Source organism: uncultured Brachyspira sp. (genome assembly GCF_934747485.1).
GTDB lineage: Bacteria > Spirochaetota > Brachyspiria > Brachyspirales > Brachyspiraceae > Brachyspira.
Genome location: NZ_CAKVGN010000021.1, coordinates 1 through 42,053, shown reverse-complemented (window position 1 = coordinate 42,053; position 42,053 = coordinate 1). Strand labels below are relative to the sequence as shown.

Sequence of the window (42,053 nt, the reverse complement as noted above, 5' to 3'; positions counted from 1 at the left end):
TTCCCGCGTACGAGCTGTACCACCTTGCCGCACGGTAATGCTATGCTTTAATTATAACTTCTTAGTCGTGCGGGGGAATGCATTTTAATGTACAATTAAATTATGAAATTTATAATAAAAATGCAGTTCTTCGCGAAGCGTATCCGAAGGATATAAGGTTCTTTTATACCAATACCGAAAGGTAGCTACTCAGTAAAAGAACTGGGGGTGTGTACCCTACACGGGCACGCTTCGCGAAAGTGCAATTATTTAAGTTTTATATCTAAAGAATAAATATGATTATAAAATAATACCATATGTTTTTGACAAACTTAAAAATTTTTAATGCATACTTTTAAGATAGTTAATATACAACACAAAAAGCATCATATGCTTGCTATTGAAAAATATATAATATGATATATCCTTAATGCTAAATAAAAATTAATTAAAAACAAAGAGAGGATTAATAATTATGGTAGTAAAACCTCAAATAGCAAATAATGTATGCAGAACTTCTCACCCATTAGGATGCAGAAAAGAAGTAGAAAATCAGATTAACTATGTTAAATCAAAAGGAAAAATAAAGTCAAATATAAAAAACGCTTTAATACTTGGAGGGTCTGGCGGATACGGACTTGCAAGCAGAATAGTATTAGCATATGGTATGAATGCAAATACTTTAAGCGTATCATTTGAAAGAGCAGCATCAGAAGAAAAAACTGCTACACCGGGTTGGTATAACAATATGGCTTTTAGTGAGTTTGCTAAAAGAGATGGTCTTAAAGAAAAAACTATAGTAGGAGATGCTTTTTTAGAATCTTCAAAAGAAAATATCATTAAAGAGGCTAAAAACTTTTTTGACGGAAAAATAGACTGCGTTATATATAGTTTAGCTACTGGTATTAGAAAAGATGAAAAAGAAGGCATTACATATCGTTCTACTTTAAAACCTATAGGAAAAGATTATAGCGGATTCGGCGTTGATTTTATGACTGAAGAGCTTATACAAGTAAATATGCCTGCTGCTAATGAAGAAGAGATTAAAGCTACTGTGAAAGTAATGGGCGGAGATGATTGGAGATTATGGATTGAGGCTCTAATAAAAGAAGATATGCTTTCTGAAAATGCTTTAACTTTGGCTTATTCTTATATAGGACCAGAGATGACTAAAGCTATATATAGAGACGGCACTATTGGAAAGGCTAAAGATGACTTGGAAGAAACTGCTATAAATATTGACAAAATGATGCAAGAAAAACTTCATGGTCATGCTTATGTAAGTGTTGCTAAGGCGGTTGTTACGAGGGCTTCTGCTGTTATACCTGCTATGCCTTTATATATAAGCATATTGTTTAAAGTAATGAAAGATAAAAATATCCATGAAGGCTGCATAGAGCAAATGTATAGACAGTTCAGAGAAAAAATTTATTCTGATAAAGGCTTTATACTTGATGAAAAACAAAGATTAAGATTAGATGACTTAGAGCTTAGAGAAGACGTACAAAAAGAAGTTGCCCTTGCTTGGGATAAAATTAAAGATAATGATTCATTAAAACAAAATGCAGATTTAAATCAATTTAGAGATGAGTATTTACATCTTCATGGCTTTGGTTTAGACGGCATTGATTATAACGCTGATGTTCAAATATAATATATAATAAGAAAATATTAATAAGGCATATCTATTTTTTAGGTATGCCTTTATTTTTAATTAGTTTTTTCTTTTGGCTTACAAAAAAGAATAGTCTCTCCGCCCCAAGGTGAATAACTTCTTATATAATACTCATAATCATTTGCAATGCTTTTTATAAACACTGGTATCTTAAAAAAATCTTCCATAAAAAGCTCTCCGCCATGATAAAGTGCAACTGCTAAACTTGGTCTATATTTTTTTATTGTGTTTACAGCACCCTCTAAAATTTTTTGCTCTGCTCCTTCAACATCCATCTTTATATAATCAATATTTTTTATGTTGTTTCTCTCTACAAACATATCCAAAGTAATGGCATGCTTTTTTACAGTTGGAGTATTTGGTGTCATAGAAATAAAATCTATATCTCTCTCACAATCTAAAAAAATCTCATTTTGAAGTATTACATTGTTAAGATTGTATTTATCTTTAATATCTTTAAGAACATTATATGCATTATCATCTGGCTCAAAAGCATATATTTTAGCATTGTTAGAGCTTTTCTTAGAAAAAAAGTAAGTGCTGTCTCCCTTCCAAGCACCAACATCAAATAATACATTATCCCCTTTCACTTCAAATACATCTTTCACATTATACTGCTCTAAACCAAATATATAAAATAATAAAAAATTCTCTATCTCATTAGGATATTTATGTTTTTTTAAATAAAATAATATTCTCTTTATGCTCCAAGAAAATATATTTATAATTCCATATCTTATACTCAATATTATTTTTTTATTTATATTTGTATACGCATCACTATAAAAAGCAAGCATATATCTATATAATACAATTTTTTTAAAAATATTTTTTGAATAATCCTCTTTAAGCATGCTATAAAAAATATCAAAATAATCTGTATTAATTAATGCTTTTATAAAATTATCGCTATCTTCTTTTTCTTCTATAAACTCTCTCGTAAACTTATTTCCTAACTTTTTTCTGCATTCATTTAACAATTCATTGGATACACTATTCATAAAAATACCATAAAAGTTTTTTTATAGTATAACATATAAAAAAATAAAAAAAATATATATGTAATTATTATTATAAATTTTATTTTATTGAAAAAAATAGAATTCTATTATAAAGTATACCTATATTTTAAGATAATAATTTTATTAAAGGAGATACATAAATGATAGTAGCGCCTAAAATATTGAATAATATATGTACTACAGCTCACCCATTAGGATGCAGAAAGGAAGTAGAAAATCAAATTGACTATGTAAAATCTAAAGGAAAGATAAAATCAAATGTAAAAAATGCTCTTATATTAGGAAGCTCTGGAGGATATGGACTTGCAAGCAGAATTGCTATAGCTTATGGACTTGGAGCTAAAACTATGGGAGTTTCATTAGAAAAAGCAGCTACAGAAAGAAGAACAGCTACACCCGGCTGGTATAATAATATGGCTTTTAGTGAATGTGCTAAAAGAGACGGCATAGAAGAGGTAAGTCTTAATTTGGACGCTTTTTTAAATGCATCAAAAGAAGAAGTGATAAAAGAAGCTAAAAAGTTTTTTGACGGAAAGATAGATTTATTTATATATAGTTTAGCTGCTCCTGTGAGAACAGATGAAAAAACTGGTACTTTATACCGTTCTGCTTTAAAGCCTATAGGTAAAAAATATGAGGGTATGGGAATAGATTTCATGACTGAAGAGTTATTAAATGTTTCTATAGAGCCTGCAAGCGATGATGATATAAAAAACACTGTAAAAGTTATGGGCGGAGAAGACTGGGAGCTTTGGACTAATGCTTTGCTTGAAGCAGATTTACTTGCAGAAAATGCAATTAATATAGCTTATTCTTATATAGGACCGGAAATAACTAAAGCAGTTTACAGAGAAGGAACTATTGGAAGAGCTAAAGACCATATAGAAAGCACTGCACATAGATTAGATAAAGAAATGCAGAAAAAAATAAATGGACATGCTTATATATCTGTTAATAAAGCTGTTGTAACAAGGGCTTCTGCTGTTATACCTACAGTGCCTCTTTATATTGGAATATTATTTAAAATAATGAAGGCTAAAGGATTACATGAAGGCTGTATAGAACAGATGTATAGATTATTGAGTGATAAATTATTTAATGGAGGAGATATACCTTTAGACTCTGTTAATAGAATTAGACTTGATGATTGGGAGCTTAAAAAGGACGTTCAAGAAGAAGTATTAAATGTTTGGAAAATACTTAATCAGGATAATTTAAAAGAGTTAGCTGATATGTCTATGTTTAGAAAAGATTATATGAATATGCATGGATTTGAAGTTGAAGGAATAGATTATTCTAAAGATGTAGAAATATAATTTTTTATAATAAACAAATTATTAATTAAGGGCTTTACTTTTTGTATAGCCCTTTTTATTTTTTAAATTATTTATAAAGTTATAATTTTTTATTAGCTTTAGATTTTCTAAATATTGACACAGCATAAAGAACAGCTGCTAATATAATAATCGCTAATGTAATAGCTCTATTAAAATTCAACTCTTCCTTATACACAAATATAGCAAGCAATGTTGCAAGCAAAGGAACAAAAAACTGTAAAAAACCTAAAGTAGAAACTTCTAAAGATTTAGCAGCTTTTGCATATAAGTATAATGGGATGCCTGTTGCAATTCCTGCAAACATTAAAGTTATCCAAGTATTGATTGGCTGTGGGGATACTGGAAAATAAAGTTTTGATATAATAATTGAAGGTATTAATATAGATAAAGTCTCCAAAAATAAACTCTCCCAACCTGAGTATATAGTCATCTTTTTTAATATCCCATATACAGAAAAAGTTAAACCTATAAAAAATGCCATTATAGGAGGTTTGCCTAATGTAATAGTTTGATATATCATTCCAATAAACATTAAAACAATAGCTAAATATTCTAATAGAGTTTTTTTCTCTCTAAAAAATATTATGCCTATTAATATGCTCAAAATAGGAGCTATATAATAAGCAAGTCCTGCCTCTAATACGTTTCCAGAGTTTACAGTGTAAATATATAAAAACCAATTAACCCCAAGAAAAACACCTGCTATAAAAATTAACATTAAAGGCTTAATGCCTCTGTATAGATTAGCTTTTTTAAATATTATTATAATAAGAGTAAATATAAAAGTGGTGATAACCCTAACCCCAAGCACAAAAGCAGAATCAAAATTCTGAACAGCTTTCCAATATATAGGAAGAAGCCCCCACATTATATAAGCACTCGCCGCAAGAAAAATAGATTTATTATTGTTATACATAAGTTTATTATATTCCATTAAATTTTTGAAATATAATAAACTCAATTTAAATATTTTCAAGACATTATTTGTAAATAAAAAAAGGAGGCTTTATTTAAGCCCCCTATTATTTTTTAATTAATTATTATAATTAATAGCTTTCAACTCTAACTTCAAAGAATTTTTTAGCATGTTTACAAGCAGGACAAATTTCAGGAGAAGCTTCACCCTCATATATATATCCGCAGTTTCTGCATTTCCATTGAACTTTAGTATTTCTTTTGAAAACTGTACCATTTTTTACAGCTTCTCTTAATTTAGCATAACGCTCTCTATGTTCTCTTTCAACATCGCCGATTAATTTCATAGAATGAGCAATCTCATCGAAACCTTCAGCAGCAGCTTCTTTAGACATAGTAGGATACATTTCTTCATACTCATAATTCTCGCCTTCCCAAGCAGATTGTAAGTTTTGAAGAGTGTCGCCTATACCGTTAAGATATTTAAAATGAACTTTAGCATGTTCTCTTTCATTTTCTGCTGTTTCAAGGAATATTGCAGCTATTTGCTCATAACCTTCATTTCTAGCAACGCTTGCAAAATATGTATACTTGTTCCTAGCCATAGATTCGCCAGCAAAAGCATCATGTAAGTTCTTTTCTGTTTTTGTTCCTTTTAAATCTTTCATTTTTATTTCTCCTTAAATTGTATAATTAAAAAATTAAGTTATTTTGCCTTATTTAATCTCTCTGCTACATAATCCCAATTTACTAAATGCTCTACAAAAGTAGTAAGAAAATCAGGTCTTCTGTTTTGATAATCTAAATAATAAGCATGTTCCCAAACATCGCAAGTTAAAACGCCATGTACTTTATCAGCAATAGGATTCATAGCATTGGCATATTTTCTAACTTCCAATTTACCATTATTTAATACCAACCATACCCAGCCAGAACCAAATTGTGTTTTGCCGCCTGTAGTAAATGCTTCTTTAAAAGCATCAAAGCTGCCAAAATCTGCTTCTATTTTACTTTTTACTTCAGCAGGTATAGCAACATCTTTCTTTAACATCTTGAAAAACTCTTCATGGTTATAAACCTGACCAGCATTGTTGAATAATGCTTGCTTTTCACTATTGTTATGAGAAAGAAGTATTAATTCCTCTATACTTTTACCTTCCAATGATTTATCCTTAGACACTAAATCATTAACTGTTGTTACATAAGCATTTAAGTGTTTGCCATGATGGAAGTCTAAAGTATTTGAAGACATGTATGGTGCTAAATCCTCTTTGCCATAAGGCAATTTCATTAACTCAAACATATTTTATCTCCTTTATTTATTAAACAATAAAAATATTAAACTATTTTTCATTTATGTCAAGTGTATTTATTAAATAATACAATTAACTTATTAGTAATATATATTAATAAGGCATGCCAATTAAAATTGACATGCCTTAAGTTAATTTTTATTCTTAATTATTGTGCTGCTTCTGTATTTTCTGTAGTAGTAGTATTTGCTGTGTTAGCTTCGTTTGTTTCTCCTTCTTTATAAACAGGAGCTACTTCTCTAGATAATACTTCATCTTCTGTGTTAGCATATACGAAACCTAACTCATCATAATATTTAGAATATATAGCTTTAAATCTATCAGAAGTTGTATACAATATTTTATGATATTTAGTGATAAGAAGTTTATACTTAGCAGATTTAATATTTTCATCTTGGTTTTTCAAAGTAGTTAAATCCCATAAGTTATTAAACATTTCATTAAGATAATAAACTTTTCTAATATCACCAGTATTTGCATTATTAGCTAATAAGTAATTAACTCCAGCTAAATAAGTATTGAGCATTATTAAGTTAGTAGTAGAGTTTTGATTATTTACTTCATTTTCCAAAGCTTTGTTAAAGTGATATCTGCTCATTGAATAATAACTAGGAGAACCTTTGAATAAATTAAGTATACCAGCATAAAGGTTTAACTCATAATCAGTTTTAGCAAGTTCATTAGTTTTTCCTAAAATTTCATAAGTAGGTTTGATACTATTATATAATTCGATAGCTTTAGAAATCTCATTAATACCCAAGTCAACATTATTATCAGTAGAGATAGGTCTAGCTACCAAGTCATAATAGTTAATAGCATTATAAAACATTTCATTAGTATCTGTAAAATTAACATTAGTGTAATTTTCTAATATTTTATTAGCTTTATATAATACTCTAAAAAGATAATCATCTCTTATAATATTTAAATTAGTTTGAAGAATATTATACTCTTTGTCTAAAGCAGCATCATCTACATTTCTCAAATCTGCAAAATTAGGTGAGAAAGGCACTATACCTTCTACAGTATTTGTATTTTCTGAAGCGGCAGCATCAGTATTTTGCTCTTGAGTTGTTGTTGTCTGCTGTTCAGTAGTTTGTTGTGCTTCCTCCTGAGCATAAACAAAATTTAATGATAAAATCATCACACTTAATACAAGAAATAGCTTTTTCATGTATAACTCCTATAAGTTTTTAATAATTATTTAGCCATATATAAATGTTGCTTAAAGCCTTATAAAGTATCATTTTTGGCTGACTATTAGTATTTAATAAAGTATTAACTAAATAATCTAACTCATCTATAGCCCATATAATACTTATATCGGAAACGGAATTAGGAAGTATATAGCTTCTTTCTTCTATTTCCAGATATTTATCTTCCAGAGATTGTTTAAGGATATTAATTAATTCTCTTATAGTATCTATAATATCATACTCGCCTTCTGAGAGGAGGGTGATGATGGAAGACACTTTTGAGGCATTATTATTTAAACTTGCATCTATGAAAGACAATAATACTTCCCTAATATTATCGCTTGTATTTGATTTTTTGTCAAGCAAATATTTTATAGCTTTAGACATACTTCCTGAAGAATATTGAAGGGCTAAGGCTGTTTTCTCTTCATTTAGCCTTAATCTTTTCATTAATATAGACCTTAAAGTATTTTCTGAAAGAGATGAAAACCTAAGCTCCATCATACGTGATATTAAAGGCTTCATTCCATCTTGAACCAATTTATTTGTATCTGAAGTTATCAAAATAAATATGTTATTATCAGATGGTTCTTCTAAAGTACGCAAAAAAATGTTAGGAGCTCTTTTATCCATTAATTCTATACCCTCTATTATCACTACTCTCTTTCTGCCTAATCTTGGTTTTCTGTATGTCATCTCTATTATGTTTCTAATAGTGTCTAATGGTATAACCGTATGAATTATATTATAATGTATTTTTTTTAATGCTGTGAAAAAATCACCATCTATAGAATATTTCTTTTTGCCGCCTTTAGCTTTTACTATATTAAGTGCATCTTTTGATTTAGTTCTAAAAATAGAATCTATAAACTCAATATTATCTTCATTAAGTTCATTTAATGTGTAATTAACAGCCAAATAGTAAGGCTCTATTAAAGCGTATCTCGAGCTTTCTTTTTTGTTTCCAAGCATATATTCTTTCGGTTCACTTAAAGGATAATTATCATAACTGTCAAAAAGCATAGATTCCACTTTATAAAGTATAGAGCGGCATTCTGTATAAAAATTATTAAATAAATGAGGAAGCTTATATTCTAAATATTGATTAAAATATATTTCAGCATTTCTAAATCTCTCATCAGTGCCAGCCACCACAACATCAGGATGTTTATAATTATCTATCATTTTGCAAGATTCGCATTCATCGCAATAAGTGCCGTTATTTCTTTCGCATAAAAGAACTTTAGCATAATTTAAAGCACTTTCATATTTTCCAACCCCCTCTTCTCCGTAAAACAAATAGGCATGATGAAGCCTGCCGCTTTTATATATACCAGACATTATTTTTAAAGGTGTTGTTTGCCCTAATACTTTAGCCAATTATCTCTCTCCATTTTTTTATATTTAATTTATAAATTATAACAAAATTTATAGCAATATAAATTTGATATTTTACATATATATTATATATTATATAGTATAAGAAATAAATTTTTAAGGATTTCATTATGTCATTAGAAAATAACAATAATATATCAAGAGAAGATTTAGAAGAAATGGAAAAAAAGAATAAAAGATTATTCAAAAAAATATTATTAAACTCTGAAAGATTGGATAATGCCGAAGAAGGAATCAATAATTTACAATATCATATAGAAGCTTTAAATAGAAATTTAGACTCTATAAATGACATAGACTTAAAAATAGAAATTTTATTAGAAAAAGCAAATGAGCTAATAGAAGAGAATATTCAAAAAAATGAAATATTAATACAAAATGCAAATAAAAAATTAGAAGAACAAAATAGTGAATTTGAAAAATCTATTAATGAAAAGTTTAAAGAAAAATTAGAAGAACAAAATATTAAAAATCATGACATCATAAAAAATATTAATGAAGTAATAAATCTAAAATTAGAAGATAACAATATAAAAAATACCAAATTAAATGAAGAGCTATTAAAGAAAACAGCAGAATTATTGGAAGAAAATACAAAGAAAAATGAAATATTAATACAAAACGCTAATAAAAAATTAGAAGAACAAGGCAGCGAACTAATAAATAATATTAACGATGATATAAAAGAAAAATTAAAAGAGCAAAATATTAAAAATGAGCAATTTATAAAAACTCTTAATGAGATTATGAATACAAAACTTGAAGAGCAAGATAAAAGAAATGATGTTAAGATAGAAGAAAACAATAAAAAAAATAAAGACATAAATGAAAACATCATAAAAACAACTAACGAGATGCTTGAGAAATATGATAAGAGTCATGAAATATTAATTGATTACACTAATAAAAAATTAGAAGAACAAGTAAAAAATAATGAGGAGTTTCTCAAAACTATTAATAACTCTATAAATATAAAATTTGAAGAACAAGACAAAAAAAATAAAGAATTCAATGATTTAATAAGCAAAAATCATAATGAAATAATAAAAACAACAAATGAAATGCTTGAAAAATATGATAAGAGTCATGAAATATTGATTGACTATACTAATAAAAAATTAGAAGAACAAGCTAAAAAGAATGATGAGTTTCTTAAGACTATCAATAATTCTGTAAATATAAAACTTGAAGAACAAGATAAGAAAAATAAAGAGTTTAATGACTTAATTAATAAGAATCATAATGAGATATTGGCAAGAACAAACAGCATGCTTGAGAAGTATGATAAAAGTCATGAGGCTATTATAGATTATACAAATAGAAAAATAGAAGAGCAGGATATTAGAAATAAAGAGTTTTTAAAAACAGTAAATAATGCTATGAATGATAAATTACAAGAACAGGAGAGAAAAAATAATGAATTTAATCAATTAATAAATAAGAATTATGATGAAATACTCTCTAAAGCAAATAATATGCTTGAAAAATATGATAAGAGTCATGAAACATTAATTGATTATACTAACAAAAAAATAGAAGAACAAAATATTAAAAACAAAGAATTCTTCAATGTAATGAATAAGTCAATAAATGAGAAATTAGAAGAACAAGATAAAAAGAATAAAGAGTTTAATGACTTAATGAATAAAAATCATAGTGAAATATTATCAAAAACAAATAACATGCTTGAGAAGTATGATAAAAACTATGAAACATTGATGGAATATACAAATAAAAAGATAGAAGAGCAAAATAATAAAAATAATGAGCTTGTAAAAAATATAAATAATGCTGTTAACTTAAAAATGGAAGAGCAGGATAGAAAAAACAGAGATTTCAGCAGCAGCATGGAAACAAGAATGAATGACATGCTAAAAAAATACGATAGAAATTATGACACATTAATAGAATATACAAATAGAAAAATAGAAGAAAACAGCATAAAAAACAGCGATTATATTGCAACTCTAAACAATGCTAAAACTATTATAAATGAGTTTAACAGCGACAAAGAAAAATTAAAAGAATATACAGACCGACAAATAGAAAAACAAGAACAAAAAAACAAAGAGTTTAGAGATGATATGGCTAGACAATATGATAATATATTTAAGACAACTGATGCAATGCTCATAAGACAAAAAGAGGCAGAATTATCAGAAAAAAATAAAGCAAACAACTTTGCTATAATTATGGGTTCTTTGGCTGCGGTAGTTATAGTAGTTGTTATAGCTTTACAGATACTATAATAATTTATAACAATATGTATCTTTTTGATAGTGAACAAATAGATAAACTGCATTATGAAAAATATTATTTAGATTTGGGCTATAAATATATTTGCGGTATAGATGAAGTTGGACGCGGTTCGCTTTTTGGAGAGGTTACTGCCTGTGCTGTTATAATGCCTTTAGATGATGATATAATAGAAAATGTAAATGATTCCAAAAAACTTACTGCAAAAAAAAGAGAAGAGCTTTATAAAACTATAACTCAAAAAGCATTATCATATTCAGTATATTCTGTACCTGCAAATATTATAGACAAAATTAATATATATAATGCCGCAAAATTAGCTATGCTTAAAGCAGTTGAAGGTTTAAAAGTAAAACCTGATATGTTGTTAATAGATGCAATGAAAATAGACACTGAAATAAAACAAGAGTCTATAATAAAAGGCGATTTAAAATCATATTCTATAGCCTGTGCGAGTATAGTTGCTAAGGTAAGCAGAGATAAATCTATGGATATATTATCAGAAAAAAACAAAGAATATGATAAATACAAAATATCAAAAAATAAAGGCTATGGAACAAAAGAGCATATTGAAGCTATAAAAAAATATGGTGCAAGCGATTTACATAGATTATCATTTGAACCTATAAAATCTATAAAAGAAGAAAATAGTTTTTTTATATAAAATGCTAAACATTAATAACAAATACTCAAACATCATCATAAACAGCAAAAACTCTCAAAACATCAAAGATGGAGATATTGTAAGATATTCTCTTATGCGTAAATTAGATAATGACAAGGCTATTATTAATATAATGGGAAGTAAGGTTGTAGCATTATTCAAAAATGGCATGCCAGATAAAGGATTTGCTGTTATTAATAGAGAAAATGATAAGATAGTATTAAAGCTGCTTAAAGATGTAAACAGCATTAAAGAGGCAAGAGAAAGTATTAATAATAATATTACAAAAGATACTTTAGTTTTAAATAGTAATAATAAAGAAAATAATAGTGAAATATCTGCTATTTTATTAAAGAATTCCATAAAGCAAAGCTCTGAAAATATCGCTTATTTGGAGAGAGTTTTAAAATATATACCACAATTAGATGATAAAAAAATGAAATTCATACTTCATTCTATGTCTAATAAAATATATTTTACTATAGATGAATTAGAGATGTTTGAAAGTATTTTTTCAAAATTCAATAATTTATACTCTGTTATAAAAAACTCTAACAAAAATATTGAAAAAACCGAAATATTACTAACGCTTTTAAAAGAAATTAATGATACTGACAAAAGCTTAAAAAACTATATATCTTCAAATGGAAATTTGAATATATGGTTTATGCTCTTTGATATGCTTCAAAACGAATTATCTTCTGATAGTTCTAATATGCTTAATCTTCTTTTAAAGATATTATCCTCAAATAGGAAAAATAAAACTTTTAGAGAAGGTTCTTTTTTAATACCAATACCTTTTATAGTTAATAATGAATTAAAAGAGGTGCTTCTTTATATAAATAGAAAAGATAATAAAGCTAAAAGTTTAGAGTTTATAGCTTATGATGATAATAAAGAACTATGCAAAATAGAAATTGTAAAAGAAAATAAATACATTATTAATGTACTTTTCTTTGATAAAGAACTATTTTTAAAATGTAAAAATATAAAAACAAATATAGATAAAGAATTAGAAAAGTTTAATAATGATATAGAATTGGAGATAGGCTATGAAAAAAGAGATTGAAAATGCTGTTGCTTTGCTTTATGAGAGAGAAATACATAATGCTCCAATAGTAATATCTAAAGGAGAGAAACTCTTAGCTAAAAGAATGATAGAAATAGCTAAAAAAAATAAAATACCTATAGTGTCAGATGAGGATACTGTAGAAGAACTTATGCATTTAGAAATAGGAGAAGAGATACCATATTCAGTTTATGAAGCAGTTAGTATAATATTAAAATATGTATATAAATTAAAGGCAGAGTTGTAGTAACTATGGAAAAGATAACTAGTGTTAAAGTAGATGATATCAAGACCAAAATTGATAAGCAGGATATTTATATATATAATGGTTTTATGGCTATTAGCAAATATATAAAATCTATAGACGAAGATATTAAAAGACTAAAAAAATGGGACATAGAAGAAGTATTTATAAAAGATTCTGATGCTAATGCTTATGGATATCAAACACCGGAAGATTTTGAGAAGTTTGCTCGAGAATGCCTTGTATACAAAAATATATATTTTAATATATTAGAAAAAGTAAAAACAAGCTTAGGAGATTTTAGATATAATAATATAGTTAATATATCCAATTTAAAATCAATAATAGACAGTATATTAGACCTTATTAACAAAAACATGAATGCTGCTATAGAGTTATTAAACATTGAAAATTTAAGCAGAGATGATTATTATTATATAAGGTCATTAAATGTATCTATGATATCTTTAATGCTTGGCAAAGTAATGAAATTCCCAGAAGATAAATTACAAAAATTAGGTTTAGGTGCTATATTATATGATATAGGACTGATTAGAATACAAGATAAAGTTTTAAATAAACATGAACAGTTTACTCCAGAAGAATATATTGAAATAAAAAAACATACAGTATTCGGCTATAAAATAATAAAAACCAATTTTAGATTAGAAGAAGAGATAGCAGTCATTCCTTTAGAGCACCATGAGCATTATAACGGCAAAGGATATCCAAGAGGAATTAGCGGCAATCAAATACATTTATATCCAAAAATAGTAGCCGTTGCTCATTCTTTAGAAAAAATATTAAAACCTATAAGAATATTAAGAGACAGTCAACAAACACCTACATATTCTAAGATAGTTAATGGTTCGAGAACAATTGAAAACAAAACATTATCTGATGCTGTAAGAGAAATAATAAAAGGGGCTAATATTAAATTTGACCCTATAATAGCAAAGCTTGTTGTTGGAACTTTTAGTGTTTATCCAATAGGAACTGTAGTAGTTTTGAATGATAATAGGAGGGGATTAGTATTTGCCACTAATATTAGCTATCCTATTAGACCAATCATAAAAATAGTATCAGATGAAAATAATAATTTTATTGAAGACGGCGAAGTAATTAATTTGATAGAAACTAATAAATTGTTAATAAGCGGGGTAGATAAAGGCAGTAATATTTTAGAGGAGGTAAAGTCAAGATTATTGAATAAAAAAGAAAACAATGATGGTAATTAAATGAAAAGCAAAAAAGAGATAGGCGATATTGGAGAGGATATAGCCTTAAATTATCTCGAGAATCTTGGGTATGAATTATTAGAGAGAAATTATAAAAGCAGCATAACAAGAGGCGAGATAGATTTAATAATGACAAAAGGAGTTGTTATTGTGTTTGTAGAAGTAAAATATCGAAGACAGGGAAGTTTTGGATATGCAGCTGATGCTATTACAGAGCGTAAAAAACAAAAGCTCTATGAGACAGCTGAGGAATACTTAATTAAAAAAGGATTAAGTTTAAGTCAAAAATGTTCCTTTGGGGCAGTTTTAATAGACGATACCAACTATAGTAGAGAAATTTCTTTTGTAGAAGACATTTTTATATAGGGGTATTGTATGAAAACGGCTGTAAAAATAAATTATGAAAAAATAGAAATTTATAAAAAGAAATTAAAAGATAAAAAGTATGTAGATAAAGCTATAGAAAGGCTCGCTGGACACTTAATTAGTGCTGTTATAGATTAATATAATAAAGGGTGTAAAATGAATATAATAGACAGAGGTAAATTAACTTTATTATTAGAAAGTGAAAACTTAAAATTATTGTCTGAAAAACTAGATAATAATTTTGAAAAAGCAGTTAATGAATTATTCAAAATTAAAGGAAGAGTAATAACTTCTGGAGTTGGTAAGAGCGGACATATTGCAAGAAAGGCAGCTTCAACATTTGCTTCCACAGGAACACCAAGTTTTTTCGTTGACCCTAATGAATGTTTGCATGGCGACTTTGGTATGATAACTAAAGATGATTATTTAGTATTATATTCTAAAGGCGGAGAGTCAAGAGAGATAATAGAATTAGTAAATTGGTCTTGCAGACAAAATATACCATATATAGCTATTACTAATGATGAATCTTCTACTCTATCAAAAAATGCGAAAATCACTTTGCTTACCTATGTAGAAGAAGAGGCTTGCCCTTTAAAATTAGCTCCAACTGTTAGTACAACTGCTTCTTTAGCTTTATCTGATGCTTTGGCTACTGCTTTAATGGAGCTTAGAGGATTTAGAGCTGAAGACTTCGCAATATTTCACCCGGGCGGAAGTTTGGGAAGGCAATTAGCTAAAGTAAAAACTATAATGCATACTGATAACTTGCCAATTATAAATTTAGAAACCTCTTTATATGATGCTTTATTTAAAATCATAGAATGTAAACTCGGTATTGCAATTATTACAGATGATAACAACATTCTTAAAGGCATTATTGTAGATGGTGATTTAAAAAGGTTATTGGTAAAAGACAAACAAATAGAAAATATTCTAAAAACAAAAGTAAAAGATATAATGAATAACAACCCTAAAGTAATATATCAAGATACACTTATAGGTGAAGCCTTGCATTTAATGGAAGGAAAAATTACTAATCTTGTAGTTGTTGAAGATAACAAAGACGGCAAAAAACCTATAGGTATAGTTCATATACATGATATTCTAAAAATAAAGGCTTTTTAAGCTTCTAAATAACCTTTATCCAACAAAGATTTTTTTATTCTATTCGTTTCTAATTTATCATCAGTGGTTACTGTGATATATTTTAAACTCTCCATAGTAGATAATTTCTCTATATTAAAACCTCTAACATTTTCGAGTATAAGTATTTTAATTTTTTTATTATTAAATATTGCTTCTAAATCTTCTAAACTTCTTAAATTTCTTAATATCACTTTTTCTAAATTTTCTAATTTTGATAAATCAGGCATAGCTTTTAATTCTGATATAGAGTTTAATTCTATCACTCTTAAATTTTTTAAATCATTTAAAAAATCTAAAGTATTTATTCCCTTGCCTTTTTCAATATATATCTCTTCCAAATTAGGCATTCTTTTTGGAATCTCTTCAATATGTGTGGCAGATGAAAGTATGGATAATTTTTTTAATTGGCTAATTTTAGTGAAATGTTCTACTCTAATATTTGATGCCCCTATATCGCAAAAGCTTTTTCTATTTTCTATATAAACAGAATGCTTTAAGCTAAAACCGCTCTCTAAATAAAAACTGCTAAGTGTTTCAATGCTGTCAAGAGGGATTAAAGCAATATCCTTTTCAATATTTCCATTAATATGCAAACTTATTAAATTGCCAAGTCTTGAAAAAACATTTAAACTGCTTATAGGGTTTTTAAGAGAAGCATAAAATGTTAAATTTCTAACTTCAGGTATAAACTTTATTATATCTTCTCCAGATAAATTAGAACTGCCAGTTTCTTTTTCTGAAGAAATATTCAAAAAGAAATCAGCTCTCTCTTTTAATACATCATTTAAAAAAGATATCATATCCTTTGATATGCCGCTATTATCTATAAATAAAGATATTGTCTCTTTAGAAGTTTTTAATTCTAATAAATCATTTTCATTTAATGATGAGATTTTTACGTTTTTCATAATTCCTCCATATAAATAAAAACTAAAGCACAGGGGCTATAATTCTGCAAGCTGAATTTCTAAGCCTAATCAAAATAGGCTGCTTTTTATATTCTTCCATAGTTATTTTATGAGACCTTGAAACATCATCTTTGAAAATACTTTCAAATTCTAAAGCAGTATCTATATCATATATAACCGCATTCATCTCATAATGCAAATAAAAGCTTCTTATATCCATATTGCAAGTTCCGCATGATACAATTCTTCCGTCTATAACGCAAAACTTGCTATGTAAAAAACCGCTCTCATACAAATAAATATTAACACCCGCTTTAAGAAGTGTCTCAAAATAAGTCTGAGCAACCCACCAAGCCAATAATTTATCAGGCTTACCAGTAATCATTAAATTAACATTTATTCCAGATAAAGCAGCATTTTCTAAATTGTGTAAAAAACCATCATCAGGTACAAAATAAGGACTTTCTATATAAATACTCTCTTTAGCATCTGCTATCATTTTTGAATAAATTTTTTGTATAGAATCCCATTTAGAATCAGGACCAGAAGATATTATTTGCATAGGGAGGTATTTATCTGTAGTTGAAGGAGGAAATAATTCCTGCATAAGTGAAGAGCCATTATCCATCAAATTATCTAAATCTCTTCCGCCGGCATTATGCCAATCACATACAAAAACATTCTGTATAAGATTGCAGGCATCACCCACTATACGCATATGAGTATCCCGCCAAGAAGCAAATCTCTTTCCGCCGTCAATATATTCCTGCCCTAAATTCATTCCACCCATATAAGCAACTATTCCATCTATAACTACTATCTTTCTGTGATTGCGGTAATTAACATATCTAGTCCAAAATATAGAAAATGGGTCATGATAATATAAAAACTCTATTCCATTTTTTTTAAGCTCTCTTTTGTATTTTCTGCTTATTCTAAGCATAGAGCCTAATCCGTCAAATATAAGTCTAACCTTAACACCTTCTTTCGATTTTTTTATTAGTATATCTTTTATTTTATTGCCTAATTCATCGCTTCTCCATATAAAATATTCCATATGTATTGTTTTTTCAGCGAGTTTTAAATTACTAATTAAATCATCAAATAAATCTTTACCCTCATCAAAAACATAAACTTGATTTTGAACAGTAATCGGAGAGTATCCGCTTTTTATTGCAAGTTTTACTAAATTGGTATGTTTGGCATAATTACCGCCCATGTTGTCTATGATATTCATCTGCTCTTCAAGCAAAGAAGAAAAATGTTTTCTAATCATGTCTTCAGGAAGTCTTGCAGAAAGTTTTCTTTTAGATTTTTTCCAATTTACACCCAAGAATAAATAAAAAATAGCCCCAACATATGGTAAAAACACCAACACCGTAAGCCAAGCTATAAAAGAATAAGGCGGTCTATTTTCAAGAAGCATTTTTATTGCTATTAATATGACATATAGAAAAAATATAATAGTTAATATATAAATAAACATTTAATTATAATCTCTAATTTAAACATTATATATTATTATTTATAGTATATAAGACAAATATAAAAAGTCAATGAATGCCATATTATAATTTTTTATTTAAAATATTTTTATTTTGTGATAGAGTTAAATATATAGCTAAACAGCTATATATTATCATATAAGCTTTTATTTTTTGCAACTTTTTCCCGCCGCAAAAAGTTGCAAAAAGTGCAAGTTTTTTATTTTATATGTTAGGAATATGTATTAATATAGCCTAAAACCTAAATTTGAGTAAAAAAATGCAGTTCTTTTGGTTCTTTTATACCAATACCGAGTAGGTGCCTATTGGCAAAAGAACTGGGGTGCGTGGCAAAGCCCTGCAAATAATAAAAAATATAAAAATTTTATTGTTTTTTCCCGCCTTCGCTTTGCGGACTTCGTCAAAGTTTTCGCCCTTCGGGCACGCTTCGCGAAAGTGCAAATACCAAACAAAGCGTAAATAAATAGTTAAAACTTTTTAATAAAGAAAAATAATAACATCTTTATAAAAATATATAAATTGACAAAACCAATATGTTTCAATATAATGATTTTTGTATTTAATTTTATATAAAAAATAGGAATAAAAATGGATAACAAAAAATTAGAAAACACTGAAGAAGCTATTTTTTCTCATGTGTATTTTTATAAAATTTTATTTAAAGATAAACCGCAATTACCAAATATAGAATTGATAAAACAAAAATTAAGAAGCATATATAATAATGTAGAGACAATCTCTGAAGATAAAAACCTATACAGCATAATGATTAATGACCTTAAAGTAAAATTTAAAGATGATAAAGAATTAGGTGTTCAAGTTTTTATGTATGAGCCTATAGAATTTGATTATAACAGCATAAGCGATGAAGTTTATAATCAGGCTTGGGATATCAAAGACGCTAAAGAAATATTAAAAGAATGCAAATATCAAGTGATGTTAAGCGACTTTTTAGCTGGCGGATTAGACTACAAAGATAGAACTACCCTACTCAACAATTGGCTTAATATAACATTAAATCTTTTTCCTGATGCTGCTGCCGTATATAATGAACAAAGCGGAAAAATTTTACTTAGAGAACAATTATTAAAAAATCAATATCCAAAAAATTTAAGATTCTTATATTCAGGATTAAATATTAGATTTTTCAAAGTGCAAGATACTAATGATATGATAGTTGATACCTTTGGGCTTTATTCCATAGGTCTTTCTGATATCCAATACCATTTTCATGATTTAAACCCAAACAATATAATACAGCATGCTATGAATATTGCTGCATATATATTTGAAAATGGAAACATTATAAAAAGTAATGATGAGATAGAAAGCATATTTGATGGAGTAAAATGGTTATGCAGATACGAGAAATCTTTAACTAAACCGAATAGAGAGATATTGGATATCAACACTCTTGAATATGCTTCTGGAAAAAGAAATTAAATATATAAAAAAATAAACAAAAAACAATAATTTTTTTAAATAAATTAAAAATAAAGTATTGACATATTCTAAGAATATGTTAGAATAAACTAACAATTAGTTAGAGACTATAGTTGTTTTAAGCAAATTCTTTTGTATCCTTAAATTGATACAATATATTTTATAACCTTCATTTAATTAAACTGTTTTGGCACCTTTACAATAGTAGGGGTGCTGATTTTTTATTAACTATTATTAAAACAACAATAATTTGCTATGAAATAAAAAATACATATACTGCTAATTAATCATTTAATTTATTGTTTAAAAAAAGCTCTTCTAAAATAAAGACCATGTGCAGGTGCTGTTACAAAAGCGAGTGTTCTATCTTCTTTTTTTAATATCTCTTCTATAAAATTAATAGGCATATTTTTTCTTTGCCCCTCTACCAATGTACCAACTATAATACGAACCATATTATGCAAAAAAGCATTACCCCTTATAATAAAATATATAGTATCTTTTTTTCTTATAGCACGCACCCTCTCAATATATCTAAACTTAGAATCATTTTCATCTTCAGTAGAGCAAAAAGAAGTAAAATTGTGTTCACCTATAATATATTTAGCATATTCATTTATAAGTTTTTCGTTTATGATGTTCTTTCTATAAAACCAAGAATACCGCTCATAAAAAGGAACAGATATATCGCTATTTTGAACCACATAAATATATTCTCTAAAAGTAGCAGAAGCTCTGGCATTAAAACTATCATCTACCACTTCAGCATTAATTATTCTTATATCTTTAGGAAGAGAAGAATTCAAAGCCCTAGTAACTCTTTCTATGGGAACAAGCATTTTTTCAACTCTAAAATTAGCCACCTGCCCCAAAGCATGCACCCCAGCGTCAGTTCGTCCGCATCCATATATTGTAGTTTTTTTTGAATATATTTTTTGAACTGCTTTATAAATTTCTCCCTGAACAGTTCTCAAATTAGGCTGTATCTGCCAGCCAAAAAAATCTGTGCCGTCATATTGTATAGTTATTTTTATATTAGTCATTATTATTTATAAATATTTATTATTATTGAACGTAGTCATACTATAGCAAATAATAAATTAAGTCAAATTATCAAATAAAATTAGTAAATCTAAAAACTTAATTTTAACAAAATATAATATTTTTTTGATTATAGATATTTCAAAAATAAATTAATAAATATTTATATCACGTTAATTTTATTGTTTGTATAAGTTTTTTATTCAACTTTTCCCGTAGCAAAAAGTTTTCGCCCTTCGGGCACGCTTCGCGAAAGTACAAATATTAAAATTTTATATCTAAGAAATAAATATAATGATACCATACGTTTTGACTATACTCAATAAAGATGTAGCCTTTTTGCTTCTTTGTGGCACGCCGCAAGGGCACTTCCTTCGGTCGCCCTGAAGGACTCCTTTCAGTCGCAAAAGAAGTAGGGTCTTACTCTATGAGTACGCTTCGCAGGGGGCAAAGCCCCAGATATAAAACAAAATATAATTTTACACAAAATAAAATTCTAAGCCTATAAAAAAATATTAAACAAATTTTAATTATACCGAAAATAATTATAAGAATATAACAAAAATTAATTAAATATAAAAAAAATTACTTTTATGGAGGAATTCGCCTTATGATGCGTTCATTATTTGCAGGTGTATCTGGATTGCAGAATCACCAAACTAGAATGGATGTTGTTGGTAATAACATATCCAATGTAAATACATACGGTTTTAAAAAAGGTAGAGTAACTTTCAAGGATATGATAAGCCAATCTTTAAGCGGAGCAGCAAAACCGCAGGAAGATAGAGGCGGTATCAATCCTCAGCAGGTTGGTCTTGGTATGCAGGTAGCTACTATAGATACAATACACACTCAAGGAGCTTTACAAGTTACAGGTGTAAATACAGATTTAGCTATTCAAGGAGAAGGTTTCTTTATTGAAAAAAAAGGCAATAGTTCTTACTACACAAGAAACGGTGCTTTTTCTTTAGATAAAAATGGCTATGTAGTTAATCCTTCAAATGGTTATAAAGTACAAGGTTGGAATGCTGTACTTAATCCAGAAACAGGAATGATGGAATTAAACACTGCTGCTGGAGTAGAAGATTTAATTATACCAGTAGGTTCAAAAGACCCAGCAAGAGCTACACAAAACACTAAGTTCTTCTGTAACCTACAAAAAAATAGCGATACTCACCAAGCAGATTTAACTATCTATGATTCTACAGGAATACCTCGTCAATTAAGAGCAACATTCAACAGAACAGATGTTAATAGATGGGATATGGTAATAGAAATACCAGAAGCAACAGAAGGAAGCGTAAGTGTTTCAGCAGGCGACCCTGTACAAGGCGGAGGAAACAATACTTTCCAATTAGTATTTAATGATGCTGGTTCATTAATTTCTGTAAGCGATGGAGCTAACACTCAAACAGAAGGAGTATTAATGCCTAATGTATCTTTCACTTATCAAGGTACAGACGGAGAAGTAAATCAAACTATTAACCTTACTTTAGGAGAGGTTGGTTTATTTAATGGTATTACACAATTTGAATCACCTTCTACAACTAAAGCTATAGAACAAGACGGTTATACTATGGGTATGCTTGAGGGTTTCAGTTTTGATGACAGCGGTCAGATTACCGGAGTATTTACAAATGGTAACAGAAAAACTTTAGGACAGGTTGCTTTGGCTAAATTCGCTAATGCAGGCGGTTTAGAAAAAGCAGGAGATACTTTGTTTGTAGAGAGCAATAACTCTGGTGCTGCTAATATAGGTGTTGCTGCTGCAGAAGGAAGAGGTTCTATTAAAGCTGGTACTTTAGAGATGTCTAACGTTGATTTGAGCGAACAGTTTACTGATATGATAGTAACTCAAAGAGGTTTCCAAGCTAATGCAAGAACTATAACTACTGCTGACCAATTGCTTCAAGAGGTTATAGCACTTAAAAGATAAATAAAATATTAGACTTTTTGTTTTTTTTTAGTATAATATAATGGTTAGGAGTTTCTTAATATTATGATATATGTAACTAGATTTGACGGAAGCGTTTTATATATTAATCCACATCAAATAGAGTTTATGGAGGAAACTCCTGATTTGGTTATAACTATGCTATCTGGAAGAAAAGTGCTAACTAAAGATAGCTTTGAAACTGTATTAAATAGGATAGTGGAATATAGAACTAGAATAGTAAATGAAGATTCTACTAAAAAACCTTCTTTCTATGGTAATGAAGATTAGAAAGAAAATAAAAAATAAATAAAATATTAGAGAGTAAAAAATATGGATATTATAGTACCTTTAGGTTTTTTATTAGTTATAGGTATCAATTTATTTGGTATAATTTCAGGTGGTGGTAATGTTGGTCACATGGTGGACATTGCTTCAGCAGTTGTAACAGGTTTAGGAGGAACTACTTCTCTTTTTGTTGCAAATGACATAGGAACTATATTGGGCGTACCTAAAGCAATAAAAGTTCTCTTGAACAAACCTAACTATGATGAAGCACAAATAATTATTACTTTAATAAGCTTTTCTGAAAAGGCAAGAAGAGAAGGTTTGCTTGTACTTGAAGATGATATACAAGAAGTTTCAGACCCATTTCTTAAAAAAGGTATGCAGCTTGTAGTAGACGGAACAGACCCAGAACTAGTAAAAAATATTTTGAATACAGAAATAGATAACGTAGAAGCAAGACACGATACAGTAAGAAAGGTATTTGAAGATGCTGCTTCATTATATCCTGCTTGGGGTATGATTGGTACATTAATTGGTCTTGTAATCATGCTTAGAAGTTTGGGCGGCGGCGGCGGTGTTGAAGCCATCGGTTCTGGTATGGCGGTAGCACTTATTACTACTTACTACGGTTCGGTTATAGCTAACGGTTTTGCTTTGCCTATAGCTGGTAGACTTGCTGCAAGACATGCTTCTGAAGCTATTGTACAGAGCATTATGCTTGAAGGTATATTATCTATACAGGCTGGTGATAACCCTAGGATTGTTAAAGATAAATTAGTATCTTTCTTACCTCCTCCTCAACGTCAAAAAGTTAATGAGCAGGTTGGAGACAGATAAATAATTTAAGGATATATAATGGCTACTATTAAATTTGGTAAAAAAGCTAAAAAAGTTGGTGATAAAGCACAAGTACCCGGTCCTTCTGCTCCATTATGGCTTCAAACATATGGAGACTTCGTTACTTTGGTACTTACGTTCTTCGTATTACTGCTTTCTACTATGTCTGAATCTATTAGTGATTCTACTATGCAATTATTAGCTACTGCTTTTCAGGGCTCTTTCGGTAATTTATCTGGAGGGGTTACTTTATCGCAGAGTAAATTAGTTGCTGGTGGTGCTAATGTAGATGCTTTGCCTGCTATGGACAGAGGATACTCTATGGGCAGAAGTGTGGATAAAGCAGTATCAGTATTAGAATCAGAAATAAAAAACAATAAAGTAAGAGTATCTGAAGATGAAAGAGGTTTTGTTATCACATTAGGAGCAGACCAATATTTTGAATCAGCTTCTACAAATATAGTAAACACTCAAAATAATACAGAAACTTTTATAAAAATAGCTTCAGTACTTAGCACATTACCAAATGATATTAGAATAGAAGGTCATACAGACTCTGGTGCAATATTAGAAGGAAGTATTACAGAACAATGGTTTGGAAACAACTGGGGGCTTTCTACTGCAAGAGCTATTGTTGTATTAGAAAAATTATTTGAAAGCGACCAAACAGGAAAGTTAGATATAAATAAATATTCTGTTGCTGGATATGCTGATACTAGACCTGTGGCTTCTAATGATTTGCCTGATGGAAGAGCTTTAAATAGAAGAGTTGATATAGTTGTAGTTCGTAATGATGTAACTTACTATAATCAAAAATAATAAATCATGATTGTAGCAAGAGATTGGAAAGATTATAAAATTTTAGATGCAGGTAATGGCGAAAAATTTGAGAATATAGGAGGTTTTTTAGTATCCCGTCCTGATTCTCAAATTATTTGGCAAAAACAATTAAATAAATGGAATAATTTAGATGCCATATATCATCGCTCTGATAAAGGCGGAGGTTATTGGCAATATATTAACACTCCAAAAGATAACTTTATCATTAAATACAAAGATTTATCATTCAAAATAGAGTTCACAAACTTCAAACATATAGGGCTTTTTCCAGAGCAGGCTGTTAATTGGCAATTTATAATAGATAAAATTAAAGAAAAAAAAACTTCTACCCATCAAAACAAAGAAATAAAAGCTTTAAATCTATTTGCATACACAGGCGGTGCAACTGTTGCTTGTGCTTATGCTGACTGCGATGAAATAGTGCATGTTGATGCTTCAAAAAAAATTGTCGGGCATGCCAAAACTAATATTGAAATTAATGGTTTTCAAAATAAAAAAGTAAGATTTATTATAGAAGATGTTATTAAATTTGTTTTAAGGGAAGTGAGAAGAGAGAGAAAATATGATGTTATTATAATGGACCCTCCGGTATACGGCAGAGGTCCTAATGGAGAGCTTTGGCAAATAGAGACAAGTTTAACAAGATTAGTAGAAGAATGCGTTAAACTATTATCAAGCTCCCCTATTCTATTTTTAATTAACTGCTATACTGCAAGTTTTTCTCATATATCTCTTAAAAATATTTTACAAACTCAAATTAAAAATAATGGTTTTTTTGAAAGCGGAGAGATAGCTCTTCCCATAGAAAATAGCGATTTAATATTGCCGTCGGGAATATATGCAAGGTTTTTTACATAAAATTATGATGTAACAACTATTGCTTTTTTTTATTTATAAGTTAAAGTTTTAAATGGGTTTGAGATATATTAATAATTTTTTAAGGAAACAATGTGAACACAATAGAAGATTATACCCCCTCAACTTCAAAATATGAGTTATATACTCATTTAAGCGAACAAATAGTATCTGGAAAAATAAAAACATTCTCAGAAATATTTACTTATGCAAGCAATGTTAATTTTGAAAAAATCAACGACCATAATAATATTTTAAAAGGACTATTTGGTCTTATAAGAAAAATTAATTGGGGCTTTTTTAATAATTTAGATAAAGATACATATCCAAAGTTGTGGGAACAGTTTGTTATAGAAAATCCTAAATATAGTTTTGCAGGAGATTTAAAACTTAGTTTAACTATAGCTGATATTTATATAGCAATGCTTGATATTCACGGATATACAAAATTCTGCGAAGAAAACAAAAACAATCTTTCTAAAATGCACGCCTTAGATGATTTATTGCAAAACAAAATAGGTGAGCTTACAAAATTTTATAATGTTATATCTCATAGAAAGCAAGGCGATGAAATAGTAATGATGTGCCCATCTGCAACTGATGCTTTAAGTGCTACTATGGCTATAATCGGAGCTTTAAGCAAAAAAAGAATATTAACAGAATGTCCGGATATAGATACATCAATATTTCCAGAGTTTAAGGTAAGTGCCGGTATAGCAGGCGGAATGAGCAACAGTTCTCTTATTATCACAGAAGACGGAGATTTATCTGGTTTTCTTATTAACAATGCAGCAAGAATGCAAGCAAGGGCAAATATGTTATCTCCGAAAGATACTAAAATAATTGTTACAAAAAACTTGCAATTTAACTTCCTTAAAGAAAACAGTAAAACAAAAAGCGAAATATTTGAAAAAAATATTATATCCTTCTACGATAATGGTATGATATCTTTTAAAGGAACTGAAATTCCTATAGTAGAGGCAATATTCAATCCTAATGAAAAATATAAAGAAGCTTTTTTTAATGAAATGGAAGAACTTGTTAAAAGCATAAAAGGCAATTTGTGGAAGCAGAGATTATTTACAAGTATATTAGATTTAATTTCAAAGGCTGTAAGCTCTATGCCTAAATTCCAAATAAATAAAAGAGTTAATGAATATATATCCGCTTATGATAATAAAACTATATGCGACTTATGCAATAATGCAAATGGTGCTTATGTAGTTAAAGAAAATTATAAAGAAGCTATAGACACTTTTGCACTCATAATTAAACTATTAAAAACAATTCCTGATTTTGACCCTATGGTGTTAGAATATGCCGAGAGTATATGTAATGGATATGAAAATGTTTTGCCTGTATATGATACAGTAATTAAAAAAGAAATAGAAATGAATTTAACAGAAATATTTCCTGCTAATCATATACCTATTTTCCAAAATGTACAAAAAGCTAATGAAACTTATAATAAATTAATGAAATATGCCTTAGACAGCAGTGCTCTAAAAAGAAGAAAATCTATTTGGTATGGTATATTAGAAAAAGAACTTAATAATTTAGTGATAAATATGTACTCTGGCAAGAAATAAATATTTTAAAATAGCTTGCACTAATAATATATATATGATAAACTATTGCAACTATTAAGTTGTATTGTAAATTAAGGAGTATTCTTTATGTATATTAAAAAATTATTTTTATCATTAATAGTGTTTTCAATATTTTTTATATCTTGTTCAAACACAAAAACTACAAACTCTTCAGATTCATTAGCATACCTTCAAGGCGGTGAAGGAGAATGGGTATTAAAAGTAGACGATTTCACAATCAATCAAACTAATTTTAATAAAGATTATAAAGTATTCTTAAATTCTATGAAAGCACAAGGAGCAAGTCCTGAGCAAATAGCAATGATAGAAAGTGATAATAGATATAAACAAAATTATGCAGAAGATTTAATAAACCAAATACTTCTACTAAAAAAAGCAGAAACAGATAAATTCTTTGAAACAGAAGAAGCTAAATCTACAATAGATGCTACAATAAGAAATATTAAAGCTCAATACTATTATCAAAAATTAATAGAACAAGCAGCAAGCAATGTTCCTGCTCCAACTCCAGAACAAGCTAAAGCATTCTTTGACCAAGCAAAAGATCAATTGCAATTAGCTCAATATGGTATCACAGAATATAATACACAAACAGCTCCATATATAGCTGATATTTATAAAAGAGTTTATGCAGAACAAAATGTTCAAAGAGATATAATAGATTTAAAAGATAAAGCAGTAATAGAAAGAAATAACGCTGTATTAGGAGAGCCAACTATAGTTCCTCCTATGCCTAATACACAAGGACAAGCAACTAATAATAACTTATTACCTAGAGCAACAAATTAATAAATATAAATAAACACTTGTAAGGTATAATTTATAATATCTTGCAAGTGAATAAACTATAAAAAAGAAGGAAAATGATGCCTCAAATAAATGAGAGTAATGACAAAAATCAGCAAAACTTATCTTCTGATAATAAACCTAAAAAAGTAATTATCAATAAAAAATCCAATAATTCTAATAATACAGAAGAAAGTCAGGCGAGTGCTACTGTAAAAAAAGTAAAAAAAGTCGTTGTAAAAAAGATTATCATACATAAAGAAAAACAAGATTCTGCAAAAACAGAAAATGTACAAAATGCAGAAACAAAAAAACCTTTCAACAATAACAACAAATTTAATAACAGAGAAAATAATAATGTAAAAGATAATAGAGAAAGAGATAATAGAAGTTTTAATAAAGACTCTAATAATAATAGAGATTTCTCTAAAGATAAACAATATAAAAACAGTCAAATTACTCCTCCTCCTGTAGAAGAGGTATCATTTAAAAAAGATAATAAGAAAGACAATAAAAAAAGAGATTATGAGAAGAAAGAAAAAGAATACGATAAAAAATCTTCTCAAAAAGATTCTAAAGCAGAAGCTGCTCAAAGACAAGAGAATAAAATATTTAATAAGATGCAAGCTAAAAAACTTCAGCAAGAACAAAGACTTGCAAGTGTTGAAAAAGAAATCAGCATAATGGAGACTATTACTGTTGGAGATTTAGCTAAAAAAATGAATTTAAGAGCTTCAGACATAATATCTAAACTTATGGGTATGGGTACTATGGCTAGAGTTAATGATATAATAGATTCTGATACTGCTACAATTATTGCTGATGATTTTGGATGTAAGGTTAATGTTATATCATTACAAGAAGAAGCTACTATAGAGATAAAAGAAGATAAACCAGAGGATTTAAAACCTCGTCCGCCTGTTGTAACAATTATGGGACACGTTGACCATGGTAAAACTTCACTTCTTGATGCTATAAGACATAGTAATATCACTTCCAAAGAAAGCGGCGGTATTACTCAAAATATAGGTGCTTATAAAGTAAAAATCCCAAGCGGAGAGATAGCTTTTATTGATACTCCGGGACACGCTGCATTTACCATGATGAGAGCAAGAGGAGCAAAAAGTACCGATATAGTAATACTTGTTGTTGCTTCTGATGACGGTGTTATGCCTCAAACTTTAGAGGCTTTGAATCATGCTAAAGAAGCTAATGTACCTATTATTGTTGCTGTTAATAAAATGGATTTGCCTAATGCTTCTATGGATAAAGTTAAGGCTGCTTTATCTGAACATGGTCTTACTCCTGAAGAATGGGGAGGAGATACTCAATATATTGGAGTGAGTGCTTTAACTAAACAAGGTATTAATGACCTTTTGGAAGCTATTATACTTCAAGCTGAAATGCTCGAATTAAAAGCTAATCCTAACAGAGAGGCTATTGGTATTGTATTAGAAGCTTCGCTTGACCAAGGAAGAGGTCCTATTGGTACTGTATTAGTTCAAAATGGTACTTTAAAAATTGGAGATTATTTTGTTTGCGGACTTTCTGTGGGTAAAGTGCGTGCTATGGTTAATGATTTAGGTCAGAGAGTAACTAAGGCCTTACCTTCTACTCCTGTTGAAGTTTTGGGTTTTGAGAAGACTCCTGAAGCTGGTGAATCTTTCAATGTTATGCTTGATGAAAAAGAGGCTAAAGCCATAGCTGATAAGAGAGTACAATTGAAACAGCAAGAGGCTTTGAAGGCTAATGTTAAAGTTACTTTAGAAAATCTTTATGAAAAAATAGCATCAGATGCCATGAAAGAGTTTAAGGTTATAATTAAAGCTGATGTTCAGGGAAGTGCTGAGGCTTTAAGAGATGCTCTAAACAAAATACAAAGTGATAAAATTCGTTTCGTTTCAATATATAGTGCATCAGGGGCTGTTACTGAAAGTGATGTAAACTTAGCTCATGCTTCTAATGCCATAATAATTGCATACAGAGTTCGTCCTTCTGGCAAGGCAAGAGAGTTAGCTGAAAAACTTGCTATACCTATAGAGAGATACGACATCATTTATGAAGCAATAGAATCTATACAAAACGCTATGAAAGGTTCTCTTGAAAGACTTAAAAAAGAAGTGGATATTGGCACTGTTGAGGTTAGAGATGTATTCCATGTCCCTAAGGTTGGCACTATTGCGGGTTGTTATGTAACTAGCGGTAAAATAGAAAGAAATGCCGGTGTTAGAGTGATGAGAGATAACGTGCTTATTTATACTAGCAAAATCTCTTCTTTAAGACGTATTAAAGATGATGTTAAAGAAGTTGCTAGCGGATATGAATGCGGTGCTTCTATAGAAAATTTCAATGATATTAAAAAAGGCGATTTATTAGAAATATTTAAAATTGAAGAGATTGCACAAGAACTTTAATATTTGTTGTGGAATATTAAATGACTAAATACACTTTTTATAGGTATTGTCAATTTTGAATGAGTTTTATTATCGTCATCATATATCTCTAAATACTTTGTAGGCTCAAGTCCTATATTGTATAGTCTAAGGTCGCATAAAGCTAATCCAAAACCTGCACTTTCGCTATTGTCTAATTGTTCTAAGAAAAAACTCTCTACCATGTTATTATTATAATATTCTTTAAAAGTTAATCTCTTACTGTCTATTCTCGTACGGCCAAGTATAATAAGCGGAGAATCATTAACAACATCAAACTCTATATTGTTTTTTGTAATGCGGATAAATAATTTTATAATAAATTTTTTCTTAGTGCTTTCATTTAATAATAAAATATCATTATAAAAATTATCAATATCTATATTCTTATTAGAAGATATAATTTTATTTTCATATTTTAAAATACTTTTTAATTTTTCTCTGCTATCATCATCTCTAAATATATCTGAATATTTTTTCATTATTTCGGGGTTAGTATAATATTCATCTAAAGAATAATTAGGATACATCTCACTAAGTATTTTTAAGCTAATTAAATGCAAATATCTCGCCTTAACAGCGTTGCTAATAAGCTCCATTAATATATAAATAACATCATCATAATATTTTTCTATATTATATTTATTTAATATCTTATTTACTAATAAAGCGATTTTATCTTTCGTAATATAATCAACAAAAAGAATATCAAACTCAATATTTGTCTTTTTTAAATATTCTTCTATATTATCAAAAAAATCATCATTTACCATTTTTAATTAATAATCTCTTTTGCAACGCGTTCTAATACATTTTTATCACCAAGTAATTCTCTCACCCTAAGTAAATTAGAACTAGTTTTATTATAATATTCTTTATCTGTTAAATATTTTATCATATGGCTGCTAATAGCATTTGGATTACAATCCCTCTGAAGAAGCTCAGGAGCAGCCTCTTCATTAAGCATAACATTAGGCATGCCAACATATTTAATATTAGTAAAAACCTTACCAAGCAGAAAAGTTAAATGCGATATCTTATAACATATAACCATAGGTTTTCCATAACAGGCAGCTATTAAACTTGCAGTACCGCTCGACATTATAAGAGCATCAGAATATATATAAATATCATCTTTATTTTCTACAATAGAATAATATACACCATTCAATAAATCTTTATAATCATTAATAATATTCTCTATAGGTTCTCTATATTCAGGATAAGCAACAGGAATAATAAATCTTATATTTCCAAATAGCATATCATTAAGTATCTTCATAGATTTAATAAACACAGGAGCAAGTTTTTTAATCTCTTGATATCTGCTTCCAAATAATACACCAACAGTATACTCTTTTTTATCCATATTTAATGGAGAAACTTCTCTATTATAATTAATATCTGCAAAAGGATGTCCGCTATAAACAGCATTACAATTATATTTTTTATAAACATCATAATCGAATTTAAATGGAGTTATTATCTTTTTAGCAGATAAAAGCCTTTTAGCATTCCATTCACCCCATATACCCACATGCGGAGGAAAATAATAAATATAAGGAATATTATTTTTTCTACAATATTTAGCTAATATGAGATTAACTCCTTGATTATCCACAAGAAGCATAATATCAACTTTATTATTTTTAAGATACTCTTTTAATATATTAAAAGCTCCAAGTTTTTTGAAAGCAAATTTAGGATTAATACCTTCAAATATACCCATAGTGGATAGTGTTGACATATCAGACAAAATATTAACATTAGCCTTCTTCATCTCAACACCGCCAAATCCATCTATTATAGTTTGAGGTGCTATTTTTTTTATCTCATTTGCAATCAAGGCTCCCTGAATGTCGCCAGATACTTCTCCTGTGGCTATAAAGATTCTCATATATTATCACACTGTTTTTCTTGGAGTTATTCCTCTTTTAGACTCTGATATAAAAACAACTATCTTTTTAGCTATATCATTTAAACTATCATCATCTAAATATCTATCCAAAAACTCTTGCTTTGTTTTATTCCAATTAAACCACATATCATAAGCCTCTTCAGCCTGACTAATCTCTTCAGAAGTAAAACCCGCTCTTCTCATACCAACTAAATTAAGTTTATATATAATAGCCTCACCTGCATGAGCAGTTAAAGCATATGGAAGAATATCCCTGCCAACCGCAGACATTCCGCTAATCATAGCATATTCGCCTATGGAACAAAATTGATGCACAACACAGTTCCCTGAAATAAAAGCTCCCTTTCCAACCTTCACATGACCCGCAACCAAAGCACCATTACATATAATAACATTATCATTAATCTCACAATCATGAGCAACATGCCCAGTAGCCATTATATAACAATTATTTTTTATAATAGTTTTTGCATTTTCTTTTGATGCTCTATGCAAATTGGCAAACTCTCTTATCTCATTATTATCACCAATCTCTAAAAATGTAACAGTATTCCTATCAAAATGTATATCTTGAGGTAAATCGCCTAATACAACATTATCATGAATAATATTGTTTTTTCCTATATTAGTATATTCTTTTATAACACTATGAGCACCTATTACAGTGTTTTCTTCTATAGTTACATTGCCTTCTATTACACTATAAGGTCCTATTTTTACATTGTCAGCTATTTTAGCAGACTCTGAAATAATAGCAGTTTCATGTATATCTTTTTTCATTTTTGTTATCCAATTATTTATTAATCTTCATAGCTTCTTTATCTACTAAAAACAATCCTAAATCGGCAGAACAAGCTAAACTATCCCCTACCCTAACTTCACCATGAGTCTTAAGTAAAGTTCCATTAAAAGCTTCAACAGTAACAAACATATCCATTACATCTCCCGGTATAACAGGATTTTTAAACTTAACATTATCTATCTTAGCAAAAAACATAAACTTATTGCCAATCTCTTCAGGCTTTAAAAGCTTCATATAGCAATATATACCAGAAGTTTGTGCCAATGCTTCAACCATTAAAACACCGGGCATTATAGGGCTTTCTGGAAAATGACCTGTAAATTGAGGTTCATTAAAAGTAACATTTTTTAGAGAATGTATTTTACCTTCTTCTATGCTTATTACTTTATCTACAAGCAAAAAAGGATATCTATGCGGAAGAAGCTCCATTATTTTAGTTATATTAATATTTTCCATTTATCATTACCTTTTTAAAAAAATTCTTCTTATAATATTATATAATGATAACACAATATTAACTAAACTTCAAGCAATTTAAAACTTTCTTTTTAAAAATATAGCCTTATGCGGACATAATTCCTGACAGCAATAACAAGTAATGCATTTATCATAATAATATTCAGGAGGATAATTTTTACCCTTTTTATCAAAGTTTAAAGCCAAAGGCGTAACAGGACAAACCTTAACACATACTCCGCATTTTACACATTTATTTTTATCTATAACAGGCTTAGGTATAATAAAAGAAAATAACCTTTTTACCATAGGAAAATTGGCAAATTTCATTAAACTTCTTCCTATACCTATTCTCTTATGAGGCTTTTTAAAATCAATAACTTTAACACTCTCTATATCATCGCCCAAAACTTCTATATCATCTTTGTTAGAGAAATTATGTTTAAATCCCATTTTTATAGTAGGTATATTATTATAATCAAAAGATATAATCTTTGAAGCAATATAATCTAAAGCAACAGCATCAGTAGAAAATAGCAAAGCATTCACTTTTCTTGGATTTCCGCTTCTTGGTCCATTACCTTCCATAGCAAGTATAGCATCCATTATATATAATTTTGGGCTAACATATTTATTTAAGTCCAAAAGCATAGTAGAAAAATCTTCAAAATCAGGAAGCTTTAAATGATATTCTGCCTTTCTAAAACCGGGTATGCATCCAAATTGGTTTTTTACAGCACCTGTCATTACAGTTAAAGCATGAGATTTTAATTTAGGCAAACTAATTATAACGTCAGCCTCTGTAACAGGCTTTGCCACAGTAAAATTCTTCTCTTGAACACCATCAGGGAAATTAACACCAACAGGCTCATCAAAATCAGCATATTCTATATTAAGTCTGCCCGCAACCTCATCAATTCCAGCCTTCAAAGCAACACTGCTGCCCTTCCCAACACCGGGTGAATCGCCATAAGAAACTCTACACCCCTTCTCTTGCAAAATTGATGCTATAGCCTCAAAAACTACAGGATGCGTTGTTACAGATTTATCAGCTGTTTCTGCCGCTAATAAATTAGGCTTCAATAATACCTTATCATTATTATGAACAAATAAATCTATTCCTCCAAGTAAATCTATACCTCGGTTAATGGCAGATTTAACCATATCTAAATCATAATTATCACATTTAATTATAACTACTTTACTCATTTAGTCCCTTTATAATATAACGATTTTTTAATAAATATTAAGAATAAAAAATTATAAGCTTTAAATTAATAACTATTCAGAAACGCCATGCATCTTTCTGTCAAAATCTTTTTTAATTCTGTTAAACTTATCACGAGTTCTATTTAATGCAGAATCCATCTTACTAATAGCTCTTTGATTTGCACTATATAATCCTAATGACTTTCTTGCATAAGGTATCATTTCATTCTTACTTACAGAATCTGAATTAATTAATCTTACTATAGAATTATAATAACCTTCATTACCTGCTATCATTCTATTCTTTTTCATTTCCAAAGCATTAATATCTTTTTCACCATTATCTACATCTGTTAATGATACAGCAGAAACTAAAGTAATATCATTATGAGAAATATCTTCCATAGCAGAAATCAAACCTTCTATTGTAGAAATAGAATCTTGTCTTGCATTTTCCTCACCCCTATTTAAAAATACTAAAGGGTCTGTATCACTTCCTTGCTTTACTACTCTATTATTTCCGTCAAAACCAGCTATATAAACCTCTCTGGGATTAAGAATCCTTTCATCATTATCGGTATAAACACTAACTTTAATATTAACAGGAATTACTATAGTAGAACCGTCTTCAGAAAAAGCAAACTCAACTTTAGATGCTGTATTATCAAAACCAACAATAGAAGAAACATTTGCTGTATGTACCTGATAATTATTTTCTATATTAACAGTAAAATATCCATGAAGTAAAGATAATGATATATAAGAATTTTCATAAGAAGAATCATTAACCATCATCATACTATTTTCATTTAATAAAATAGTACCTATATTATTTCCATTTTCCAATACAGTAATCTCTGCAGTTGTATTACTTTGTGTAGTTAATTTATATCCTTTATGTATTTCGCTACCTCTAAAAACTCTTAATGATTTATCTGATTTTTCTATAAAAGCAACTCCAGATATACCTGTAACTCTAAAAGTTATATCTTGAGAAAAAAGCATATTACTACTAAAGAGTATAAATATATTCAATAAAAGCACTGTTATTATTTTCATACTCAAACTCCTCGGCAAAATACAATGCTTCGCCAAGTAATTTAATTGTATACACTCGAATAAAAAAAGTCAATAGCTGTAAAAAATCAATTTTTTATATTATGTTTCCTATAGAAAAGAAATACTATTAATTTTTAATAACAAATTAATATAAAATTTAATATTATAAATTAGCTATCTTTATAAACTCATCTGCTTCCATTATCCCTATACCTAATTCCTGAGCTTTTTTCAGCTTGCTTCCTGCTTTCTCTCCTACTATCAAAATGTCTGTATTTTTTGACACCGCAGACTGAACACTAGCTCCGAGTCTTTCAGCTGTTTCCTTTGCTGAAGTCCTTGTGAAACCTTCTATAGAGCCTGTTATTACAACATTCTTTCCTGTGAGTGGAGATTCTACAGTTGTAAGCTTTTCAAACACAGGATTAACACCGGCATTAATTAAATCTTCTATTAATTTTAATGATTTTTCATTGTTAAGAAAATCATAAATACTTTTGGCACTTATTTCACCTATACCCTCAATATTTTGTAAGTCTTCAATAGTAGCTTTTTTAAAATTATCTATTGATGTGAAATATTTAGCAAGCAAGTCGGCAGTAGTCTCTCCCACCTGACGAATACCTAAAGAATATATAAATCTTTTTAAAGTAGTGTTTTTACTGTTTTCAATAGATTCAAGCATATAAGATGCTAATTTTTCTCCCATTCTTTCAAACTTAAATAAATCATCTCTTGTTATTTTATAAAGGTCAGCTGGAGTTTTAACAAGTCCGCTTTTTGTAAATACTGCAATCCACTCTTTACCTACTCTCTCCATATTCATAGCAGGCTTTGAAACAAAATATTCTATATATCTTGTAATCTTACTCGGGCATTCATCGTTTATGCATCGCACAATCACATCGCCGTCAGTAATAGCAGTATCTCCTCCGCATACAGGACATTTTTTAGGAAACTCAAAAATTTTGCTCTCTGAAGGTCTTTTCTCTAATACCACTCTCACAATTTTTGGTATAACGTCTCCCGAACGTATAACTACAACAGTGTCTCCTATTCTTATATCTTTAGATTTTATTTCATTAGGGTTATGAAGAGTAACATTTGAAACAGTAACCCCTCCAACTTGAACAGGCTCTAATTTTGCAACAGGTGTCAATGCACCAGTACGTCCAACTTGTACTTCTATGTTTTTTAAAATAGTTTCTTTTTCTTCTGGCTTAAACTTAAATGCAACCGCAAATCTTGGAGCACGTGATAAAAAACCTAATTTTTCCTGATACTTAACATCATCAACCTTTATTACAAGCCCGTCAATCTCATAATCCATTTTGCTTCTGTTTTCTTGTATGCTGTAATAAGTCTCTAATACTTTTTTAGCTTCAATATTTGGATGAACTCCCTCAACTGTAAAGCCTAATTCTGATAAAAACTCCATTGATTTATATTCATTAGTTAAATCAAAATCTTTGTAATTTGCAATCTGATAAGCAAAGAATTTTAATCTTCTTTTTTTACTTTCAGCACTGTCTAATTGTCTTAATCCGCCTGATGCCGCATTTCTTGCATTAGCAAAAGGTATCTCTTCAAGCTCTTCTCTCTCTTTGTTTAAGATTTCAAAATCTTTTTTGGTTATTAATGCCTCTCCGCGTACAATTAGTTTTTTTGTCTCCTTTATGTTTTTAGGAACATTGCTTATCATCTTAACATTATTAGTAACATTTTCCCCAACCTGTCCGTCTCCTCTTGTGCTTGCAACAGTAAGTTTTCCTTTTTCGTATATTAACTCTAAAGCAAGTCCGTCAAATTTATTTTCAACAGTGTATTTAATATTACTTGTATTAAGTTCTTTTTGCATTCTATTATCAAACTCCAAAAACTCTTCTTCATTCATAACATTAGAAAGTGAATACATTGCAATAGGATGCTCAAACTTCTCAAACTTTTCAAGTATAGTGCCTCCTACTTTATTTGTGGGGCTGTCTTCTTTTTTTAATTCTGGAAACTCTCTCTCAAGATTTTCTAATTCTCTAAAAAGTTTATCATATTCATAATCTTCTATTTCAGGGTTATCATCTGTATAATAAAGTTTATTGTGATAGTTGATAGTTTTAGTTAATTGTTCAATTTTTTGTTTAGCTTCTTCTAAGTTCATCATTTACCCCTTAGAGCATTTAAAATTTATTGTAATTTATAATAGTTTTATTATAATATAAAATGGTTTGAATTCAATACTTAAATTATTAGGAGATAAATATGGTATTAGATTTGCCTTCAACATTAAAAAAAATATAGAAAATATTGCTAAAGAAAAAAATATATCAGAAAATAAATTAATAGAAAATGCTATCATAGAATATTTAGAAGATTATTATGATTATAAAATTATTTTAGAAGCAGAAGATAGACTAAAAAATGAAGAAGAGTTATATTCTATTGATGAAGTAAAAAAAGATTTAAATATAAAATAAATATTATAAAAACAGCTAAAAAATCTTTAGAAAAATTAGATAGAACTATTCAAAAAAGAATATTGGCATTATAGAGTAGGAGATTATAGAATTCTAAGCAAAATTATTGATAATGAATTAATTATTATGGTTATAGATATTGGACATAGAAAAAACATTTATAATGATTAATTTTCTATGCCCATAAAACATATAAACTTATTTACTATAATCAATACCATTTTTAGACAGAACTCTATACCTACACCGTCATTTTCTTTTGCAAGCTTTATCAAATATTTTTCCATTTTTGTTTTTTATATAGTTGTATTTGTTTTGATTATACTACAAATTTAAAATACCAGAAAAATAAACATTCTAGAGGGTGGGGAGTGTAATTAAATTTAAAAACTTTTATTACATTTCCATATTTTTTATATTTTATAATTTCATGTATAACAAATCAATAATTTATATTATTAAACAAGATTGATATGCAAAGTATTAAAATTTATCATTTTTTTTAAAAGCGGTAAATATCTTAATATTCCAATAACTCCCCATCTATTCTTAAAATAATCCGCATAATTATAGCTATTTATAAATCTTATATGACTACTTAATTTTTCTATATCTGATGGTACATCTAATCCCCATCTAAATACAGCATTTGTTTCTTTTACTGTTTCATGATGTTTTGTATTTTTAGCTGCAATTGTAGGTATAATATCAAATATAAAATGACTGTTAATAAAATTCTCAGATAATTTTTCTATTAATTCCCTTATATAAGTTTCTTCTATATACATCAAAACACCTTCAGATATTATTATTACAGTACCTCTTACTTTAATATTTTTTATCCACCTATAATCTAATATAGACGATGATATGCATTCATAATTTTTATTATTTTCAAGTTCTGAAAAAAACTGTTTTCTCAAAGAAATAACATCTTCAAAATCTATATCATACCAATATATGTTATCTTTTATAAATCTAATTGCCCTTGTATCAAGCCCTGCTCCTAAATTAATAATAGTAAAACTTTCTGACATGCTTTTTTCAATAATATCTTTTATTATATCATCAATTATTTTTGTTCTTATACAAGTACCTACTTGACTTCCTTTGGAGTTTTTAAACTTTGAAAAATCATAATCAACTTTATTTAATATATCTATAGATTTAGAATCTACTATAATAGCATCTTTTCTTTTACTCTCCTCTGCTTTTGCCCATAATGTAATTAATAAAGTTTCAGATACACCATTTAAATTAATATTCATAATATAATCTCCTTAAATGTTAGAATGCTCTAACTTTTTTAAAAATTATATAACTTTATATGTTTTTTGTCAAATATTATTAATAAAATAACTTACAGCCACACTTTATTCTATAATAAATAAATTTTAAAGTTTAATATAAACTATCTTTATAACTTATTTAGAAATTGCTGCCCCCGCCCAAGCATTAATTAAATTTATTATTTTCTTAACTGTTTTGTTAAAAAATATGATATAATAATTTTAAATAATTTATTATTTAAGGAATAAAATAATGTCATATTCAAAACTCACAGTAAAAAATTTGGGAAAGATTAAAGAAGCAGAAATAGAACTTTCCGATTTAGTTTTATTTATAGGTGACAATAATAGTGGTAAAAGTTATTTGATGACATTAATATATGGATTTGCAAATTATTCAGAAGAAATCGTAAATATTTTATTTCAAGATAAAGATTTTTTATTTAATTTAAAAGAGTACAAAGATATAGAAAGTATTATAAATAAGCATTTAGAATATAATAAAGAAAATTATTCTAAAATAGTAGAAGCAAAGAATTATTATTTTATTAATACTACTAAAAATCGAAATATATTTTGTGAAGAACAAACATTAGATGAAACATTTTTTTTATCATTGGAAGAATTAAAATTACTTAATGATTTATTTAATTTACTTATTAATAAATATAAAGAAAAAATATTGAAATTTATATTTAATGATATTGATAATTTACTTAATTTAGATTATCTAAATTTAGACATATATAAACCTGATTTTAAAATTTTATTAGAACATAACAGAAAAATAAGTATTTTATATAAAAATCATATGAATGATTATTCAATATCTGGTAATATTCCCAATTTTAGTACATTAGATATTATAATGATTGTTTTTTCTAGTATAACAAAATATATATTTAATATTTATTATAACAAAAAAATATTCTTACCAACATCAAGAACAGGTTTTTTCTTATCTTATAAAGAATTAGCTAAACAATCTATAACTTCTGCATTTAATATTGAAAATCAAAAAATTAAAAATTTATTTCAAAAACCTATTAGTGATTTTATAAATAACTTAATTGATTTGTCAAAAGAATATAAAATAAACGAAAAATACACAGATATGATAAAGATATTTCATAATATGATTCAGGGAAATATTGAAGTTAATACTGAAACAGGAGGATATTATTATAAGCCTAATAATACAGACTTAAAAATCCCGATGTATTTAAACTCGGCAGTAATTACAGAAACAGCACCATTATATTTATTTTTAAAATATGCTAAAGATATTGGAACTATTTTTATAGAAGAACCTGAAATGTCTTTGCATCTTAAACTTCAAAAACAAATGGCTAGAATAATTATTAATTTGGTAAATAAAAATATAAATCTTATGATATCTACTCATAGTGATACTATTTTAGAACATATAAATAATATGATTAAACTTAATTCTATAAATGATAAAGATAAAAAAGATAAAAAAGATAATTTATTAAAAAAATATTCCTACACTGAAAATGATATTATAGATATTGAAAAAATAAGAATATATCAATTTAATACAGATAAAGATAATACAACAAATATAATACCATTAAAAGGAAATAAAGAAACAGGTTTTTATATAGAAACTTTCCATGATTATATCAATGAAGCTTCAAATGAATATGATGAAATTACTGAGAATATTTAAAAAGGTATTTAATTGTTATGGAAAATTTTGAACAACTTTATGATATTATTGATAATAACATGTGCAAATTTATTTTATTAAATAAAGATGATATTTTTAATATTAAAGATAAAAATTCTGAAATGGAAATAAATATTAAATTAAGATATAAATCTATATGTTCAAAAGATATAGAAGGAGAAAAGAAATTTAACCATTTAAAAATAAAAAAATGTGCTGATGCTGTTATCATAAGAAAAAATAAAAATAATAATTTAGATTTGCATATAATAGAACTAAAAAAAGATATTCATGATGATAAATTAACAAAATTTTCAGATCAATATTTTGGGGCTTATTTAAGAATAATATCTGTTTTATTAAATGAATTAAAGATAGAAAATATTTATTTATATTTAATATATGATAAATTATTAAAAGCTGAAAATATTGATAGTACAAATAAGAATAAGAATATAACATATAATAGAGATTTATTTTATCAATGTAAAATATATAATTCTTTTCATTACCTCAATATATCATTTTTTGATTTAAAAATATTAAATATTATAAAATACAATTTACAAGATAATACAGACATAGTTATTTAAACTTAAAATCTACAAACCGCACGCATAGTAAATATTAGATATATAATTGATTGATAAAATCAAATTTAACCTATCATTAAAAGTTAGTTTACCGTGCGTTAATGATATTTTTATTGATAATATATTAAACATAAAATTAAAATATATTGCAATAGCAATATCTGTGGCTCCTAAACAATTTGTTTTTTTATTTTGTTTAGGAGCCATACATATTGCACGTTTTTTAGTTTAAAAAAAGCAGGTATTCCTTATAATTTAATTAAC

40 protein-coding genes are annotated in these 42,053 nt (G+C 27.9%); 23 read left to right on the top strand and 17 right to left on the bottom strand.

Annotation, left to right across the window (positions count from 1 at the left end; translation table 11 throughout):
- Positions 1–454: 454 nt before the first annotated feature.
- Positions 455–1,633: an enoyl-ACP reductase FabV gene (gene fabV, locus Q0H31_RS05625; RefSeq protein WP_295296251.1), complete on the top strand. Its 1,179-nt coding sequence runs from the start codon at positions 455–457 to the stop codon at positions 1,631–1,633.
- A 56-nt stretch (positions 1,634–1,689) separates the two neighbouring features.
- On the opposite strand, the gene Q0H31_RS05620 is transcribed toward fabV (Q0H31_RS05625), so the two are convergent.
- On the bottom strand, positions 1,690–2,655 hold the full coding sequence (locus Q0H31_RS05620) for an FkbM family methyltransferase (protein WP_295296250.1): 966 nt from the start codon (positions 2,653–2,655) through the stop codon (positions 1,690–1,692).
- 161 nt (positions 2,656–2,816) lie between these two features.
- Between Q0H31_RS05620 and fabV (Q0H31_RS05615) the strand changes: the two genes are divergently transcribed.
- The gene (gene fabV / locus Q0H31_RS05615) at positions 2,817–3,992 is read left to right on the top strand and encodes an enoyl-ACP reductase FabV (RefSeq protein WP_295296249.1); all 1,176 of its coding nucleotides are present in this window, start codon (positions 2,817–2,819) and stop codon (positions 3,990–3,992) included.
- 79 nt (positions 3,993–4,071) lie between these two features.
- Here the strand turns inward: fabV (Q0H31_RS05615) and rarD are convergent, their stop codons facing one another.
- The 5 genes from rarD to Q0H31_RS05590 all read right to left on the bottom strand — a co-directional run bounded on the left by rarD (position 4,072) and on the right by Q0H31_RS05590 (position 8,817).
- Positions 4,072–4,929: an EamA family transporter RarD gene (gene rarD, locus Q0H31_RS05610; RefSeq protein WP_295296248.1), complete on the bottom strand. Its 858-nt coding sequence runs from the start codon at positions 4,927–4,929 to the stop codon at positions 4,072–4,074.
- Between the two features lie 130 nt (positions 4,930–5,059).
- Positions 5,060–5,596, bottom strand: coding sequence for a rubrerythrin (rbr, locus tag Q0H31_RS05605; protein WP_295296247.1), 537 nt, complete (start codon positions 5,594–5,596; stop codon positions 5,060–5,062).
- A gap of 38 nt (positions 5,597–5,634) precedes the next feature.
- Positions 5,635–6,231 (bottom strand): superoxide dismutase, encoded by a 597-nt coding sequence (locus Q0H31_RS05600; protein WP_013243789.1) that lies wholly within the window; start codon positions 6,229–6,231, stop codon positions 5,635–5,637.
- A gap of 158 nt (positions 6,232–6,389) precedes the next feature.
- Positions 6,390–7,415, bottom strand: a complete 1,026-nt coding sequence (locus Q0H31_RS05595) for a hypothetical protein (protein ID WP_295296246.1) — start codon at positions 7,413–7,415, stop codon at positions 6,390–6,392.
- Positions 7,416–7,434: 19 nt separating this feature from the next.
- Positions 7,435–8,817 (bottom strand): DNA polymerase III subunit delta', encoded by a 1,383-nt coding sequence (locus Q0H31_RS05590; RefSeq protein ID WP_295296245.1) that lies wholly within the window; start codon positions 8,815–8,817, stop codon positions 7,435–7,437.
- A gap of 128 nt (positions 8,818–8,945) precedes the next feature.
- On the opposite strand from Q0H31_RS05590, the gene Q0H31_RS05585 reads away from it, so the two are divergent.
- The 8 genes from Q0H31_RS05585 to Q0H31_RS05550 are packed head-to-tail and all read left to right on the top strand — an operon-like array spanning position 8,946 to position 15,800.
- Complete coding sequence (locus Q0H31_RS05585; RefSeq protein WP_295296244.1) at positions 8,946–11,084, top strand: viral A-type inclusion protein; 2,139 nt, start codon at positions 8,946–8,948, stop codon at positions 11,082–11,084.
- A 14-nt stretch (positions 11,085–11,098) separates the two neighbouring features.
- Entirely contained in the window at positions 11,099–11,755 is a 657-nt protein-coding gene (locus tag Q0H31_RS05580; protein ID WP_295296243.1) for a ribonuclease HII, read from the top strand.
- A 1-nt stretch (position 11,756) separates the two neighbouring features.
- The gene (locus tag Q0H31_RS05575) at positions 11,757–12,824 is read left to right on the top strand and encodes a hypothetical protein (protein WP_295296242.1); all 1,068 of its coding nucleotides are present in this window, start codon (positions 11,757–11,759) and stop codon (positions 12,822–12,824) included.
- Complete coding sequence (locus Q0H31_RS05570; RefSeq protein WP_295296241.1) at positions 12,808–13,071, top strand: EscU/YscU/HrcU family type III secretion system export apparatus switch protein; 264 nt, start codon at positions 12,808–12,810, stop codon at positions 13,069–13,071. Before Q0H31_RS05575 ends, Q0H31_RS05570 begins: the two co-directional genes overlap by 17 nt.
- Positions 13,072–13,076: 5 nt before the next feature.
- The gene (locus tag Q0H31_RS05565; RefSeq protein WP_295296240.1) at positions 13,077–14,306 is read left to right on the top strand and encodes an HD domain-containing phosphohydrolase; all 1,230 of its coding nucleotides are present in this window, start codon (positions 13,077–13,079) and stop codon (positions 14,304–14,306) included.
- Positions 14,307–14,672: a YraN family protein gene (locus tag Q0H31_RS05560; RefSeq protein ID WP_295296239.1), complete on the top strand. Its 366-nt coding sequence runs from the start codon at positions 14,307–14,309 to the stop codon at positions 14,670–14,672.
- 9 nt (positions 14,673–14,681) lie between these two features.
- Positions 14,682–14,810 carry a hypothetical protein gene (locus Q0H31_RS05555; protein WP_013243798.1) on the top strand — a complete coding sequence of 43 codons (129 nt, stop codon included), beginning with the start codon at positions 14,682–14,684 and terminating at the stop codon, positions 14,808–14,810.
- Between the two features lie 18 nt (positions 14,811–14,828).
- Entirely contained in the window at positions 14,829–15,800 is a 972-nt protein-coding gene (locus tag Q0H31_RS05550; protein ID WP_295296238.1) for a KpsF/GutQ family sugar-phosphate isomerase, read from the top strand.
- On the opposite strand, the gene Q0H31_RS05545 is transcribed toward Q0H31_RS05550, so the two are convergent.
- Complete coding sequence (locus Q0H31_RS05545; protein WP_295296237.1) at positions 15,797–16,729, bottom strand: hypothetical protein; 933 nt, start codon at positions 16,727–16,729, stop codon at positions 15,797–15,799. The two genes, Q0H31_RS05550 and Q0H31_RS05545, sit on opposite strands and share 4 nt — an antisense overlap.
- A gap of 22 nt (positions 16,730–16,751) precedes the next feature.
- A complete protein-coding gene (cls, locus tag Q0H31_RS05540) occupies positions 16,752–18,215 on the bottom strand; it encodes a cardiolipin synthase (protein WP_295296236.1) in 1,464 nt (487 codons plus the stop codon).
- Positions 18,216–18,822: 607 nt separating this feature from the next.
- On the opposite strand from cls, the gene Q0H31_RS05535 reads away from it, so the two are divergent.
- A complete protein-coding gene (locus tag Q0H31_RS05535; protein ID WP_295296235.1) occupies positions 18,823–19,677 on the top strand; it encodes a DUF4261 domain-containing protein in 855 nt (284 codons plus the stop codon).
- A 296-nt stretch (positions 19,678–19,973) separates the two neighbouring features.
- Here the strand turns inward: Q0H31_RS05535 and truA are convergent, their stop codons facing one another.
- Positions 19,974–20,720 carry a tRNA pseudouridine(38-40) synthase TruA gene (gene truA, locus Q0H31_RS05530; RefSeq protein ID WP_295296234.1) on the bottom strand — a complete coding sequence of 249 codons (747 nt, stop codon included), beginning with the start codon at positions 20,718–20,720 and terminating at the stop codon, positions 19,974–19,976.
- 608 nt (positions 20,721–21,328) lie between these two features.
- Here truA and flgE point away from each other — a divergent pair.
- The 8 genes from flgE to infB all read left to right on the top strand — a co-directional run bounded on the left by flgE (position 21,329) and on the right by infB (position 30,281).
- Entirely contained in the window at positions 21,329–22,654 is a 1,326-nt protein-coding gene (gene flgE, locus Q0H31_RS05525; protein ID WP_295296233.1) for a flagellar hook protein FlgE, read from the top strand.
- Positions 22,655–22,717: 63 nt separating this feature from the next.
- On the top strand, positions 22,718–22,942 hold the full coding sequence (locus Q0H31_RS05520; RefSeq protein ID WP_295296232.1) for a flagellar FlbD family protein: 225 nt from the start codon (positions 22,718–22,720) through the stop codon (positions 22,940–22,942).
- Positions 22,943–22,984: 42 nt separating this feature from the next.
- On the top strand, positions 22,985–23,776 hold the full coding sequence (locus Q0H31_RS05515) for a motility protein A (RefSeq protein ID WP_013243716.1): 792 nt from the start codon (positions 22,985–22,987) through the stop codon (positions 23,774–23,776).
- An 18-nt stretch (positions 23,777–23,794) separates the two neighbouring features.
- A complete protein-coding gene (locus tag Q0H31_RS05510) occupies positions 23,795–24,595 on the top strand; it encodes an OmpA family protein (protein ID WP_219699918.1) in 801 nt (266 codons plus the stop codon).
- A gap of 6 nt (positions 24,596–24,601) precedes the next feature.
- Positions 24,602–25,474, top strand: a complete 873-nt coding sequence (locus Q0H31_RS05505) for a class I SAM-dependent methyltransferase (RefSeq protein WP_295296231.1) — start codon at positions 24,602–24,604, stop codon at positions 25,472–25,474.
- Between the two features lie 92 nt (positions 25,475–25,566).
- Entirely contained in the window at positions 25,567–27,060 is a 1,494-nt protein-coding gene (locus Q0H31_RS05500) for a hypothetical protein (RefSeq protein WP_295296230.1), read from the top strand.
- A gap of 87 nt (positions 27,061–27,147) precedes the next feature.
- Positions 27,148–27,870 carry a SurA N-terminal domain-containing protein gene (locus Q0H31_RS05495; protein WP_295296229.1) on the top strand — a complete coding sequence of 241 codons (723 nt, stop codon included), beginning with the start codon at positions 27,148–27,150 and terminating at the stop codon, positions 27,868–27,870.
- Positions 27,871–27,947: 77 nt separating this feature from the next.
- Positions 27,948–30,281: a translation initiation factor IF-2 gene (gene infB / locus Q0H31_RS05490; protein ID WP_295296253.1), complete on the top strand. Its 2,334-nt coding sequence runs from the start codon at positions 27,948–27,950 to the stop codon at positions 30,279–30,281.
- Here infB and Q0H31_RS05485 read toward each other — a convergent pair.
- From Q0H31_RS05485 to ligA, 7 genes are all read right to left on the bottom strand, one after another.
- Entirely contained in the window at positions 30,278–31,072 is a 795-nt protein-coding gene (locus tag Q0H31_RS05485) for a hypothetical protein (protein ID WP_295296228.1), read from the bottom strand. The genes infB and Q0H31_RS05485 overlap by 4 nt on opposite strands.
- 2 nt (positions 31,073–31,074) lie before the next feature.
- On the bottom strand, positions 31,075–32,196 hold the full coding sequence (lpxB, locus tag Q0H31_RS05480) for a lipid-A-disaccharide synthase (protein ID WP_295296227.1): 1,122 nt from the start codon (positions 32,194–32,196) through the stop codon (positions 31,075–31,077).
- Between the two features lie 6 nt (positions 32,197–32,202).
- Positions 32,203–32,997: an acyl-ACP--UDP-N-acetylglucosamine O-acyltransferase gene (gene lpxA / locus Q0H31_RS05475; RefSeq protein WP_295296226.1), complete on the bottom strand. Its 795-nt coding sequence runs from the start codon at positions 32,995–32,997 to the stop codon at positions 32,203–32,205.
- 13 nt (positions 32,998–33,010) lie between these two features.
- Positions 33,011–33,475, bottom strand: coding sequence for a 3-hydroxyacyl-ACP dehydratase FabZ (gene fabZ, locus Q0H31_RS05470; protein ID WP_295296225.1), 465 nt, complete (start codon positions 33,473–33,475; stop codon positions 33,011–33,013).
- Positions 33,476–33,553: 78 nt separating this feature from the next.
- Positions 33,554–34,684, bottom strand: coding sequence for a DUF362 domain-containing protein (locus Q0H31_RS05465; RefSeq protein WP_295296224.1), 1,131 nt, complete (start codon positions 34,682–34,684; stop codon positions 33,554–33,556).
- Between the two features lie 72 nt (positions 34,685–34,756).
- Complete coding sequence (locus Q0H31_RS05460) at positions 34,757–35,743, bottom strand: hypothetical protein (protein WP_295296223.1); 987 nt, start codon at positions 35,741–35,743, stop codon at positions 34,757–34,759.
- A 163-nt stretch (positions 35,744–35,906) separates the two neighbouring features.
- Entirely contained in the window at positions 35,907–37,898 is a 1,992-nt protein-coding gene (gene ligA, locus Q0H31_RS05455) for an NAD-dependent DNA ligase LigA (RefSeq protein ID WP_295296252.1), read from the bottom strand.
- Positions 37,899–37,965: 67 nt separating this feature from the next.
- On the opposite strand from ligA, the gene Q0H31_RS05450 reads away from it, so the two are divergent.
- Positions 37,966–38,214, top strand: a complete 249-nt coding sequence (locus Q0H31_RS05450; RefSeq protein ID WP_295296222.1) for a DUF6290 family protein — start codon at positions 37,966–37,968, stop codon at positions 38,212–38,214.
- Positions 38,215–38,253: 39 nt separating this feature from the next.
- A complete protein-coding gene (locus Q0H31_RS13225; RefSeq protein WP_331709038.1) occupies positions 38,254–38,385 on the top strand; it encodes a type II toxin-antitoxin system RelE/ParE family toxin in 132 nt (43 codons plus the stop codon).
- Between the two features lie 287 nt (positions 38,386–38,672).
- Here the strand turns inward: Q0H31_RS13225 and Q0H31_RS05445 are convergent, their stop codons facing one another.
- Complete coding sequence (locus Q0H31_RS05445) at positions 38,673–39,482, bottom strand: class I SAM-dependent methyltransferase (RefSeq protein WP_014933734.1); 810 nt, start codon at positions 39,480–39,482, stop codon at positions 38,673–38,675.
- Positions 39,483–39,756: 274 nt separating this feature from the next.
- On the opposite strand from Q0H31_RS05445, the gene Q0H31_RS05440 reads away from it, so the two are divergent.
- Together Q0H31_RS05440 and Q0H31_RS05435 are read left to right on the top strand one after the other, a co-directional pair.
- Positions 39,757–41,196 carry an AAA family ATPase gene (locus Q0H31_RS05440; RefSeq protein WP_295296221.1) on the top strand — a complete coding sequence of 480 codons (1,440 nt, stop codon included), beginning with the start codon at positions 39,757–39,759 and terminating at the stop codon, positions 41,194–41,196.
- Between the two features lie 17 nt (positions 41,197–41,213).
- Positions 41,214–41,789, top strand: coding sequence for a hypothetical protein (locus tag Q0H31_RS05435; RefSeq protein WP_014933732.1), 576 nt, complete (start codon positions 41,214–41,216; stop codon positions 41,787–41,789).
- The last annotated feature ends 264 nt before the right edge of the window (positions 41,790–42,053 follow it).

Coding starts and splice junctions, on each gene's coding strand:
- fabV (WP_295296251.1), top strand. CDS start 455: ATGGTAGTAAAACCTCAAATAGCAAATAATGTATGCAGAACTTCTCAC.
- Q0H31_RS05620 (WP_295296250.1), bottom strand. CDS start 2,655: ATGAATAGTGTATCCAATGAATTGTTAAATGAATGCAGAAAAAAGTTA.
- fabV (WP_295296249.1), top strand. CDS start 2,817: ATGATAGTAGCGCCTAAAATATTGAATAATATATGTACTACAGCTCAC.
- rarD (WP_295296248.1), bottom strand. CDS start 4,929: ATGTATAACAATAATAAATCTATTTTTCTTGCGGCGAGTGCTTATATA.
- rbr (WP_295296247.1), bottom strand. CDS start 5,596: ATGAAAGATTTAAAAGGAACAAAAACAGAAAAGAACTTACATGATGCT.
- Q0H31_RS05600 (WP_013243789.1), bottom strand. CDS start 6,231: ATGTTTGAGTTAATGAAATTGCCTTATGGCAAAGAGGATTTAGCACCA.
- Q0H31_RS05595 (WP_295296246.1), bottom strand. CDS start 7,415: ATGAAAAAGCTATTTCTTGTATTAAGTGTGATGATTTTATCATTAAAT.
- Q0H31_RS05585 (WP_295296244.1), top strand. CDS start 8,946: ATGTCATTAGAAAATAACAATAATATATCAAGAGAAGATTTAGAAGAA.
- Q0H31_RS05580 (WP_295296243.1), top strand. CDS start 11,099: ATGTATCTTTTTGATAGTGAACAAATAGATAAACTGCATTATGAAAAA.
- Q0H31_RS05575 (WP_295296242.1), top strand. CDS start 11,757: ATGCTAAACATTAATAACAAATACTCAAACATCATCATAAACAGCAAA.
- Q0H31_RS05570 (WP_295296241.1), top strand. CDS start 12,808: ATGAAAAAAGAGATTGAAAATGCTGTTGCTTTGCTTTATGAGAGAGAA.
- Q0H31_RS05565 (WP_295296240.1), top strand. CDS start 13,077: ATGGAAAAGATAACTAGTGTTAAAGTAGATGATATCAAGACCAAAATT.
- Q0H31_RS05560 (WP_295296239.1), top strand. CDS start 14,307: ATGAAAAGCAAAAAAGAGATAGGCGATATTGGAGAGGATATAGCCTTA.
- Q0H31_RS05555 (WP_013243798.1), top strand. CDS start 14,682: ATGAAAACGGCTGTAAAAATAAATTATGAAAAAATAGAAATTTATAAA.
- Q0H31_RS05550 (WP_295296238.1), top strand. CDS start 14,829: ATGAATATAATAGACAGAGGTAAATTAACTTTATTATTAGAAAGTGAA.
- Q0H31_RS05545 (WP_295296237.1), bottom strand. CDS start 16,729: ATGAAAAACGTAAAAATCTCATCATTAAATGAAAATGATTTATTAGAA.
- cls (WP_295296236.1), bottom strand. CDS start 18,215: ATGTTTATTTATATATTAACTATTATATTTTTTCTATATGTCATATTA.
- Q0H31_RS05535 (WP_295296235.1), top strand. CDS start 18,823: ATGGATAACAAAAAATTAGAAAACACTGAAGAAGCTATTTTTTCTCAT.
- truA (WP_295296234.1), bottom strand. CDS start 20,720: ATGACTAATATAAAAATAACTATACAATATGACGGCACAGATTTTTTT.
- flgE (WP_295296233.1), top strand. CDS start 21,329: ATGATGCGTTCATTATTTGCAGGTGTATCTGGATTGCAGAATCACCAA.
- Q0H31_RS05520 (WP_295296232.1), top strand. CDS start 22,718: ATGATATATGTAACTAGATTTGACGGAAGCGTTTTATATATTAATCCA.
- Q0H31_RS05515 (WP_013243716.1), top strand. CDS start 22,985: ATGGATATTATAGTACCTTTAGGTTTTTTATTAGTTATAGGTATCAAT.
- Q0H31_RS05510 (WP_219699918.1), top strand. CDS start 23,795: ATGGCTACTATTAAATTTGGTAAAAAAGCTAAAAAAGTTGGTGATAAA.
- Q0H31_RS05505 (WP_295296231.1), top strand. CDS start 24,602: ATGATTGTAGCAAGAGATTGGAAAGATTATAAAATTTTAGATGCAGGT.
- Q0H31_RS05495 (WP_295296229.1), top strand. CDS start 27,148: ATGTATATTAAAAAATTATTTTTATCATTAATAGTGTTTTCAATATTT.
- infB (WP_295296253.1), top strand. CDS start 27,948: ATGCCTCAAATAAATGAGAGTAATGACAAAAATCAGCAAAACTTATCT.
- Q0H31_RS05485 (WP_295296228.1), bottom strand. CDS start 31,072: ATGGTAAATGATGATTTTTTTGATAATATAGAAGAATATTTAAAAAAG.
- lpxB (WP_295296227.1), bottom strand. CDS start 32,196: ATGAGAATCTTTATAGCCACAGGAGAAGTATCTGGCGACATTCAGGGA.
- lpxA (WP_295296226.1), bottom strand. CDS start 32,997: ATGAAAAAAGATATACATGAAACTGCTATTATTTCAGAGTCTGCTAAA.
- fabZ (WP_295296225.1), bottom strand. CDS start 33,475: ATGGAAAATATTAATATAACTAAAATAATGGAGCTTCTTCCGCATAGA.
- Q0H31_RS05465 (WP_295296224.1), bottom strand. CDS start 34,684: ATGAGTAAAGTAGTTATAATTAAATGTGATAATTATGATTTAGATATG.
- Q0H31_RS05460 (WP_295296223.1), bottom strand. CDS start 35,743: ATGAAAATAATAACAGTGCTTTTATTGAATATATTTATACTCTTTAGT.
- ligA (WP_295296252.1), bottom strand. CDS start 37,898: ATGAACTTAGAAGAAGCTAAACAAAAAATTGAACAATTAACTAAAACT.
- Q0H31_RS05445 (WP_014933734.1), bottom strand. CDS start 39,482: ATGAATATTAATTTAAATGGTGTATCTGAAACTTTATTAATTACATTA.
- Q0H31_RS05440 (WP_295296221.1), top strand. CDS start 39,757: ATGTCATATTCAAAACTCACAGTAAAAAATTTGGGAAAGATTAAAGAA.
- Q0H31_RS05435 (WP_014933732.1), top strand. CDS start 41,214: ATGGAAAATTTTGAACAACTTTATGATATTATTGATAATAACATGTGC.